Source organism: Amycolatopsis balhimycina FH 1894 (genome assembly GCF_000384295.1).
Classification (GTDB): Bacteria; Actinomycetota; Actinomycetes; order Mycobacteriales; family Pseudonocardiaceae; genus Amycolatopsis; species Amycolatopsis balhimycina.
In genome coordinates this window covers 2,467,813-2,525,483 of record NZ_KB913037.1, presented here as the reverse complement: position 1 = coordinate 2,525,483, position 57,671 = coordinate 2,467,813, and the positions used below count along the sequence as shown (strand labels likewise).

49 protein-coding genes (2 of these 49 only partly in view) are annotated in these 57,671 nt (G+C 65.4%); 29 read left to right on the top strand and 20 right to left on the bottom strand.

The window, feature by feature from the left end; translation table 11 throughout:
- Both A3CE_RS0110610 and A3CE_RS0110605 read left to right on the top strand, forming a co-directional pair.
- Window positions 1-835 carry the 3' portion of a hypothetical protein gene (locus A3CE_RS0110610; protein WP_020640060.1) on the top strand. Its footprint begins 128 nt before the window's first position, so only the last 835 of its 963 coding nucleotides appear in the window; the start codon falls outside the window, past its left edge; its stop codon occupies window positions 833-835.
- A gap of 800 nt (window positions 836-1,635) precedes the next feature.
- Window positions 1,636-2,316 carry a hypothetical protein gene (locus A3CE_RS0110605; RefSeq protein WP_125592503.1) on the top strand — a complete coding sequence of 227 codons (681 nt, stop codon included), beginning with the start codon at window positions 1,636-1,638 and terminating at the stop codon, window positions 2,314-2,316.
- Window positions 2,317-2,367: 51 nt separating this feature from the next.
- On the opposite strand, the gene A3CE_RS56395 is transcribed toward A3CE_RS0110605, so the two are convergent.
- From A3CE_RS56395 to A3CE_RS0110595, 3 genes are all read right to left on the bottom strand, one after another.
- Entirely contained in the window at window positions 2,368-2,817 is a 450-nt protein-coding gene (locus A3CE_RS56395; protein WP_125592501.1) for a hypothetical protein, read from the bottom strand.
- Between the two features lie 91 nt (window positions 2,818-2,908).
- A complete protein-coding gene (locus A3CE_RS0110600) occupies window positions 2,909-3,457 on the bottom strand; it encodes a hypothetical protein (RefSeq protein ID WP_026468352.1) in 549 nt (182 codons plus the stop codon).
- A 57-nt stretch (window positions 3,458-3,514) separates the two neighbouring features.
- On the bottom strand, window positions 3,515-4,153 hold the full coding sequence (locus tag A3CE_RS0110595) for a hypothetical protein (RefSeq protein ID WP_125592498.1): 639 nt from the start codon (window positions 4,151-4,153) through the stop codon (window positions 3,515-3,517).
- Between the two features lie 156 nt (window positions 4,154-4,309).
- Between A3CE_RS0110595 and A3CE_RS0110590 the strand changes: the two genes are divergently transcribed.
- Both A3CE_RS0110590 and A3CE_RS59825 read left to right on the top strand, forming a co-directional pair.
- Window positions 4,310-4,804, top strand: a complete 495-nt coding sequence (locus A3CE_RS0110590; protein ID WP_245589789.1) for a phage portal protein — start codon at window positions 4,310-4,312, stop codon at window positions 4,802-4,804.
- A 1,281-nt stretch (window positions 4,805-6,085) separates the two neighbouring features.
- The gene (locus tag A3CE_RS59825; RefSeq protein ID WP_211231906.1) at window positions 6,086-6,403 is read left to right on the top strand and encodes an IS110 family transposase; all 318 of its coding nucleotides are present in this window, start codon (window positions 6,086-6,088) and stop codon (window positions 6,401-6,403) included.
- Window positions 6,404-6,464: 61 nt separating this feature from the next.
- On the opposite strand, the gene A3CE_RS0110580 is transcribed toward A3CE_RS59825, so the two are convergent.
- The 5 genes from A3CE_RS0110580 to A3CE_RS0110560 form a co-directional block, all read right to left on the bottom strand.
- A complete protein-coding gene (locus A3CE_RS0110580; RefSeq protein WP_020640054.1) occupies window positions 6,465-8,219 on the bottom strand; it encodes a recombinase family protein in 1,755 nt (584 codons plus the stop codon).
- 150 nt (window positions 8,220-8,369) lie between these two features.
- Window positions 8,370-10,505, bottom strand: a complete 2,136-nt coding sequence (locus A3CE_RS56390; protein WP_020640053.1) for an FtsK/SpoIIIE domain-containing protein — start codon at window positions 10,503-10,505, stop codon at window positions 8,370-8,372.
- On the bottom strand, window positions 10,498-11,190 hold the full coding sequence (locus A3CE_RS0110570; protein WP_020640052.1) for a hypothetical protein: 693 nt from the start codon (window positions 11,188-11,190) through the stop codon (window positions 10,498-10,500). The genes A3CE_RS56390 and A3CE_RS0110570 overlap by 8 nt, the downstream gene beginning before the upstream one ends.
- The gene (locus tag A3CE_RS0110565) at window positions 11,187-11,516 is read right to left on the bottom strand and encodes a hypothetical protein (RefSeq protein ID WP_020640051.1); all 330 of its coding nucleotides are present in this window, start codon (window positions 11,514-11,516) and stop codon (window positions 11,187-11,189) included. The genes A3CE_RS0110570 and A3CE_RS0110565 overlap by 4 nt, the downstream gene beginning before the upstream one ends.
- Complete coding sequence (locus A3CE_RS0110560; protein ID WP_020640050.1) at window positions 11,513-11,845, bottom strand: WhiB family transcriptional regulator; 333 nt, start codon at window positions 11,843-11,845, stop codon at window positions 11,513-11,515. Before A3CE_RS0110560 ends, A3CE_RS0110565 begins: the two co-directional genes overlap by 4 nt.
- 331 nt (window positions 11,846-12,176) lie before the next feature.
- On the opposite strand from A3CE_RS0110560, the gene A3CE_RS0110555 reads away from it, so the two are divergent.
- From A3CE_RS0110555 to A3CE_RS0110545, 3 genes are all read left to right on the top strand, one after another.
- The gene (locus A3CE_RS0110555) at window positions 12,177-12,557 is read left to right on the top strand and encodes a helix-turn-helix domain-containing protein (protein WP_020640049.1); all 381 of its coding nucleotides are present in this window, start codon (window positions 12,177-12,179) and stop codon (window positions 12,555-12,557) included.
- Window positions 12,558-12,680: 123 nt separating this feature from the next.
- A complete protein-coding gene (locus A3CE_RS0110550) occupies window positions 12,681-14,228 on the top strand; it encodes a helix-turn-helix domain-containing protein (protein ID WP_043790790.1) in 1,548 nt (515 codons plus the stop codon).
- A complete protein-coding gene (locus tag A3CE_RS0110545) occupies window positions 14,225-14,575 on the top strand; it encodes a cupin domain-containing protein (RefSeq protein WP_020640047.1) in 351 nt (116 codons plus the stop codon). The genes A3CE_RS0110550 and A3CE_RS0110545 overlap by 4 nt, the downstream gene beginning before the upstream one ends.
- Here A3CE_RS0110545 and A3CE_RS0110540 read toward each other — a convergent pair.
- Entirely contained in the window at window positions 14,564-16,033 is a 1,470-nt protein-coding gene (locus A3CE_RS0110540) for a helix-turn-helix domain-containing protein (RefSeq protein WP_084641475.1), read from the bottom strand. The two genes, A3CE_RS0110545 and A3CE_RS0110540, sit on opposite strands and share 12 nt — an antisense overlap.
- 167 nt (window positions 16,034-16,200) lie before the next feature.
- On the opposite strand from A3CE_RS0110540, the gene A3CE_RS0110535 reads away from it, so the two are divergent.
- The 5 genes from A3CE_RS0110535 to A3CE_RS56385 all read left to right on the top strand — a co-directional run bounded on the left by A3CE_RS0110535 (window position 16,201) and on the right by A3CE_RS56385 (window position 23,496).
- Complete coding sequence (locus tag A3CE_RS0110535) at window positions 16,201-16,650, top strand: hypothetical protein (RefSeq protein WP_125592497.1); 450 nt, start codon at window positions 16,201-16,203, stop codon at window positions 16,648-16,650.
- The gene (locus A3CE_RS0110530) at window positions 16,647-16,892 is read left to right on the top strand and encodes a hypothetical protein (protein WP_020640044.1); all 246 of its coding nucleotides are present in this window, start codon (window positions 16,647-16,649) and stop codon (window positions 16,890-16,892) included. The genes A3CE_RS0110535 and A3CE_RS0110530 overlap by 4 nt, the downstream gene beginning before the upstream one ends.
- On the top strand, window positions 16,889-17,248 hold the full coding sequence (locus A3CE_RS0110525) for a hypothetical protein (protein WP_020640043.1): 360 nt from the start codon (window positions 16,889-16,891) through the stop codon (window positions 17,246-17,248). Before A3CE_RS0110530 ends, A3CE_RS0110525 begins: the two co-directional genes overlap by 4 nt.
- A 414-nt stretch (window positions 17,249-17,662) precedes the next feature.
- A complete protein-coding gene (locus tag A3CE_RS0110520) occupies window positions 17,663-18,772 on the top strand; it encodes an IS630 family transposase (protein WP_043790789.1) in 1,110 nt (369 codons plus the stop codon).
- A 95-nt stretch (window positions 18,773-18,867) separates the two neighbouring features.
- Complete coding sequence (locus A3CE_RS56385; RefSeq protein ID WP_125592561.1) at window positions 18,868-23,496, top strand: NACHT domain-containing protein; 4,629 nt, start codon at window positions 18,868-18,870, stop codon at window positions 23,494-23,496.
- Between the two features lie 987 nt (window positions 23,497-24,483).
- On the opposite strand, the gene A3CE_RS50775 is transcribed toward A3CE_RS56385, so the two are convergent.
- Window positions 24,484-26,595, bottom strand: coding sequence for an ATP-binding protein (locus A3CE_RS50775; protein WP_043790788.1), 2,112 nt, complete (start codon window positions 26,593-26,595; stop codon window positions 24,484-24,486).
- Between the two features lie 449 nt (window positions 26,596-27,044).
- On the opposite strand from A3CE_RS50775, the gene A3CE_RS56380 reads away from it, so the two are divergent.
- From A3CE_RS56380 to A3CE_RS53430, 3 genes are read left to right on the top strand one after another with little or no spacing between them, the layout of a single operon-like run.
- On the top strand, window positions 27,045-27,512 hold the full coding sequence (locus tag A3CE_RS56380) for an AbrB/MazE/SpoVT family DNA-binding domain-containing protein (protein ID WP_125592565.1): 468 nt from the start codon (window positions 27,045-27,047) through the stop codon (window positions 27,510-27,512).
- Complete coding sequence (locus A3CE_RS0110500; RefSeq protein ID WP_026468351.1) at window positions 27,502-28,536, top strand: tyrosine-type recombinase/integrase; 1,035 nt, start codon at window positions 27,502-27,504, stop codon at window positions 28,534-28,536. Before A3CE_RS56380 ends, A3CE_RS0110500 begins: the two co-directional genes overlap by 11 nt.
- On the top strand, window positions 28,533-29,237 hold the full coding sequence (locus tag A3CE_RS53430; protein ID WP_051183761.1) for a DUF2637 domain-containing protein: 705 nt from the start codon (window positions 28,533-28,535) through the stop codon (window positions 29,235-29,237). The genes A3CE_RS0110500 and A3CE_RS53430 overlap by 4 nt, the downstream gene beginning before the upstream one ends.
- A gap of 308 nt (window positions 29,238-29,545) precedes the next feature.
- On the opposite strand, the gene A3CE_RS0110490 is transcribed toward A3CE_RS53430, so the two are convergent.
- Window positions 29,546-30,358: a hypothetical protein gene (locus tag A3CE_RS0110490; RefSeq protein ID WP_125592567.1), complete on the bottom strand. Its 813-nt coding sequence runs from the start codon at window positions 30,356-30,358 to the stop codon at window positions 29,546-29,548.
- 178 nt (window positions 30,359-30,536) lie between these two features.
- On the opposite strand from A3CE_RS0110490, the gene A3CE_RS0110480 reads away from it, so the two are divergent.
- Window positions 30,537-31,954 (top strand): IS3 family transposase gene (locus A3CE_RS0110480; RefSeq protein ID WP_376741733.1). Its coding sequence is split into 2 segments (ribosomal slippage): window positions 30,537-30,900 and window positions 30,900-31,954, totalling 1,419 coding nucleotides; the frame shifts between segments, so codons are not numbered across the junction.
- On the opposite strand, the gene A3CE_RS0110475 is transcribed toward A3CE_RS0110480, so the two are convergent.
- Both A3CE_RS0110475 and A3CE_RS0110470 read right to left on the bottom strand, forming a co-directional pair.
- On the bottom strand, window positions 31,902-32,408 hold the full coding sequence (locus tag A3CE_RS0110475) for a hypothetical protein (RefSeq protein WP_026468350.1): 507 nt from the start codon (window positions 32,406-32,408) through the stop codon (window positions 31,902-31,904). The two genes, A3CE_RS0110480 and A3CE_RS0110475, sit on opposite strands and share 53 nt — an antisense overlap.
- A gap of 426 nt (window positions 32,409-32,834) precedes the next feature.
- Window positions 32,835-33,005, bottom strand: coding sequence for a hypothetical protein (locus A3CE_RS0110470; protein WP_157376777.1), 171 nt, complete (start codon window positions 33,003-33,005; stop codon window positions 32,835-32,837).
- Between the two features lie 400 nt (window positions 33,006-33,405).
- Here A3CE_RS0110470 and A3CE_RS0110465 point away from each other — a divergent pair, with 400 nt between their 5' ends.
- The 8 genes from A3CE_RS0110465 (at window position 33,406) to A3CE_RS0110430 (ending at window position 45,681) form a co-directional block, all read left to right on the top strand.
- Entirely contained in the window at window positions 33,406-37,170 is a 3,765-nt protein-coding gene (locus A3CE_RS0110465; RefSeq protein ID WP_020640035.1) for a KAP family P-loop NTPase fold protein, read from the top strand.
- Between the two features lie 243 nt (window positions 37,171-37,413).
- Window positions 37,414-38,241 carry a hypothetical protein gene (locus A3CE_RS0110460; RefSeq protein ID WP_245589788.1) on the top strand — a complete coding sequence of 276 codons (828 nt, stop codon included), beginning with the start codon at window positions 37,414-37,416 and terminating at the stop codon, window positions 38,239-38,241.
- Between the two features lie 171 nt (window positions 38,242-38,412).
- Window positions 38,413-39,237, top strand: coding sequence for a conjugal transfer protein (locus tag A3CE_RS0110455; protein WP_020640033.1), 825 nt, complete (start codon window positions 38,413-38,415; stop codon window positions 39,235-39,237).
- A 15-nt stretch (window positions 39,238-39,252) separates the two neighbouring features.
- Complete coding sequence (locus A3CE_RS0110450; protein ID WP_020640032.1) at window positions 39,253-39,492, top strand: hypothetical protein; 240 nt, start codon at window positions 39,253-39,255, stop codon at window positions 39,490-39,492.
- A gap of 80 nt (window positions 39,493-39,572) precedes the next feature.
- A complete protein-coding gene (locus A3CE_RS0110445; protein WP_245589483.1) occupies window positions 39,573-39,947 on the top strand; it encodes a hypothetical protein in 375 nt (124 codons plus the stop codon).
- 146 nt (window positions 39,948-40,093) lie between these two features.
- Entirely contained in the window at window positions 40,094-42,526 is a 2,433-nt protein-coding gene (locus A3CE_RS0110440; protein WP_245589787.1) for an ATP-binding protein, read from the top strand.
- 228 nt (window positions 42,527-42,754) lie between these two features.
- Window positions 42,755-44,644, top strand: coding sequence for a hypothetical protein (locus tag A3CE_RS0110435; RefSeq protein WP_245589482.1), 1,890 nt, complete (start codon window positions 42,755-42,757; stop codon window positions 44,642-44,644).
- A complete protein-coding gene (locus A3CE_RS0110430; protein WP_020640029.1) occupies window positions 44,641-45,681 on the top strand; it encodes a C40 family peptidase in 1,041 nt (346 codons plus the stop codon). Before A3CE_RS0110435 ends, A3CE_RS0110430 begins: the two co-directional genes overlap by 4 nt.
- 145 nt (window positions 45,682-45,826) lie before the next feature.
- On the opposite strand, the gene A3CE_RS0110425 is transcribed toward A3CE_RS0110430, so the two are convergent.
- Together A3CE_RS0110425 and A3CE_RS0110420 are read right to left on the bottom strand one after the other, a co-directional pair.
- Complete coding sequence (locus tag A3CE_RS0110425) at window positions 45,827-46,438, bottom strand: LuxR C-terminal-related transcriptional regulator (protein ID WP_043792132.1); 612 nt, start codon at window positions 46,436-46,438, stop codon at window positions 45,827-45,829.
- A gap of 23 nt (window positions 46,439-46,461) precedes the next feature.
- Window positions 46,462-47,679, bottom strand: a complete 1,218-nt coding sequence (locus A3CE_RS0110420) for a sensor histidine kinase (protein WP_026468346.1) — start codon at window positions 47,677-47,679, stop codon at window positions 46,462-46,464.
- 19 nt (window positions 47,680-47,698) lie between these two features.
- On the opposite strand from A3CE_RS0110420, the gene A3CE_RS0110410 reads away from it, so the two are divergent.
- Window positions 47,699-48,933, top strand: a protein-coding gene (locus tag A3CE_RS0110410) for an IS3 family transposase (RefSeq protein WP_245589481.1) whose coding sequence is annotated in 2 segments (ribosomal slippage) — window positions 47,699-47,978 and window positions 47,978-48,933 — 1,236 coding nt in all. Because the reading frame shifts where the segments join, the coding sequence is not laid out codon by codon here.
- Between the two features lie 123 nt (window positions 48,934-49,056).
- Here the strand turns inward: A3CE_RS0110410 and A3CE_RS0110405 are convergent.
- From A3CE_RS0110405 to istA, 3 genes are all read right to left on the bottom strand, one after another.
- Complete coding sequence (locus A3CE_RS0110405) at window positions 49,057-49,821, bottom strand: hypothetical protein (protein WP_020640024.1); 765 nt, start codon at window positions 49,819-49,821, stop codon at window positions 49,057-49,059.
- Window positions 49,822-49,909: 88 nt separating this feature from the next.
- Window positions 49,910-50,683, bottom strand: coding sequence for an IS21-like element helper ATPase IstB (istB, locus tag A3CE_RS0110400; RefSeq protein ID WP_020640023.1), 774 nt, complete (start codon window positions 50,681-50,683; stop codon window positions 49,910-49,912).
- Window positions 50,680-52,152 carry an IS21 family transposase gene (gene istA, locus A3CE_RS0110395; RefSeq protein ID WP_020638426.1) on the bottom strand — a complete coding sequence of 491 codons (1,473 nt, stop codon included), beginning with the start codon at window positions 52,150-52,152 and terminating at the stop codon, window positions 50,680-50,682. The genes istB and istA overlap by 4 nt, the downstream gene beginning before the upstream one ends.
- A gap of 575 nt (window positions 52,153-52,727) precedes the next feature.
- On the opposite strand from istA, the gene A3CE_RS0110390 reads away from it, so the two are divergent.
- Entirely contained in the window at window positions 52,728-52,949 is a 222-nt protein-coding gene (locus A3CE_RS0110390) for a hypothetical protein (RefSeq protein ID WP_020640022.1), read from the top strand.
- A gap of 74 nt (window positions 52,950-53,023) precedes the next feature.
- Entirely contained in the window at window positions 53,024-53,194 is a 171-nt protein-coding gene (locus tag A3CE_RS58500) for an NlpC/P60 family protein (protein WP_245589786.1), read from the top strand.
- 169 nt (window positions 53,195-53,363) lie between these two features.
- On the opposite strand, the gene A3CE_RS53425 is transcribed toward A3CE_RS58500, so the two are convergent.
- Window positions 53,364-54,164, bottom strand: a complete 801-nt coding sequence (locus A3CE_RS53425) for an HNH endonuclease (protein ID WP_125591854.1) — start codon at window positions 54,162-54,164, stop codon at window positions 53,364-53,366.
- A 359-nt stretch (window positions 54,165-54,523) separates the two neighbouring features.
- On the opposite strand from A3CE_RS53425, the gene A3CE_RS0110375 reads away from it, so the two are divergent.
- Window positions 54,524-55,033, top strand: a complete 510-nt coding sequence (locus A3CE_RS0110375; protein ID WP_020640019.1) for a hypothetical protein — start codon at window positions 54,524-54,526, stop codon at window positions 55,031-55,033.
- A 31-nt stretch (window positions 55,034-55,064) separates the two neighbouring features.
- Here the strand turns inward: A3CE_RS0110375 and A3CE_RS0110370 are convergent, their stop codons facing one another.
- Window positions 55,065-55,439: a histone-like nucleoid-structuring protein Lsr2 gene (locus tag A3CE_RS0110370; protein WP_020640018.1), complete on the bottom strand. Its 375-nt coding sequence runs from the start codon at window positions 55,437-55,439 to the stop codon at window positions 55,065-55,067.
- Between the two features lie 572 nt (window positions 55,440-56,011).
- Here A3CE_RS0110370 and A3CE_RS0110365 point away from each other — a divergent pair.
- A protein-coding gene (locus tag A3CE_RS0110365; protein ID WP_020640017.1) for a type IV secretory system conjugative DNA transfer family protein crosses the window boundary here: on the top strand, window positions 56,012-57,671 show its 5' portion. Its footprint extends 155 nt past the window's final position; the window shows 1,660 of its 1,815 coding nt (coding positions 1-1,660); it begins with the start codon at window positions 56,012-56,014; its stop codon lies beyond the right edge, outside the window.

Below are 57,671 nucleotides of genomic sequence, written 5' to 3'. Positions count from 1 at the left end.
ACGGTTCGCGCTGCCGTTCGACGATGCGCGGCTCGCCATGGACCGCTTCGCGGGCGGAGTCGTTCGTGCTGCGTCCGGCAACCCCGCCAACGAGCCGGACCCCGTTAAGGACCCGCTGGCCTGGATGTCCTACCGCCTCGAGCTCGGCCTGCCCATCGACGACGATGCGGCTGGGCCATCCTTGGAAGAGCAGGCGGCCGCGGAGGTGCTCCTGGGGCGTGCGCGCCGTGGCGAGTCCACGCATGGTACGGAGGACGTCGCCGTGGCGCTCGAGGTCGCACGCTTGGCGGTCGCGTCGCAGGAGTCGGGTCGCACACGCTTCCATCTCCTCCTTGAAGCGGCGACATCTTTATCGGTCGCAGCCGAAGCGTGCATCGCCCGGTTAGGGCCGCGGCCCTGTGCCCCGGAGGGTTCCCAGGAATGGGTCGACGGTGTCGCACTCGCCGCGGCCGCCCGTCAGGTCACCGCGAAGTTCGCTGCCCAGCCCGACCCGCAGCTCGAAGAGAACGGCCTCGGACTGGTGGGACGCATCGTCACCCGGCTGCTGGGCCAATGTCACGCCTTCGTCGGGCGAGCGATGATCGAGTCGGCCCGCTGCATCCAGCGCAACGGCGATCCCGACCGAGCCGCCACTCACGTCGAGGCGGTACTGGCCGACTTCCAGGTCCTGCTCGATGAGTTCGAGGTCGACGCTCCCTTCGACGAGCACGTCATCGCCCTCGAGTACCTGGTGGCCGCCGTCGAGCTCATCATCGAGGTGAGAGGCGGTTCCCCCGAACTCGAGGCCTTTCGCGACCAGACCAAGCTCGTGCTTGGCCGCTCATCGACGGACTAAGTCAGACAAGAGGTGGGTTGCGGGCAGCCAAGGACGGCCCTCGGTGAACATGACCAGGACCTCGAAGAAGTGCGTCACCAACGTCATGGCCACATACAGCTAGCCAGGTAGAAGCGCATCTCAATGACGAATTGGCGATTAACGGCGCGGTGGGAGACGCTCTCGGACACGACGACTGCGGTCAGGCAGAACGGCCGAGCTGCTGTCCGGCGCGCGTTCAATCCGTCACTCGAGCCGTCGACTTCAGTTGCCGGTATGAGCCTGAGGCCCACGTGCGTGGGCGTCCACTTGTCTGTTAGCGGCTCTATCCCCGGGATACAGACGTAGTCACTCTGAGCCGTGGCGGGTGCACTACGTATGCAGGGGTGGTGAACTGGGAGTCGGTGAACGCGCGTTCGTACTCGCCGACCTCGATTGCATCGATTGTGACCGACCTCGGCGCCTACGTCACGAGCACGTCGCCCGCATCGCCCTCCGGCCTGGCCGCCCGGCAGGCGATTCGGTGAACTGTCCGTCCGACCACGGCCGCTGGCTCCCAGCAGCATCGTCCGCCCCTGGGCGTTCCACCTCCAGCGGGGAGGGCTCGTAACCGCGTGGTCTGCGACAGCAGCAGCGCCGCAAGCCCTGAGAACGTGGTCGGATGGAGTACTCGCTGCGCGGTGTGCAGGGGGAGTGCAGTACCGCGGACGCCGGCGGAGGACAGTTCCAGGCGTGCGTCAGTCAGGTATAGGCGTGCGGCGATAGCTACCAGGCTCAGGCGGGCACGGCAACGTTTCGAGTGCGCGATGCGATCATCACATGTGGATCTTTTTTGGGATTGGCTCAACAACGCCATGGACGCTGGTGACTGGATCGCCGCCGGCGCCGCTCTCATCGCGGTCGTCGGTGCGTCGATCACGTTCTGGCAGGCGCGAGAGGCGAAAAAATCTCGCAGGGCTGCCGAAGATCAGGCCGGGTCTTCCCGTGTCGCAGCCATTGCCGCTGAAGGTCAGGCCGCGATTGCCAAGGAGCACCTGGATCTGGCGCGAGCCGAGCGGGCCGACCGGGAGCGGCTCGACGAGCGCGAAGCCGTGGTCGATCTGCTTCGTACGGCGCTGCACTATGCCGGGATATTCGAAGGACTTCTCATGTTCTTAGGCGTAGTCTCCGACACCGTCGAGCAGGCGAACTCTCAGACGTTCGATGCCTATTTGGCCGCAAAGAGGGAATTTGATCGAGCGATGGTCCTGGCTCGGTTGGCTATCGTCACACCGTCCTTGAGAGAACAACTCGTTCGAATCAAGTCGGCCTTGGACGCTGCCGAGCAGCCGACGCAGGCGTTCAGTAGTTGCTCTCGTGACGCTCGAGGACACGCGCCGATGCAGGTGATCCTCGACGGTCAGACGGCTGCGAGGACGGTCGCGGCGGCGATCCAGGCATTCGAGGAATCCGCGATACGAGCCTTCTCGCCGAGCCTGGCTACGCAGTCGGAGACCCCGTGACGGTGCGCCGTCGGCTACGGGCGGAGACAACGGACGACGTGCTCGCGTAACCTACGCCGGCCACTGCGCACCCTGTCGCGACTTGCCTTGGCTGACCGCCTGCCGATCGCTCGATCGCAATGCGGGTGCTCGGGTGGGCGTAGGCTTTGTCTGCGAGGACCCGCCCGACCCCACTCGCTGCCCGTAGACGTCGATGTCGATGTCGTGAACGTCGTCGACCAGCGGCAGCGTCGCGGGTCGCCGGCCGGGCCGGGTGTGAGGACTACTGCCAGCGGCAGGCCTGCTGTGTTGACGGCCAGGTGAAGCTTTGGTGGTCAGTTCTCCGCGGGAGCATCCGAGGCATTCGCCGTCGACCGGGAGGGCTTCGATCCAGTCCGCACAGCCCCCTTTTTTCCGAGCACCGGCCGCGTGCTGGTGGGCCCGCACACTCGTGGAGTCGACGCTGACCACGAACGCGGCGTTGTCCTCCAGCGTCCCGAGCGAGTCGTCTTCGACGATCATGTGCTCCAGGATCCGGTCCCATGTCCCGTCCGTGGTCCACTTGCGCAGCTGCTCATGCGCGGTCCTGGCAGATGATCGTGCTGGGCTGATCTCAGCCGTAGTTGTCCCACTGCGCCGCAGCGCTCTTCGGATCGATCGACAGTTCGGCTCGCATATGGCTGAGCAGCTCGTAGTACGCATCGAGTGGAACATCCTCCGCGGTCACCTTGCCAACCGACGTCACCGAGGGCGCATCAGCGCAGAGATCGGTGATTGTGTCGCGGTAGAGCCACATGATGCCGTCGCATTTGTCTCGCAGGTCACGCGAGGCAACGAGGTAAAGTTGCGCCGCTCGCGGCCTGATGCGTTCGCCCAGGTGTTTGAGCTGGGCGGCAACGTCCGATGAAGGCGGCTCATCCTCGCTGATCAACTTGTCGACTGCGTGGTGAAGTACCTCGGCCCACTCGTGGAACACCTCGATGAAGCTGGCGAAGATCCGCATCTTGTCGGCGTGAAGAGTTTTCCGCTCGTCGTCCAGCGCCTGGATCAGTAGACGTTTGTTCTGACTTCGGTTGTTCACGACGTTGCCGATCACCACGCCGACAATGCCCAGTACGGCTACGCCCAGCGGGATCCAAATCGAAACCTGACCTGATGGCATCAGGCCAACCTAGGCCACCACGGGGGCACCGTCGATGCTGGGCTGTCAACCACGTCATTACTGACCAGGGGGTAGTACTGCTGTCTGGGCGCTCTCTTCGGATGAAATGAGCACGTCCACACGAACAAGTTCGACAACCGAGGCCCGCGACTTCTCAAGCTTGTCCAGCATTTCGCGAAACTTTGTGTTGTGCACCTCGCCACCCTCTGTGGCGGTTTGGTAAGCGTGCGCCATCGCCCACGTGGCGCGGACTGCGTCCTGCATGATCTCGTCGTCGATTTCCTGCTTGATCTTCTGGGATCCGATGATCTCAAGCCGGTTCGACGACGACTTGAGACTCGCAAGACACTCGATGAGCTTGGAGACTGCCGCGCCAGGCATCCCATTGCCCTCGGAGGCCACGAACGGCTCAGCGCTTTCCTGCCATGCATCGAACGCGTCGAGGAAGCTCTGATAAGCGACGACCCGCTCTGACCGCCATTCCGACTGCGCCGTGTGAGTCAGCTGGCGAGCCAGCTTCTCCAGGTCGTGTTCATGGCGTTCACGGTCGCGGTCGGCTTCACGCGACCATCGGACGTCTTCTCGCTGGCGTTCGCGTTCCCACCGGCGATCCTCGCGCTTCGACGCGATGATCTGCCCGCCCCAACTGCCCGCCAACGCGCCAACGAAGCCTAAGAGTGCTGCCCACCAGGTCATGGCCACGAGCGTAGGCGCGGTGAGACTCGTGCTCACCTCCACACACGACCTCACCCCAGATCAGTGGATCGCCCGACTTACCCGCTCGCACAACGTGCAGATCCCGGCACTGGAGAAGCTGGACGCTATTACGAGGGTGAGCAGTCGGTGTCCTACATGCACCCCGAGCTGCTGCGACGGCTGGATCAGCGGGTTCGCCAGGTCGTGGTCAACTGGCCGGAGCGGGTCGTCGACGCCTTCGACGAGTGCCTCGATGTGACTGGGTTCCGGCTCGGCGGGGAACAGGCCGCCGATTGGGAACTGTGGCGGATCTGGCGGGCGAACCGGCTCGGTCTGCACTCCTGTCGGGCGCATGTGGACGCGTTGACGTTGGGCCGGTCGTTCGCGATCGTCGGCACCAACGAATGCAACCCCGCCACCCCGCTGGTCACCGTCGAGTCGCCGTCGGACGTGCACGTCGAGCTGGACCCGCGCACGCGTGAGGTGCGGGCGGCGTTGAAGTGGCAGCGCTCCGGCGAGGGCGACGGGGGCCATATCAACCTGTTGGGCCGGTACTCGTTCCTGCCGCCCGCCGACGTCGCCGGCGGCTCGCGGCCGCTGCGCGACCCGGACGCTGCGCAGGAGGAGACCGACGAGGACGAGCTCAAGTAGGGGTCGAGGAGCAGGAAAACGGTGGACGGCGCCAAGCACCGGGCCGTCAGCATGATCGCGTCGGATGACACTATACCGAATCAGGGCATCGGCCTGCGCCAGGTCCGTGCACGTTACGCCGATCGGTCGAAATATTTGTGGAAACCGGTCTTAATTGGCGGATGGCGAGGATGATTCCGCTGCACCTTATCTCCACGGAAGAAGGACCTAACATGAGTACTCGGAGAACAAGATCTGTCGCTGCAGTCGGCGTTACTCTTGCCACTGTCCTGGGCTCAATTGTCGTCACAGCCTCGCCAGCAGCGGCCATTCCGCTGAACTGCGCCGCCGCGGTGGCGTCAAACGGCGTAGGCAGCGCCTGGTGTTCCAACGGCACAGGAGAGGTCCGAGTCTCGATCGGATGCGAACGTTGGGGCTGGTGGCAGACGGTCTACGGTCCCTGGGTCAACATCAACGCCGCCGACGGGGCATCGCATGCAAGCTGCCCGTTCACCTGGGGCATTCGTTGGGCAGGAGTCGGCGGCCGGCGCTGAACGAGAATAACCCGCGGCCGGGAAACTCGTGTAGAATTGTCTATCGCCATGAGGTCACTTCCGGCCGTGGGTATGGCCAACTCCGGTAATTCCATCCTGGCTAGAAATAGGCGCTTTCCGGCGCGAACGGCGAACCAGGGCTCGTCAAGGTAGCCAATTACTTGAAACAAAGGTTGTCCGTTGTCGCCGGACCGGTCGCGGCCCCGGTATCGCGGTGACCGTTTTGTCTACGCGAATCGCTCGGCGACGGAGTTTGGCGGCGCGGTCGCCGCTGGAGCGCTGCTTGCACATGATCGAGTCCTGTTCTCAGTCGGTGTGGTCGGTGGTCGCGTCGGCGGGGGTGTCCCTAATGACTGCCGAACGAGTTGGCGGGGTGCCCGTGCCGAGCCGTCTGATCTGGCAGCTGGTGTTCCTGCCGCTTGTTCGGGCGCCTGGGCCGGACGTGCTCGGTGGACGTCTTGGGTGTCCCAGGGCTTGTGAGACCTCCTGATAGAGCGGCGCGACCGGCGTGTCCGCGTCCCACCCGTTCATCTGATCGGGCAGTTTGTTCGTCGTCCGAGCCCGTTCGCGCGTAGGGCACCTCAGTGACCGGGAACCCGTCGAGACCGGTGCCCGCGGATCGCTGGGATCGCGAACGGCTCAATCGGAGGTCAGGCCGCAGAGCCTCATCATTAGGGTTCCGCGCGTTCTCATCAGAGACTCTGACCAGCGCAAACAGCTAGTCTGAGGAGTTCAGAGTGAAGGGGTTCTGCGGGATCGACTGGCCGAGGCCCATCACGAAGTCGCCCTGGTCGACGCCGAGGGTGCCCTGGTATCCAAGCGCCGCATCGACGACTCCGCCGAGGGCTTCGCCGATCTGCTGGCCATGCACACCGACGCCGGTGACACAGCAGCTGATCCGATCCCGGTGGCGATCGAGACCTCGGGCGGCCTGTTGGTCGCCGGCCTGCGCCAGACCGGGCGACAGGTCTACTCGATCAACCCGATGGCGGCGGCTCGTTATCGCGAGCGACACAGCCTTCGACGAGCGACAGTAGTCCACGGGCGGCTCGTGCGAGCGCCGTGACTCTGCGCTACCATGACTGCATGATCTCCCCAAACACGGGAGATATCCCACGTATGGGGGTTCAAGTCCCCCCTCGGACACACGCACTATCTACACCTGGGCTGGTCGTCGCGTAGACGGCTAGCTCTTTTGGTTCGTAGCGTAGCTCCAGGTTCAGCGCGCGGTACAGGCGGCTCAGGCCGGCCGTGGTTCCGTCGGCCAGCGTTCCGCATACGTCGCCGAGCTGATCAATCCTCGCGTAGACCTCAGCTGTCGACACGCTCGTGTCTGCCGGAAGACTCTCGATCTGGGCTTTCGCGGTGGCTCGTTCGGCCTGTGCCTGGTTGATCGGGTCGACGAGTGCTTCGGGCTCGACCCCGGCCGCTATGGCGGCCTGATACCGCTGAAGCCTCGCCTCCGCGTCCGCCAGCCTGTTTCTCACCGCGTCCAACGCACCACCGCCGGCCTGATTGCCGTCCGACCCGAGTAGCGCGGCCGCCGTCCGGTCGCGGTTGTCCGGGTGGAACAGCTCGTGAAGCCATCCGCTGAGCGCCTCGACGACCACGCCTTCGCGCAAGTTGACCGTCTTCGGATGATCCGCCAGCGTTAGTGAGCCGGGCGCCATGGTCCGCGAAGTACAGCGGTAGTAGGCGCCCTTGCGGATCGTGGCGCCTTGCATCTTCCGGCCGCAAATTCCACATCGGACCAGCCCGCGCAGGAGGTAGGACCGCGCGGTCTTCCGGGCGCCTCGCTCGGCTTTGCGCGCCGTCTTCAATCCGCCCGCCGACTTCGACCGACGCAAAAGCTGTACCTGCGTGAAGGTCTCCACGGACACGATCGCCGGATGCGCCTGCTCACGCGACCGTACGATCCGGTCCGGCGCCGCGCGCTTGAACCGCACCACGTGGCCCGCGGCGACGTCTTCTGGGTCGAGCAACGTCTCATGTTTCGTCCAGCGCCCGAAGATCGCGTAGCCGGTGTATCGCGGGTTGTCCAGGATCGCCCGCACCGAACTGCCTTGCCAGCCGTCCGCGAGCCGGTGCCGGTTCTGGTCCGGCCGATGCGCGGATGGACAGGGAATGCCGTCCCGGTTGAGCAGGTTGGCGATCGCGCGGTCGCCGTTTCCGTCCAGGTACTCGGCGAAGATTCGCCGCACAACGTCCGCCGTCGTCTCGTCGATCGCCAGCACCCGCAGCTTGAGCCCTTCCGCAGCTTTCCGCGGGTTCGGATGCGGACCGCTGTCGACGACGACGTAGCCGTACGGCGCCCGGCCGCCCTGGTGCCGCCCTTCGTTGATCACCTGGGCGTCCATCGCGGCGCGGACGCGCGCCTGAACATGCTGCCGCTCGGACTCGCTCATTCCGCCGAGCACGCTCATCAGCATCTTGTGGGACGGGTTCCGTGGGTCGTACTTCCCGCCCAGTTCCGGCACCCACAGATCAACCCCGTAGGCGGCGAACTTCGGCGCGATAAGCGAGAACTGGTTGCCGAACCAACACCGCGTGCCCTCGCCGACGACGATCGCATCCCATCCGCGGTGCGGATTCTTCAACTCGGCGAGCAGCCGCGCGCCTTCGGTTCGTCGTTCCCACGGGACGGACCGTGACTGCCCGACGTCGAAGAACTCCGCCACGATCTGCCCGCCGAGTGGCTCGACGAATTTGCGCGCGTTCCCGAACTGCCAGCCGCGGGAGGTCTCCGGGTCCTGGTTGTCCTCGGTCGAGCACCGGCCGTAGCCCGCCAGGTTCCCCATCCCGTCGTCTGTCACGTCGGCGACCTCAAGGCCCAGGATGTCATCCAGCGTTGCCCACGGATCGCTGATGATTTCAGCTGTCACGATTCACCTCCTCCGCCGGCACGTCCAGTACCGGCACCTCAGTAACCTCGATCAGAACGGCCAGCAGTGCACGCGCGACCGCAGGCGTCAGCTCAGGCAATCCCGCAGGTAGGATAACCCGGGTCTGCGGCTCTTCGGAACGAGCGGCGCTCAAGGTCGGCCGTCCTCGTCAGTCGCGCCGGTGTCAGTGGTTACGCGACCGATGGCGCTCCTGATTTCAGCCGTCAAGTACCCGCGTACCTGTCGAATCTCGCCGTCCTCGCCGGTCACACGGTCTCGCGTCGGCCGGCATCCCAGGTCGGTCATCTCTTGAGCGAACGTCTTCCGGTCGATCTCCAGGGCGCCCAGCAGCTCAGCCGTGGGCACGAACTCCCGGCCATCCGGGCCCAGGTCGTCGCCCAGGTAGTCGACGAGCGACGCGAGCGGTTCAGGCAGCTCACCCTGCGCCGGAACTGCGTCAACGGGATGACTTGCACCGATTGCCTTGACTGCCGCAGCGCGGTCGAGCACTGGCGTGGTGTTCTGCCCGGCCGCGTGCCCGGTCAGTGTCTCGGCCGCCTCGCGCAGCGCCCGGCCCTGCTCACAGATAGTCCGCCAGTCCTCGTTCGGCATGTAGTAGGTCCGGACCGTCATCGCCAGCACGTCGGCGCCGGCCGCCGTGTCGCCGTCCGGTCGCAGGATGCCCACGCCCTTGTGCGAGGGCAGTAGGCGGCTGGAGTCGAATCCGCGCGTGTTCATCTGCTCGCCGAGCACGATGTTCGAGTCGCGCCAGTCCATCACCCGCAGCGCGAACCGCGACCCAAGCACCGCCCGCAGCCCGGACGGGATCGTCTTCGAGTCAGGCCGCTGCGTCGCGAGCACGAGCACGATCCCCGCGGCCGGTCCCTTCTTCGCCAGCCACGTCAACAGCTCGCCGACGTACTCACCCGCAGGAAGCTTCTTTCCTTGCACGTCAACGGGTGTGCGATCTTCCAAGGGAACTTGGACCTCATCGATGAAGATCGCCGTAATCGGCATGTCCAGCGCCTTGTCGCGGGACATCTCGGGCGTGACCTTCGACTCCGGGCACGTCAGGTCGTCCAGATCGCGCATCCGTCGGAAGCGCGTCTGAACCTCGCCGACCAGCTCAATCAACCAGTCCACGAGGGCCAGGACGTGTTCGGGCTCGTCTCCGGACATGAACCGGTGAGCCACCAGGCCGGCTGCATCCCAGTCTTTCCCGGCCTTGAAGTCCGCCACGTACAGCCGCACCCACGCGTCCAAAATGAGTCCAGCCGCTGCGAGCCGTGCGGCAAACGTCTTACCCTGCCGTGGAATTGCGCCGACCAGCAGCGACGTCCACACCAGCGGAAGGTCGATCCGCCGGTCTCGCGCGTCCCGTCCGAACGGAATCGGCCGCCACGCGTCCCACTGTGCCACCCCGAGCAGCGGCGTCCGCAACGGTGGCGAGCTGTACGGGTCTTCGTCGGCCACCCACATCGACACCCGCCCGGCGTGTCCGCCATTGCCCCGGACGCGCTCCACGATGAGCTGCACCTCATCGACGGCAAGTGCCGACGCGAGCGCGTCCCGGTTCTTGACCACGTCGGCCGCCTTGCGGGTGGCGGGGAGATCGACGATGACTGCCCAGCCGTCTCCGACGCGCGTCGCACGTTCGACGAGCCGCAATGTCTCGTCCTTGCCGATCAGCTTCGCGTCGCGGAACGCGTCCACCAGGACTTGCGGGTCCATCGTCCACGTCAACGTCCGTGGCCCGGCGAGCGCTGGCTTGCGCCCAGGACTGCCGTCCTTCCTACGCCCGAGGATCGCGAGCGCCACTGAGGCAGCAGCTCCGCCGATCCACAAAGGATCGGTTTCGTAGACGAGATTGACGATGACGACCGCCATAGCCGTTACGACCACGACGGCACCGGTGACCTTCCACCGGAACAACGTCAGCGCGCGAATCTCGGTGAACTTGTCGGCAAGCTTCTCGGACTCCTCGGCGGCCGTTCGGTAGTCCCGGACTGTCACCCAACCGCGCCACCACCGAGCGCCAACCACGACACCGCGCACCACGGCACCGAGGAACCGCAACGGCGACAGCACGAGCCACACCACGGCATCCTTGAGCGCTTGCCTCGCCTGAGGCTTGCTTTTGAGCCACAACGGGACTCGCGGCGAGTGCAGCCACCACAACACGAAGCGATTCCTCTTCGGTGCGCGCGGGCGCGGCTGCGGCAACGTGTCGTCGACCAGTTCTCCGTCGAGCACAGGATCGGCCTTGACCGGCAGCGAATCAGTCATGGGCCACCTCCGCCCGTAGCGCCCGCGCCAGCCGGGGTGACAGGCCACGTGAGCACCCGGTTGCCCGCCGCACCCACGCCGGCGTGATCTCGACGTCCGGCGTCCACATCTCCCGAGCAATGGCGAGATAGTCGGCGAACAGCACGCGCCGCCCGCCGGTCTCCTGCTGAACGGGACGCCGTTCAGCAGCCACCAGCACGGCATCGGTGAGCTTGTCCCGCAGGTCGGTGATCGCCTCGACAGCGACGAACACGACGAGCGGCGGCACCGAGTGGAGCACGATCGAGGCGGCTTCCCCGGCCGCGAACGACGTCCAGGTGTTCATGACGTACGTAGCCGCGAGCGTGAACCACTTCGCCCGCCGCACCCACGCGCCCGTCTTGACCTGGTACCGCGCGGTGACCTGCTCCGCCCGAAGGATCGCCAGCAGGACGAGCGAGACGGTCGGGTCCAGCACCCACGCGGCTAGCCACGGCAGCGACCCCGGCCGGGTGCCGGCCGACGCGAAGCCCTGCACGTTGGTCATCGTGAAGGCCAGCCCGAGCACGATCCCGGACCAGCACATCCAGTCGACCTGCCGCCGCACGCGCTCGATCCGCAGCGCGACGACGTCCGGATCGGTCTGATAGGCGCGCACCTCGGCGGCCTCGGCCGCGTCCTGCGCGAGCCGTTGCGCCCGGTTCATCGTCGACCACCCCGCTTCGAGGTGTCGACGGTGGTCACGGTCATGGCGCGAGTCAGCGCGTAGGACGCGAACAGCGCGGGCAGCCCGAGCACGGCGAGCAGCAGCCACGGGCTACCCGGGTGAGCGATGACCACCCACTGGACGGCGACGATCAACCCGGCGTTGAACAGCACGCGCCCGGCCAACGACATGATCCGGGCGCCGCTCCGAGCAGCTTCGGCGGCGGCCTTCGCCCGGCGAGCACCGGCCCGCCAGACCCAGAACAGGACGATCAGCACGCCGACACCGGCGAGGATCTGCGTGGGCGTCACGGTGAGTCCGTTCATCGCGCACCCCGATCGAACCGCTCACCACGCCGCAGCCAGAGCGGGTGAAGCGCGCGCCGGTCGTCGTCGCTCATCGCGCCCCAGACGCCGACTGTGTCAACGCCGGCCGTCCGAAGCTCCAGTTCAAGGCACTCGTCCTGGACCGGGCAGCCGCCGCACAACAGCTTGGCGAACTCGCGGTCATCGCGAGCGTCCGGCGGACCAGCCTCCGATGGCGTCATGCAGGCTCCATCGCTGGTAACAACATCGCGCAGGACATCCGTAGGCACCCAGCGCAGACGATCGAGCCGCCATGTGATGCCGATCAGCCAGAGGTCGTCGGCTTCCATGCCGCACCTCCGTCCTGAAGGGCCCTGGTCAGCTCGGCGGACGACACGCGCAGCCCGGAGCGGCAGAGGGTGGCGCGAAGCATGCCGGTCCGGATCGCCCGACTGACGGCGTTGCGGGAGACGCCGAGAATCCACGCGGACTCGGGAATGGTGTGAAAGGTCGTTTTGGCGTTCATAAGAGAACCAATCTGATGATTTCAAGACTATGTTGTTGATTTCAGCTCTAAGTCGGACATGTTTGCCCGACGCGCCGCAGCCAATGCGCTATGCGGCGCGGAGAAAGCTCGACGAACCGCTAATCTCGGCGCTGAGGCGGAGCGCGGAGGAATACGTGACGGAGGACTGGGCGGCAGTCGCCAAGGCGATCAACATGCGCGTGAACGAACTCGGCTGGCGACAACGCGAGCTGGCCGAGCGGTCGCACGTGTCGCAGGCGATCGTGCGCGAGCTCCAGCACCACACGGTGGAGCGCCGCCGAAGCGCGCGGACGCTCGAAGCCCTGTCCACGACCCTGGGCTGGCATCCGCAACATCTGCTGGCCGTGCTGCAGAACCGCACGCCGCCGCACCCGGACGAGCCGGCCGACGACGGTCATGAACTGTGGTCCCGGTTGGACGCACTCGAACAGCGCCTGGCCGAGATCACCGACCGGCTGGAGGACGTCCAAACGAGCCTTGCAACCGTGGTCGAGCACGTGAAGCCGAAGCGTTAGCGACTGGGTGAGCGAGGTGTTTTCCATGCCTCTAATTCAAGGCCGGAACGGCGTCGCAACCCATGCACAAGCACCGCAGGACCACTGCACAACCACCGCAGATCAGCGACATTCGGGAGCGCGATGAGTCCGGCCGGGGGATGGACGGGACGAACAGCGGTCGCATTGCAGTCGGCATTGCGGCTCAGTCAAGAGCGGTTCGCCGAACACCTCGGAATCAGCGCGCGCACGGTCGCGTCCTGGCACAAGAAGCCGGATCTCCGGCCACAGTCGGAAATGCAACAGGTCCTGGACACCGCCCATGAAAGGGCATCGGAGGCCGAGCGCGCCCGCTTCGCCGAGCTGATCGGCGAGGGGCCGACCGTCGACACGACGGAGGCCGACCAGCGGCTTGCCGCAGACCCCCACATCGGCGCGGCTCTCGAATGGCTCGACCGGCACGCCCACTGGACGCCTGGCAGCGCGCGCCGCGCCGTCGCCGAGCGAGTCGCGAGCGTCGACGTCCAAGACCTGCACGACCGCGGCACGCGACGCGGTTGGGTCAGTCAACGCGACGTCGCGGAAGCGCTGGCCACCTACTACGGCAACCAGCTCGACGACCACGGCCTGTACACCGCGCGATGCGGCGAGCTGGCCATGAACACCAGCGTCTTGACCTGCGAAGGCTGGCTGGACCTGGACTGCGAACTGCGCCCGCCGCACGATCGTTTCCGCGTTCCGAGCGCGCAGCCTGAAGCCGACTTGGACCTGGACGACCACGCCGCCGGCCGCGCTGTTCAGCGGCTCGCCGAGACGCTGTCCATGAACACCCGGCTGACAGACAGCCCGATCTACCGCCTGACGAGCACGGACATCCGTGAACACCAGCTTGGCGGGACGTTCGGCATGTCCCAGTTCGTGCACTACGCGTTGACGGTCGACCTGCTCGAAGGCGAACTGGTCGACGCCGTGGCCACCGGCCCGAACGTCATGCCGCTGCGAGACCGCTATTTGCCGGATCTCCGGTCGGTGCTCGACGTCGGCGACCGCCTGTGTGCAGGTGGCGTGCTCGCGCTCACCGCGATCGCCCGGCCTGCCGACCCGTACCGCGGCGAGGCGGACTACCTGCTCTTGGTCCAGGAGCGGTCTGGCCACGTACTCAACGCCGCGCGCCGGCTCGCGGTGATCCCAAAGGGCTTCCACCAGCCGCTCACCGACGTTCGTCGAGACGTGCAGGTCGGCATGACGCTCCGCCGTGAGATGGAAGAGGAGCTGTTCGGCCGCCCGGACATCGACAACACCCTGGGCGACATGCTGGCCGCCGACCCGCTGCACCCGACCAAGCTCACCGAGCCGATGAGCTGGCTCTTGGCGGAGCCCGGCCGCCTGCGGATGGAGTGCACCGGGTTCGGCCTGAACCTCGTGAGCGGGAACTACGAGTTCGCCAGCCTGATCCTCATTGATGACGAAGAATTCTGGGCACGCTACGGGGGAGTGGTCGAAGCAAACTGGGAATCCGCGACTCTTCGTCAGTATTCGACTACCGATGCGGAACTCGTCACCGAGTTGCTGGGTGATGTAGCGTGGAGCAACGAAGGATTGTTCGCCATGGCGCAAGGACTCCGACGCCTTGCGCAAATCGGCGGAGAACGTGTGAAACTGCCCGAGATTGAATGGGAGATCAGCCAGTGAGCGACGGTTGGACCGCCGGCAATGCCAACGACGACGCGGCCGACACCCGCGGCTGGCTGGTCGGTCACTTCATCGACCCGTCGCAGGGCGTTCGCGCCTCCAAGGACGTGGAAGTCAAGTGGGCCAACCACCCTGCGGGCGATAAGCGTCCTGAATGGACATCCGACGATCAGAGGACCACGCTCGTGATGCTCGTCTCCGGGGAGTTCCGCGTCGAAGTCACCGGCGGCGGCAAGATCATGAATCGGCAGGGTGATTACGTGATGTGGGGTCCAGGCGTCGACCATTCCTGGGAAGCATTGGCGGATTCGGTGGTCCTCACCGTCCGCTGGCCGTCAGCAACCTAATTCGACGGCGGGAATTCGCACTCGGTCGCCGCCGATCTCGGCGAGCCGACGCAAGCCCTGGAGAAATGCGAACAACCCCTCATTGCTCCAGGTTTCGTCGCCGGTCAGCTCGCTGATCAAGTCGCCGTCGAGCGTCGAGTACTGCCGCAGCCCGGCCGCCTCCCAGTTCGCTTCGACGTCGCCGCCGAACCGTGGCCAGAACTCCTCATCCTCGATCACGACCAGGCTGGCGAACTCGTAGTTCCCGCTGACCAGGTTGAACCCGAACCCGGTGCACTCGATCCGTAGCCGGCCGGGCTGCTCGGCGAGCCACCGCATCGGAGCAGACAGCCTGCTCGGGTGCATCGGGTCGGCGGCGCGCTGCGTTCCAGCCGTCCGGTCGACGTCGACCCGCCCGAACAGCTCTTCTTCCAGTTCGCGTCGCAGCGTGGCCCCGATCCGCGCGTCGGCACGGTGGTTGGCAAGGGGTGCGTGGAAGCTCTTCGGGATCACGGCCAGCCTGCGCGCGGCGTTCAGCACGCGCCCCGACCGCTCCTGGACCAGGAGTAGGTAGTCCGCCCCACCGCGGTACGGGTCGGCCGGCCGGGCGATCGCCGTCAAGGCGAGGACTCCACCGGCGCACAGCCGTCCTTGAAGGTCGAGCACAGCAGGTAGATCGGGCAGGTACCGGTCCCGGAGCGGCATCCGGTCGCGACCGGCCGCCAGGCTCTCAAGTAGCTCACGTTCGAGAAGGTCAACACTCAGCGCGTACTCGACGAACGGCACCACACTGACCTTGCCGCCGACCATTCCCGGCCGAACCTGCACGTCCGTGAGCCGGTAGAGCGGCACGTCGGCGATACGTACGTCATGGGTCGCGGCCTCAGCCAGCCTGCGAACCGCGGCCGCTGCGTCGAGCTGCTCGCGCGACGCCTCGCCGTCGGCCGACAACGCCAGCTGGTCGCCCTCGAACGTCAACGGGCAAGCCAAATCCAGCCACTCCCGCCGCGTCAGGACACTGGTCGCGACTCGAACCGGACCGCATCGCGCGGCGTACTGCGCGTGACCTGAAACCGAATCGCCGTAGTAGCTCGCCAGGGTCTCAGCCACGAGACTCCGCCCGGCCGTAGCTCCACCACGCGATCTCGCCGGCGCGGCCGCTGTGACTCGTGTGCGCGTGGTCCCCGGCGGCCACCCGATGCGCCGATCCAACCAGGCGAACGCAGGTTCAAGCTCCGACCGGAGCAACGGTGCTTCCCGGGGCAGGCGCAGGCCGATCAGCTCGCGCAGCTCGTCGGCGGAGCGGCCGAGCACCTTGGCCAGCTTCGGCCACTGGTAGGGCAGCGGTGCGTACTCACCGGCTTCCCATCGGATGACGGTGGATCGGTCGACGGACATCACCTCGGCGAGCTTCTCCTGAGTCAGTCCGGCCGCCTTGCGAGCTGAAACAAGCTCCTCGCGCCGACGAACGCTGACCATCCGAACACCTCGCTCTGCTGACAGTGATCACAGCCTAGCAGGCATATCACCTGGTAGAGCTTGCGACTGCCACATCTCCGCCCCGAAACACCGACGTTTGCGCTCTGGGTGTGGGCGGGTCCTCCGGCTTGGATGATTTCAACACATCCGACGACCAGGGGGCGAACGTGACCAGCGGCGAACGCGGCTCGCGGCCTTCGCGCTTGTACGTGACCTGGCACCGCAGCGTGGCCGACAACCTGGACCACGCCGTCACCGACGAACACCTCGCCGACGGCGTCGCACTCCAGACGGGCCGCTACTACTCGCTGTGCGGCCGCGAAGTGCCGTTTGACTCCTGCCTGGTGCCTCCGGGCCGTCGGTGCGGCGCATGCAACGTGCTGGTCCGGCTTCGCTCGACTCCGCCGACGACCGAACGCACGTGCCACAGGAAGCCGTCGCGCTGGCGTCGCCTGTTCGGCCGTCTCCAGACTCCGGCCGTCCTGCCGCCGCACCCGCCTCAACGCGTGCGGCTCATTCCTGAGCAGAGCGGCCGGACCACGACGTCGGCGGGAACGGGCGGCACCCCGACCGCGCCCGTTCCCGCCGATCACCACGCCCGGCGAGGCGCCCGATGACGATTCGCCTGGTCATCGCGCGCCCGTTGCCCGGCACGGTTGGCGAGTCTCGCCGCGTCGTCCACGTGTTCCCGGTCCCGACAGAGGAGACCACGCCGGAGCGTCTGATCGCGTACTGCGGCGAAACCTTCGGGCCCGGTGAGCTTGAGCTGCTGGAACGCCCGCTTGGCATGCCCTGCGTGACCTGCCTCCACCGTGCACCCACCCCAGAAAGTGCGGAACAGCCGGCGATCGAGCAATGACGTCAAGTCCGCGGCCGATCGTGCCGGCCTTCCAACGCGAGCTGGACCCGCTGCTGCTTCTGCCGGTGCGGCTGTTCATCGCATGCCTGCTGGCCGACATGCGCTGGTGCGACGATGTGGCTGTCCAGGGCGTGTTGCGTCTGAGCGAACGGAGGTTCGATCCACACGTCGAGCGGCTGCGCGCCGCTGGGTACGTGGAGGCCCGAACCGAAGGACGTCGCGTAAGGCTCCGGCTCACAAGACTCGGGCTCGACCGGCTGACCGAGCACGTGATCGCTCTCGACAGGGTCGCGGCCACGGCCGCTGAACTCGTCACCGTGCAGCGCGCAGCACTACGTCCGCCCGACAATCTGTGACGGCTGCTCCGCCGACGCTTACAGCCTGCACGGGGGCCTGTAGTGACCGCTGTGACGGGTTCGAACACGCCCGTCACAGCCGTCACAGGCAATGTTTCCGCAGGTCGATCGGCATTCGACACTGTCACAGCATGTGTGACGGCGTGACGGCTCGCGAGACGGGTTGTGACGGCCAATTCGTGACCGTTTGAAGTAGCCAACGGACCGCAACGTCGGCCTGGCGCTCCGGCGAGCCGACGGACAAGCCCGGCTTGCTGCCTTGACCTGCCGCTAAGCTGGGCCAGCGTGCTGCTAGGCCAGTTCGGAGCAGCGGACCGGCCGCGGTGATCCACGAGGCAACGTTACCTATCAGGCCGCCTTCCACAGGAGCGGGCCCTAGTGGTGTGTCGGTGATTTGTCGCGGTAGGGTTGGTTATGGCGATCATTACAGCCGCGCCACTGTCGATGTCGGACACCCAGCGGACTGAGCTGACGAAGATGGCGTCTTCGTCGGTCCTGCCCTATCGGCAGGTGATACAGGCCAAAGCGTTGCTGTGGGCCGGTGATGGAGTCGCGAACGAGGAGATCGCGCGGCGCTGCGAGGTCGACTCCGACACCGTGCGGCGCTGGCGGAAACGGTTCACTGAGAACGGCACCGACGGAGTCGGGGTAATCGCGAAAGGCCGAGGCCGCAAACCCTCGCTCCCACCCGGCACCGTGGCCGAAGTGCTGCGCCTGACCTTTCACGAACGCCCCGAAGACGGATCGACACACTGGAGCACCCGCACCCTGGCCGCACGGATGGGGATCGGCAAGGACACCGTGGCGAAGATCTGGGCCGACCACAACCTCAAGCCGTGGAAGGTCGACACCTTCAAGATCAGCAACGACCCGCAGTTCGAGGAGAAACTCCTCGACGTCGTCGGGCTCTACCTCAACCCGCCGGCCAGGGTGGTGGTGTTCAGCTACGACGAGAAAACCCAATGCCAGGCACTCGACCGCACCCAGCCGTCGCTGCCGATGACACCCGGACGGGCCGGGACCATGACGCATGACTACAAACGTCATGGCACCATCGACCTGTTCGCGGCGATGAACATCGCCACCGGCGAAGTCGTCACCGACCTGCACAAAGGCCACGCCGGCGCCGATGTCCTGCGGTTTTTCAAGCAGATCGACAAAACCGTTCCCCGCGGGCTCGGTGTCCACGTGGTCCTGGACAACCTCTCCGCCCACTCCACCCCGGCCATCATGAAGTGGCTGGGACACCGCGACCGTCGCCGCTGGCATCTTCACTTCACTCCGACGTCGAGTTCCTGGCTCAACATCGTCGAGCGCTGGTTCAAAGAACTCACCGACAAACGCCTCCGCCGAGGCGTGTTCACCAGCGTCGCCGACCTCACCACCGCGATCACCACCTGGGCCGAACACTGGAACAAGGACCCGAAGCCCTTCATCTGGAAAGCCACCGCCGAACAGATCATCACGAAGGTCCAACGCGGACGAGACACCCTCAACCAGATCAAAACACAGACAGACCACTAGGAGTGGCCGCTGTCGTACGCGGACACGTGATGGGCCGCGAGCGGTGTCCCGCGAGTCATCCTCAGCTTTGTGCCGCGCAGAGGGATACTCGATTCATGGCGACACGTGAGACTGCGATGGTGGCTGTAGCTCCGCGCTGGTTGCGCATCCGCGATGACACCATCCAAGACGACACACCTTTCGAACTGGACGAGGATGGCTTTCTTGCCCAGCCGGAAGACTCGGCGCCGCTTTCGGCCGGTCAACTCATCCGGCCTCGCATGGCGGTTGGCCGAGGAGCTTTGGTACTCCTTGGCGAACCTGGTTCAGGTAAGACAACCACTTTCAAGGACATCATCGGTGATCGCCTGACTGGCGCAGATGAAGACACTGCTACACCGGAAGCGGTCTGGGTCGATGGCAACGACATACGAAGTATCGAGGATTTTCGCGACTTCCTTGCGGTTCACCTCGATTCTCTCCCTGTGAAGAGCCAAAAGGTCGCGCCTCTGCCGTCGCGGCTCACAATCGTCCTGGATCAGCTGGACGAGAGTCCGTTTATCAGGTCCATTCCGAAGCGGCTTGACCTGGCCCTTCGGGGGCGCGACACTCGTTCGCTGACCTTCCTGATTGCATGTCGCACGGCAGACTACCCGAGTTCGTTGACGAAGATATTGGATAACGTCACGAGCGGGTGCCTGGTTGCCGACTTGGCTCCCCTGACAAAGCAGGACGTCGTCAGTTTGATGACTGATAGCGAAGTTGATCCGGATAAATTTGTTGAGTTTGTTATTGCGAATCAGGTCGGACCGCTCGCAAGTATTCCTTTGACACTCAGGATGCTTGCCGACTCTTATCGCGAGGACGCCGGCAAGTCGATTGTGACTTCACATGAGCTGTTCAAGAGAAGCGTGCTCCGCCTTGCTGACGAGCATGGTCGCGATCGTGAAAGCCGTGGGCCACTCGGCTCCACGGCGGAGCAGCGGGTAATAATAGCCAGCAGGGCTGCCGCTCGTGTAGTACTAGCCGGCCAACGAACAATTTTTCGAGGAGCCGCGTCCGAGGCTGGTCAGTTCGACGTAGCGGAAGGGAGTATTTCTGGTGGAGTCGAGATTGCCGGCGGCGGCGAATTTCAGGTAACTGCAACGTTGGTGGCTGAATCCCTTGCAACTGGGCTCTTTACTTCTGCCGGAAAGGATCGAGTTGCATTCGTGCATTCTTCCATCGCTGCGTACTTGGCAGCCTGCTACCTAGCAAATAGGTCACATGACGACTTTGGCAATATGAAGAAGCAATTGGGAGGCGTGTTTTTAGTTGCTGCTCCCGATGAAGAATCGGCCAGTATTCCAATCCATCTTCGTGAGACGGCGGCCTGGTTGCTTGAGTGTGCGCCAGCAGAAACCTTGTGGCTGGGGAGGACTGATCCGCAAGGGATAATAGCTCATAGTGGATATATCAATAGTCCTCGTACTCGTCAAGTCTTAGTGGCGGAGCTACTCGATCGCGCGGCAGAAGTCGAGCTGACCGGTAATTTATGGTTCTCGACGCGGTGGCAGCTATACTACCCGGGACTTGCTGATCAGTTGAGGCCGGTTCTTCAGCATGCGGCAAGTAATCCATCTGCTGAGTGGTCGGAGTTCGCCCGGGCACGACTTGCAATTCGGCTCGCCCGGGATTCTGTGGTACCCGCCTTGGCGGAAGACCTACTCAAAATCGTGGATCAACCAGGTTGGCCAGCTGGGTTAAGGCAACGTGCCGCTAGTGCAGCGTACGAAGCCTCATCAACCGTCGCTGCTCCGCGGCTCAAAGAGATTCTTTCAAGCTTGAACGTTGCTAGCGGCGACATCGCCGAACGCGAGCTCATGGGAACTATTTTCTCCTTGCTCTGGCCGAACGAGCTGGCGTTAGCGGATGTGCTACCACATATCTCATGGTCGAGTGACTCCTCGCGAACTCTATACAGATGGGAGGTAAATAAGTTCCCACGTCTCTTGCGCGAGGAGGATATCACTTCGTTGCTGGCGCATATCAACGATGCTATTGAAGGTGGCGCTAAGATTATCGATGTAGATCAGTTTGCTGAATTCGATTCGGAACCGATAGAGCCAGTCACATTTCAAGTTGCTGTAGCAGACTTGTCGATCGAACTCATAGATGCAGTTGTTGACCGAACCTTGCGGTCGCCCAACGCGTTGGATTATCTATCGCAACTTGCGCCGATACTCATAAATCGACTCATGGCGGACGATCAGGTAAATATGCCTATGGCGATTGACCTGGTCGATCAGGAATCTCTGGAACCAATTAGTGTGCGCACGCTTCGCTACGCACTGGCGGAGCATCTAGTGCGCGAACGATTGACCCGATCTGGAGTTTTTAATCGCAGCGATGCACTGATGATTGCACTAGACTGGGAGGCAGATAATCCCATTTTGGGATACCGCGTGGAGGATGTGCCAGAGAATTTGCAGCGGGCCGGTCGGGCGCGCCTCGTGGACGGCCGCGACTTTAGACGCGGACTACAACGAGTTGACACGCTTAGAGGTGAGGGAAGTGTCGAGCTTGCTCAAGCATTGGGGCAACTATACTGCAGCGTTGTAGAAATGTTTGACATGGAGACTTTCGAGCTGGGCTACACGCGCCGGGAAACGCCCGAGTGGGAGCATCTGAAGTGGTTCTATGAAGGAATCAGAATTGACAGTCAACTAGCTGATTCATTGCGAATGAGTCGAGTCAAGAAGACTGCATGGGAGCACGCCGAAAAATTTGCTGAAGGCCAACGTCGGTTGCTTAACGATGCAGCGTCCGGGGAACTGGATCAGTTCTGGAAGTTTATCTACCAGCTTGGTGTAGACCCCTCAACTGGCCGGTTCGTATATGAGTTGATGAACAAGAGTGATCTTCGCGAATTTCCCGGCACGAACCTCTGGGAGCCGGTCGAGTTTGAAGAAAAAATGATCTTAGCATGTATTGGGTATCTTTCGTCGAAATCTGATGTGCGCGAAAGTTGGCTAGGAACTCGAAGTACCGATCGACGTGCAGTGGCAGGGTATCTGTCGGCTCATTTTCTCGCCTCGAAGGGCCTCCTCGGAAGTGTCGCTGTTGAACGCTGGCGGTCGTGGGTGGGTGCAATAATTGATCACGTTCGGTTCTTGGATGATATCGAGAAAAGCCCGATCTCTTTTGACTTGCTGCGGCATTGCGCGCAACATGCCGGTGAAGAAACTAGGGTTGCAATAATCCAGTATGTGCGCACTTGTCTAACCAGGGGTGACGCACCATTGGGGCTTAAGAGCTTATGTCCGGCATTGAGTGCGGATACAGCCACTTCTTTGATCTCTTTGTCGGATGAAATTCGCGAGGTGATGAAGGGCTGGGATGGAACAGAAATCGGGACGTTTGTCGGTGTCCCTGTCGAGGACGAAGTAGTCGTCACTGAGGGGCCGGTGCGAGTCCCGTACACCAAGGAAGGCAGCCACGCTGCGACCATGGCCTGGGTATCCCTTATGCGTTTGGCGGTTTTGTCGCAAGAAGAAGTCGCAATAGACTCTCTGGAAAGGACGTTTAGTTCGTCGCATGGAGTCGATGGCTATATCTCTTGGGTGGCTGAGGCTGGCCGGCTTCTTTTGCAAACTGACCCCGAGGTATATTGGGATCGCGTCTATTCAAGAACGCGTGCTGATCCTGGCCTAGCTAGGAAGTTGGCGGAGGCATGCGCGAGAAGCTACTCATCTAAGCAGTTTATTGAAGAACTTTCCTCAACTCGATTGTATGAGGCGTTCAACTGGATCTCGTCGGTGGCTTCTCCGGATGCTGAGGTGTATAAACTTGGTGTCCATGCGCCTTTGCCTGACCATGAACTGCACGACTGGAGAAACTCTATACTATCTGCGTTGGTTGAACGAGGCGATTCAGAGGCTGTCCGGCAGATTCGCCGAATCTCGGTAACGCACAATGACAACTTGAGAATTCAGTCCGCGCTACTCGAAGCGCGCAAGCGAGCGCAGGCGAACGCCGTCGTCACCCTCACGTCGGACGAAGTTATAGAGCTTCTGTCAGATAAGTCTCGCCGAGTGGTTAATACGGAATTTCAGCTTGCGGAAGTTGTCATTGAGGCGATTTCAGATATAGGTCAAATGTTGGGTGGTCATGACTATCTGCTGTGGGACGGAGAGCGTGATGAAAATGCCAGCGTATCTCGACGAGGAGCACATCGTCCTCTAAAGTGGCGACCCAAGCCTGAGGGTACTCTAGCTGCCTATCTTGCCAATCAGTTGACCCTGAGGCTGGCTAATCGACGTGTGTTGGTCAATCGTGAGGTGGTAGTTCGTCCTACTGGTCCAGGCGACGCCGGCGAGCGTCCAGATTTGCTCGTCGAAGCTTTCATTGAATCTCGCTATATATCGAAAGAAGAGACGGCAACACTGCTGCGTGTACCAGTTGAAATCAAAGGTTCTTGGCATCACGCTGTCCGGACTGCGCAATATAGTCAGCTTGCGAATCGATATCTTCGATACCTGAGGTCGGATGTCGGCATTTACGTGATCGGACTCTTTTCGGTTGAGTTGTGGGATGCTGACGATGGGGCGAGAAAGAAAAGGGCTGCTGGGGTGGGCTCTCCCTTGGCTCTGCAAGGGGAGTTGGAGGGCCAGGCGGCTGAAATACTGCGCGTCACGGGAAAGCGTACGCTTCCGTATGTGCTTTCGATCGGAAGGGGAGTTTCTCCATCTGACAAAGATTACTGATGATGCATAGGACTACTGTCGTGGTACACTTCTGCGCGGCCGACTCATGACAGATCGAGACGAGTGAGTAGTGTGCACCGTCTACACTCGATGCTTCCATCGAAACCCCTAGGTGACGTCAAATTGGCGTCAATCCGCGAGTCGAGGCTAATTTGATGCAAGGATCTGCGGCGCCCTGGATTGCGGCGGCGATTGCCTTACTGGCGCTGGTTGTATCAATTCTTTCGCTAGTCTTTGGGTATAGATGGAACGTCCGAGCAGCCCGTGACTCTAGGCGCCCAATTGTGTCATTCTTCTATGATGAAGAGAAAGGATGAATGGCAACCAATCTTGGAAATGGGCCAGCGTCGCGAGTAGTTGTTGCGCACCGATATCAGCACGAAGATTCGGAGTGGGCCTACCCAACGCGTCTTCCTGATATACCGACTGGCGCAGAGTTGAGCCTTGAATGGCTGGGCCACACAAATGTTTCAGTAATCGGCGCTTCTTGTGAAGACTTCACGATAAGTCGAGGTGATGCGGCAGGAAACTCATTTACTACGATTTGCGCAAACGACGAGAATCGAATTTTAGGCGGTAGGGCGCTTCCGTCGTGGCAGTCTGCTCTGATTTATCCAAAGTGGCGCCAGTCGCAAGAGTCCGAGATCGTTCGAGAGCGCCTGTTAAGAATGTTTAAGAGTACGGTTCTGGTGGATCGCAGCGGGAAAATTCATACGTGGGAGGATCGACATGGAAAGCCTGGCGATCTAACTTGAATTTTTTTGGCCCGCAAGTTTAGGGTGGTTTACCCAAAGCATTATGGAGTTGATCAAAACGTGTGCACATGATCTTTGCGTCATCAAACATTAGTCGATCATCTTCGTCGTGTTTTGTGGTGTTGCCGCATTGGTTGACACCTCTGTTATATCGTGCAGTCTGCAAGGGTGCCGATACTGAGCGGTTGAGTTCGCTAGATCGGTGCACGGTCTCGTGCGCGGCACGCCGCGTCTACGATTGCCCGATCTTACCGAGGGCAGCTTCGGCTGCCTTGATGCGGGCTCGAACCTCGGCGGCGCGATGGGGTCGGTTGTAGCCGTCGAATAAGGTCGCTGCTTCGCGCCAGCATTTGACCGCATCGGCGCAGCGACCAGTTGAGTTTAACGCTATCCCGAGTGTGTCAAGCGGTTCGGCGACTGCGTGGGGAGTGTAGTCGACAGCTCGGCCATCAGCTATTGCCTCCCGACACAACGAAATAGTCTTCTGGTGTTGACCTAGTCCTTGCCAGGCTCGCGCCAGGCAATGCATGGCATAAACTACACCAGTCAGATCGCCGGCACGGCGACGCAAGATGAGGCCGCGTTCGCCGTGTTCAAGTGCCTGCTTGTAGAGGCCGAGACCCGTAAATGCAGAGCTTAGATTACCCTGGATCACCGCTTCGAGTCGGCCGGTGTCAATACCTCGACTCAACGGCAATGCCTCATGAAGATAGGGCAATCCCTCTTCGAAATGCCCCTGTAAGCAACGAAGTAGGCCGATGCCGTTAAGTGCGTTGGCTAGTTGGCGGTTTAGGGGGATTTCCCGAGCCAGAGTCAATGCATGTTCAAGATTTTCTAGTGCTTCATTCCACTTTTCTGCCGTAATTAATACCTCGCCTAACCAGTTGCGAAACCGCGTTTCGGCCACGCGATCACCGGAGCGCTCAGCTGCAACCAGGCCAAGTCGGGCACCTCGAAGCTCATCGACCCATCTGCCGTGCCGGCTGAGGAATCGGCTATTCTGCGCCAGATGTACGGCCTGTTCATGTAGTTCATTGTCGACGGCCTGCTGAAGGGAGGGCAACATGTTTGCGCGTTCAGCTTCAAGCCAGGCCAGCGCTTGTGCTGAGTCTTTGATCTCCGGTGATAGATGACTGGAACATTTGTGCGTCCGTGGGGTCCGAGGGTGGGCAGGATATAGCAGCTCATCGCATCTATACGCGGTGTCGCCGTACCAGTTAAGGAAGCGTTCAACGGCGTAGTCTCGGTCTTCATTGGTGTCGAATCGGAGAGCCTGGTCGCATGCGTAGGTGCGTAACAAGTCATGGAATCGGTATCGGCTTCCGCCTACCGGTTCAATCAGGTGCGCGGTGGATAGGCCCTCCAGTTGTTGGCGAACTTCAGACAGCTTAAGGTCGGTGAGCGCGGCAGCAGCATGGAGGCTGAAGTCAGGGCCAGGATGCAGACCCAACCGCCGGAACAGGCTTGCTTGTACCGGCATCAACTGCTCGTAGGACCAATCAAAGACTGCGCGGACCGCCGCTCGCTCATCTCCGTTGCGGCTGAGTACGTCGAGCCGGTAGCGATCGTCGGTCAGTTCGTTGACCACTTCGGCCACGGTGGTTTGCGGGCCGGCGGCGACCCGTCCGGCGGCGATCCGCAACGCCAGCGGCAGCCGGGCGCACAGCCGGACAAGTTCCGCCAGCGCGTCGGGCTCGGCCTCCGCATGCAACGTGCCGACGATACCCGCTACTAACGCCATTGCCTCGTCGAGGCTGAGAAGATCGAGCGTTAGTCTTGTCGCACCTTCGGTGACGACAAGCCCGGTGAGGCTGTCGCGGCTGGTCACCACGACGACCGAGCCCGCTGAGGCCGGCAGCAATGGCCGGACCTGCTCGGCATTCTTGGCGTTGTCGAGCACAACCAAGACCCGTCGCTCCGCAAGCAACGACCGATACAGCCCGGCCTGCGCCTCAATGCTTGGCGGCATTCGTTCGGCCGGAACCCCCAATGCGCTGAGGAATCCGCCCAAGACCTCACCGGGGGTAGCGAGTTCACCCGGGCCGTAGCCGCGCAGATTGGCGTATAGGGTTCCGTCCGGAAAATGATGTTGCGTCCGGTGTGCCCAGTACACCGCCAAAGTCGTCTTGCCGATCCCAGCGGTTCCGTCTACTGCCGAGATCACTACCGCCCCCGACGGCGCCGCGTCGTCTCCTTCCGAGATCAGCGCGTCCAAGGCTGCAAGGTAGTCGGCCCGGCCGGTGAAATCCCGAACCGTCGAGGGCAACTGCCGCGGTACGCAATCCGAACCGCCCTTGTCCGCTTCTCGCACCATGCACTTCAGTGTGTCGCCCGCCAGCGTCACTCCAGTGGCTTCCTCTGCAGCACCACCCTCACGGAGCACAGGCAGACACTGTGTGTTAACCATGCATTCGCGTCACGACAGAGCCGGTTGCTGCCCATACGAATGGTCTTCGATGTGTGGCCACGGACAGGTCCGAATTCCAGGCGGCAACAGGGCAATGTGGCTCTGACCTGCTGAAACGTGCTCGCGGCGAAAGCGTTGTGGTCAAAGTGCAAGATCGTTTTTTCGGACACTCAATTACCCCATGAGGCGCGTGGTGGCTTCGGGCCCAACTCGTGGGAACCTGCAGGTCAAGCTAGGAGTTGCAGGCGTGTAGATAGTGAGCAAGATCGTCCTCGGACACCAAAAGTGGTGAACTTTCACCGATCCTCTCACAGCACGCCGATCACCGGTTTTGGTGGTCGGCATCTTGCGTTCCAGCCTCGTGTCACCCGATCGAGGTGGTCGGCGTGAGCGCTCTCGTAGCTCCGGTCATCCCTGGGGCGAGCGTCGATGGGCTGCTGGCACCGCTGGCTCCGATCGCGGTCCCGCTGCCGTTGCCGACGCCACCGCCTGGTCGTGTTCGGTGTGGTCTGGCGTACGCGATCGCCCGCATCGACGCCTCCGGCCGGGTGTGCGTGCGGCCTTTGCTGAGGTTGTTGGGCTGGCCGGCGTCGGTGCGGCTGGCTGCGACCGGTGTGGCGACATCGGTGGTGATGAAGCCCGACCCCGGTGGGGTGTTCCGGTTGGGCACGCGCCGGACGGTGGTGCTGCCGGTCGCACTCCGCCGCCTGTGCGGCGTGACTCCCGGCGATGACGTCCTGCTGGTCGCTGACCCGGAGCACGGCGTTCTGGTCGTGCACCCGCTGTCGGCCCTGGACCAGATGATTCTCGGCTACCACGCCTCCCTGACCGGAGGTGGTTCCGATGACCAGTAGCCAGATGGAACTGGACGCGGCCCGGCTGTTGCTCTCGAAGATGGGCATCGCTCCCGCCGACCTGCTCACCGAACCGGTGGAGCGCCCCCAGGTCCCGACGTTCACCGAGTACATCCCGGTGGTCGCTCGTGCGGTGTCGGCGGCGACGGCACGCTCGTACTCGTCGTACTGGCGTCGGCTGGAGGCGGTGTGGGGGAGTCGGCGGCTGGATGAGCCGTCGCCGTCGGAGATCAAGCAGCTGGCCGAGGAGTCGCGGGCGCAGGCGGTGGTGCGGCGGAACTCGCGCGGTGGGCGGAACGCGGCGGAGAACTTCATTGCCGCGGTTCGCTGTCTGTACCGGCATGCGGTCGCCGACCGGATCCTGACCGAGGCGGAGAACCCGGCCCTGAAGGTCGCCAAACCCCGCCGGTTGCCCTCGCCCCGGCGGGCGCTCGCTGACCATGAGCTGATCGAGATCAACGCTGCGGCGGCCGAGACGGGAGACGACCCGTATCTCGACACGCTCCTGCTGCGGCTGCACACCGAGACTGCGTGCCGGCGTGGGGGAGCACTGGGTTTGCGGCGGCGAGACCTGGAGCAGACCCAGTGTCTCGTCTACCTGCGGGAAAAGGACGGCACGAGCCGGTTCCAGCCGGTGTCGCCGACGTTGATGAGACTGCTGGTCTCGCACGCCGACGAGCGCGGGGCAACCCACCCCGACGGGCCCTTGCTGCGGTACCGCACGGGCGAGCCGATCACCAAACGGCGCTACGACTACCTGTGGGAGCGGATCGGCCGGCACGTCCCGTCGGTGCACACGCAGAACATCTCCACCCACTGGCTCCGCCACACCACCCTGACCTGGGTCGAGCGCCGCTTCGGTTACGGCGTTGCGCACGCCTACGCGGGGCATTCGGATGCGGGGGACAGCGCGACGGTGACCTATGTCAAAGCCTCGCTCCACGACGTGGCCACCGCCTTGGCCGCGCTGACCGGCGAACCCCACCCCCTCGCTCACAGGCCTGCCCCCGGAGGTGCGTCATGACCCGACCCCAGCGATGGCAGCTGTCACTGGTTGTCCAATGTGCCTGCACCGCCCTGGTGGCCCTCGGCGCGGCGTATGCGTCCTACCGGCACGGCCGCACGTTCGCTCTTCGCTTCGGCGCCGACTCCACGACGGCGGCGATCTGGCCGCTGATCGTCGACGGGCTACTCACGATCGCGACGGTGGAGCTTTGGACGGCCGGGCGAGACTCGGGCCGTCGTATCGCGTGGACGGCGTTCGGGTTCGGGATCTCGCTCTCGCTGTGCGCGAACATCGGCTCGACCGACAACCAGACCGTTCTCGGCGTCATCGTCGCCGCCAGCCCACCCCTGGCGCTTCTCCTGGCCGTGGAACTACTCAACCGCGCCCTTCGCCATCGCCGGGAGGCCCACAACGAGACCGAGCAGCAGCCTGCCGCCGAGACGCCGCCGAGACTGCGACTCGCAGACGTCTCGGACGGTTCGGCCCCGACCGCGGAGCAACGCATGTGGGAGTACTACGTCGGCGAGCGGGCCCGCGGCCGTACGCCGACGGGCGCGGAGCTGGATCGAGTGGTCGGAACGCACAACTACGGCCGTCGGATTCTCCGGAAGTGGAGGACCGATCAAGATCAGCAGATCAACGGCTCCGGACGTTCTGAGACGGTAGGCGCAGTAGCGACGTCCGCGAGGGCGGTCATTTACTCGGGCCCACCTTCGTGATGTTGATGTGCCGGTGGGGCGACTCCGTTTCCGTGAAGAACGGCTTCGCGACCTTGTCGTCGGGGATCGCCTTTTATCGATTGCGGCGCGTCGTCCGAGACGCTCACTCCGCTTCCGGTGTCCCGGAACGAACCGCTCGCGAGGTTCTGCGTCGGTGCGGAGGTGTCGGTCAGCAGCCAGGCGGTCAGTCCGCCGCTACCGGCACTACCACTACCGCGGCAGCACACGTCCTCCCCCGTCTTTCCGGCATCCGAGGAATCGACGGGTGTGCGTTGCTCCCACCAGAGTCTCTCTGCCGGCGGCCGGTGTTACGGACGCCCGTATCCCGGCAGGTCGGCGACCAGCTGCGCGACGAGTTCCGTGGTGACTTCGGCAACATGCGCCCGGAGATAGCCGAGCGGGATGCTGTCCGTACCAGTGGTCTTCGCCTTCCCGCCGTGCATCCACGGGAACGTCGCACTAGATGATCCGTCTTGCAGGGTGCCGGGATCGCCGGGCGAAACCGAATCCAGCGGGCCGAGCCTGAGCAAGGGGACGACATCATCCGCGAGAACCTTTAGGCCGCTCGCGGTGGAGATCAGTTCCTCGGCGATGCGCTGCAAGGAGGCGTCGTCGACCTTCGCGCTGATCGCGTCGCGACGCAACCGCATGGCGATGACGACGGTCCGATTACGATGGACATCGATGTACAGCGGGAAGTCCGGCGACACGCCGAGCCCCGCGCTGCGAAGCAGAGGCTCAGATCGAACGGATGCGACATCGCCTTCGACCGCTTTGCTGACTTGCCACTCGTCTTGGGACCGGCTGCCCAACGGCCTAAGGGATGGGAGAGCCGCGCTGAGGATGCGCTCGAGATCGCTCACGAGTTCACGGAGGCCGGCCATCGGCAGGTTCGGGACCGGAACAGGCGGGTGGAGCTGCAGTTCGAGGACCGGTCCGCCGAGGCGGTCGGGGACCGTGTCGAGCGCCGTGTCGACCGGCTGGACCGGGACCCTCAGCCCGCGCCACCCGACATCCGGTTCGACTTCGAACTGTGGTTCCGCGGGCAGCTCCGGTGGCAGGTCCGGGACCGGGCCCAACGGCGGCATGACGTATCGCGGGCTTCCGTAGAGCGTGCGCAAGAGGTCTTCCATGCCGTCCCGCGTGAAGTCAGTGATGTAGTAGCGCGTGACCCCTGCGTGTCAGGGTGAGTTGAGTCCACTGGTTCACAGCAACCCGGCCTGATGCAGGGCGAGATACGGATCGACTGACATGACCCGCAAGACCATGTCCCCGGTAGTCGAGGGCGACAATGAGCGGATGGATTCCCAGCACCCGCGCAGCGACGGGCCACGGCGACGCACGTTCACCGCGTCGGAGAAGCTCGCCCATCTGGACGCCTACGAGGCGGCGTGTGAGCAGGGCGACGGCGGCGGATACCTGCGGCGGGAAGGCCTGTACTCGTCGTTGATCAGCGAGTGGCGCAAGCAGCGCGATGCCGGCGTGCTGGCGGGCAAAAAGCCCGGCGAGAAGGTCGGCAGACTGTCCGCGGAGCAGGCTGAGATCGCGCGGCTCACGCGGGAGAACGCCCGTTTGAGCAAACGGCTGAACACCACCGAGACGGCCCTGGACATCATGGGAAAAGCGCACGCTCTCTTGGAAGGTCTCTCCGAGAGAGCGGATTCCGACGAGAAGCGCAAGAAGCGCTGACCCACGCCTACGCGTCCATGACCGCCGATGGTGTGCCCACGAGGCAAGCCGCCTGGCTGACCGGGCTGGCGCGCTCAACGGCGATCCGGCACGGCAAGACCGCCGCCGCGGCCACGCCGGCGGTCATGGCGCATCCGGCGCCGGAACCGGTCAACAAACTGACCGTTTCCGAACGCCTGCGGATACTCCAGGTGCTCACCAGCGAACGATTTGTGGACCTGGCGCCGTTGCAGATCTATGCCCAGCTGCTCGACGAGGGCGTCTACGTGTGCTCGGTGTCCACGATGTACCGGGTGCTGGCGGAGAACAAGCAGGTCAAGGAACGCCGCCGGCTGGCGCGTCACCCAGCGAAGGCCTGTCCGGAACTGGTCGCGACCGCACCGCGTCAGGTGTATTCGTGGGACATCACCAAGCTGGCGGGCCCGGTGAAAGGCACCTACTTCGACGCGTACGTGATGATCGATATCTACTCCCGGTTCATCGTCGGCGTCCATGTCCACGCCCACGAATCCGGTGTCCTGGCGAAAGAACTGATGGAACAGATCTTCACCGTCCACGGCGTCCCGCAGGTCGTGCACGCCGACCGGGGCACGTCGATGACCAGCAAAACNGTCGCCGTCTTGCTCGCCGACCTCGAGGTCACACGGTCACACTCGCGGCCTCGGGTGTCCAACGACAACCCGTACTCGGAATCACTGTTCAAGACCTTGAAATACGGTCCGGAATTCCCCGAACGCTTCGGGTCACTGTCGGAGGCAAGGAAATTCATGGACGAGTTCGCCCAGTGGTACAACCACGAACATCGACACACCGGCATCGGCCTGCACACCCCCGCCGACGTCCACTTCGGCCTGGCAACCGCCAAAGCCGCCGACCGGCGCGCCGTGCTCACCGAAGCCCGGGCCAGGCACCCGCACCGGTTCGGTGGCATCACCACGGCGCCGAAGGTGCTCGATCTCCCCGACACCGTCTGGATCAACCGACCCACCGACGACACCAGCCAGGAGACCAAAACCGAAGCCGCCTAACACCCACTGGTCTCACCCACCTTGACAAATTCCGGACGCGCCGCAGGTCGGCGGGGATGTCCTGGTCGTCGGCGCCGGGCAGCACCACCATCTTCACCGTTTTTTGAAAACGCTGCTGATCCGCGTCGAACCGGCCGTGCAGGGCGTCGGCTTCCCGCGCGGCGCCGGCGCCCTCGGTGGGCGCGTTGCTACCTTCCCAGCGTTCCCGCCAGGCGCGTGAGATCGCGATGATGGTCGTGTCCGCGTGCTCGATCGCCAGGGTTCCGTAGCGGGTCCAATCGACCGCGTCGTCGTGCTGGTGGAAGAGATCGATGTCGGCGTCGACGCCTGCTTCCCGGAGAGCCCTGGCGAACCTGTGGACCGTGTGCTGCCACCCGTCAGTCTGTTCGGCCGTCCAATCGCTCGCCCGGTGCGCCCAGGTGACGAACGCGGTGGGTCGTTCCGTTCCAGCCATCGGGTCAGCCTACGTCCGCTGGGCCCGCCGACGCTCGAGGCACGACTGAGTCGCCCGTCCGGGGGAGTCCACTTCGGAGCTCTCCGGTGAGCGCACGACGATCATTCAAAATTTGACGCTACATCTGAACCCCTCGTACCTGCGCTCGGCCGCAGACGGCGACGTGACCCAGAACACCTAGCCAACGCGCGCTGGCTGGCGAGCGCGGTGGAAGACATGCCTGGCTGGGGGTGCTGGCCCGGTGAACTTGCAGACGGTCGTCCTCCGCGACGAGCCGCCGGGAACCGTGCCGGCCGCCGGCGAGATCCAGGACTGCGCCGCCCTGGACACGCACACGCTGGCATGGGTCGAGAGGGCAGCAACCCGAGATCGCGTTCCTGACCCCGTCCCCGCTCGATGGGCACCGGTCGGTACGGGTGAGCTGGGCTACCGGCCCGAATCCGGGGTGTGACCGGCGAAAGTGGCGAGGGTGGCCCGATCGCCGTCGATCGCCGCGTGGGCGAGCAGGATCGACCTGGCCGACCAGATGGTGAGTTGCGCCGGCTTCGGTGACTCCGCCGCGGACGTCGTGGTCGGGTACTGTGCGACAAGGTCCACGAGTGCCTGCACCTGCCCGCGGATCAACAGCGTGGCCCTGCCACGCGACAAGCTGCTGGCAGGCTCACAGGCCTGGTAAGACGAGAACGTTGGCCATCCCCAGCCTCGTCTTGAGATTAAGAACGTGATCCCGCCCGCGGTTGCCGGATGCTGCAGTGTGTGACCGCGCCCCGATCCGCACACCTGGTTATGTCCTCAACCTTGGCCAGCTCGGCCGTCGTCAGCGCGCCGCTACACAGGATGGGGTGTCTGCCGAGACGCAAGAGTTAATTTGCAACCACTGTCGTTGTTGTGCGGATAACTATTCATGTCACTTATGGATATCACTACTGCCGTAGGCCTCGTGTCGGGCCTGGAAGTGTCGGGCGAACTGTCTATAGTGCACTGAGGGAGGTGTGGTATGGACGGCCGGATAGCAGGGGCGGGTGGTTCCGACGCAGGGTTCACGGTGAGGTCCGGGTTACTCGGGCACGAGGATTTGATTGAGGATCGAGAACTCACGGACGCACACGAGGACCGGTTCGAGCACCAGTGCATAGCTGACCAGCTCGTCGAGCTTGCGACGAGAGTGGAAGCTCCGACGAACATCGCTCTGTACGGGCCGTGGGGTTCGGGGAAGTCCGGTATCGCGAACCTTGTGAAAGGAAGGCTCCAAGGGGCCAAAGGGGTGCGGTTCGTTCGATTCGACGCGTTCAAGTACGCGGAGAATCCCCTGCGCCGGACGTTCGTGACAGCTGCCGCGAACGAGCTCGGCGTAACTGATGCGAAGTACCACGAAGACCTGTACTCGGGACGCACCCGCACGGACATCCGCGTGCCTGCGGCGAGTGTCTGGACGCTGATCTGGGTCTTCGCCTTGCTACTCACCGCCCTGGTGTCCCTTCTTGTGGGCGCCATTGCCATCGTTGCCCTGCTCCAAGCCGGCACCTTCGACGAGAACTTCACCAGGATGGCGGGAACCGCTGTCACAGCCGGACTCGTTCCGGCGACGCTCTTGTCGGGGCTGGTCGCCCTGGTCGGCAAGAACCTCGCAGCCGAACGCAGTCTATCGAAGCCGGACAGTGACGAACAGTTCGAAGCACTCCTCGCGGATCTGGTGAAGGACTCCAAAGCGGACCGTGTGGTGATCTTCGTCGACGAGCTCGACCGGTGCAGCTCGGAAGACGTGGTCGCCACGTTGGATGCGGTGCGAACCTTCCTCGGAACCGACCGATGTGTCTTCATAGTGGCTGCTGACCAACAGGTACTCGAAGAGGCTTTATCTCGAAAATCGCAGCAACCCACCCCGGTGACGGCGCATAATCCTTACTACAGCACGGGAAGTGCCTACCTCGATAAGGTCTTCCAATACCAGATCAGCCTTCCCGCCCTGCTTGCTCCCAACATCGGCGAGTTCGCTCTGAACCTGGTGAAGGATCGTCAGTCCGGCGTCTGGAGCGAGCTGACCAATCTTCCGCTGGTCATCTCGGTCCTGATTCCCGGACACGTGACCAGCCCACGCCGGGTGAAGCACCTGCTCAACACGTTCGCCTTGACCTACCGGCTCGCCGAGGAACGATTCCGGACCAAGCATCTTCACGAGAACCCCGCGCGGTCGGCGACGGCCCTGGCGAAACTGGTGTGCCTTCGCGTGGAGTTCCCTCTGTTCGGCCGGGACCTGGTCATCGATCCAGAGCTTCCCTCGCACGTGCTGAACTTGCAGAATTCCGAATCCCTGCCCGACGACATCGACCCCGATGCGAAAGAGCTTGCGCAGAGGTACAACAACCCGGATGCCAAGCTCGCACCCCTCATGGTCGGGGAGGGCAACGAAAACGGCGAGGGCGTCAACGGGGCCGGGAACACGCGGGTCGCTGACACCCGTCACACCCATCATCGCCAACTTCTCAACTACCTGCAGCGGACCCGCACCGTCGACGGCCCATCGCGCGATCTTGTTTTCCTGCGGAGTGAAGAGAGCCTGTTCGGTCTCGACACCGCGTCCGCGAAGCGGCTCCTGGCGTCCGCCGAAGACGGCGACATCGGGGCCGTTGTGGACGCGGTCGGTGCCGAGGGCGGGTCTCTGGATCGACGTGACTCAGCGTTGCGATATCTCACCACACGAATGCGTCATTCGTTCGGTGTCGCGGAGCAGAACATCGCCGTTGCCCTGATCGAGCTGGTAAAACAGCGACCGGACCTGCCGTACGGCATCGTGGCCGACGAGGTCCTCGCCTCGATCTCCAACCTCGAGCAGTCCGGGATCAACATCCTGACGGCGAGCAACGCTGAGGGTGCCTGGCAGCTGACGCTGTGCGCGACAAGCGATGCCGACGGGCTCCGTCGGCGGATCATCCAGATCGTCCGAGACGACGAGGAGGCCGACGTCCAGTTCATCCTCCGGGAGCCGGCGGCCGCGGCCGCCGACGCCCGGGGTGTCAACGCGTTGCTGGCCCGAGGTCTGTGCAGTTCGCACCGCGAAGCGACGCTCGCGACACTTCGCGCCGTGGACGCCCCTGTCAGACTCGAGTTGCTGCGGCTGGCTCAGACGCTGCCGAAACTGCTGGCTGAGGCGCTGAACACCCCGCCCGTCACGGCACCGGCGCAGCCCACAACAGCTGACGCGACGACCGCGGCTGTCACCACGGCCGCACCAGCCCAGCCGGTCGAATCCCCGAAGGTTACTGCCGCCAAGAAGGCAATTGAAAGCCTCGCGGCTCTGGCTCACGACCTGCGCAATGACGACGCCGACTCGGTTCACGCGATCGTGGGACTGGTGCTTGCCATCGATCACGAGTACGGACGCACGGAGATCAACAAAATCATCTCTAACTTGCCGCTCACATCGGACGGTGATTTGGCCGCCCAGATCCTCCGCTCGGCAGAGTTCCGTGTTGTGGCTTCGTGGCCCCGGTGGCTGGGGGCGATTACCCCGGGCAGTCGCGTCCCCGACGCAGATCAGCGCTGGGCAAAACTTGTAATCAAGCTGTGGAGCAGCACCGCAGGCAAACAGCCACCGGAAGTCGTCGACGTCGGGCGCGCAGCATCGGCACTGCTCACGCAGATCGAACCGCTGCCCCATGTTCGGCCCGACATCACCGACAGGGTGATGAAGACCGTCGCGGAAGTGGTCGAGACCGACTCTGACGCCGCATCGAGGCTCCCGGCCGTGGCCGCCGCGCGTGTGCTGGCCACCCACGGGTTCGTAGACCCCAGTTTGTTGACGACAACCTTGATCGACTCGTTGACAAAGACCCTCCGCGCCGACATCGCGATGGACAACCGCGGAGAAGCTCTGCGGTCATACCTCTTCGACACCGTTCCCGAAGTTTTCAAAAACGAGGTTGAGAGGGACGGTGCCACCACCCTGGCGATGGACTTGATGACCGCCCTGACCGAAGAACACTGGATGGCGCAATTCGGCCGCGTGCAGCTTCTGCTCCAGTCACTGAACCACGCTGGACATCATCTGCCCGCGTTCTCTGATCTGCTGCCCAAGGCCGCCACGATGACGACACTCGCCGACGAACTCGTCGGCGAGTGCGCGGAGCCGCTGGCGTCCTGGCTCCGGCTCGCGGTGGTCACACCTGCCGACGCCCAAGCGTTGCTCTCGGCTGCAGTCGGCACATCCCTCTTGACGACGGACGTCGTGGCAGGTTTCCAGCACGTCACGGCTGGTTGGAGCGACGAGGAGCACCTGGAGTTCATCCGAGCATTCGTGGGCAAGCCAGAGTCGTCGACGCCGGACGCAAAGGTGATCGCCGCGATCAACCTCGCTGGAGCGAACGAAGCCGGCGTCGTAGAAACACTGGTCGAGCGGTACAACGCGAGCAAGAACAACTCCATGCGCGTCGCGGTGCTGAATCTGTGGGTGGCCGCGTCGATCCAAAAGGAACCCGAACGAGTCGAGCTTTTTAAGCAGGTAGCGATCGCCATGCTGGAGCTGACGTCCTCCGGTGGCCCCAATGCCGAAGCGATAAAATCCGTGTTCCGCGTCATGCCCCAGATCGGACGTCCGCCAAAGTCTGTTCGAAGTGCCTTCGACGCCGCCACCCAACGGGCGGTCGACGGTAAGAAGGAGCTGGAGAACGCCGCTCTGCACGGTCTCGCACCGCTGGGCTACGCAACGAAATCGGCCAGCCTTTTAGGTTCTCGCCGCGTGATCGACTTCGGCAAGCGACGTTGACGTAGCCGAACCGTCGACGACGAACCCGGCCGGCCGTCGATGGTGTGGACATCGCCGGTCCCACCCCGTGCTGACCGTCGCCCTGTGGTTAACCGTCTGGGTGAATTGAGGCTTGCTCTCAAGCGGAGCAAGGTAAGGGCCCAGGAACGGCGCGAACGCCTGGTCGAACGCTGCTCGGAACCAAACATCCGAGCGAAGGAGCCGGCCATGGCTAGCCGATCCACTGTGAACAGCCCGTTGACGATGCTGCAGGTCCAGTTTCGGCAGCCCCGCGTCGTGGCGCGGTTCGACCGGGTTCTGCGTGAGTGGGCCGCCGAGGAACCCGTGTTGTCGGCGATCGCTTCTTACGCGGGGTTGGTCGATGTCTTGGCCACCCGCGACTACGCACGCCACGATGAGCTGTTGCATGCTTTCTTGGTGCGGGCGGCGTCGCCAGGCGGCGGCGGAGTCACCGCTACCGAGATCGTCGTGAACGCGATGTTGCCCGCTGTCCCCGGCATCGTCGGCCGTGTTGTCCATGCGGCACGAGCGGCGGGTGGCGCGGTCGGTGTCCGGCGCGGGGTGACCGGCGGTGGCGTCTCGGCCTCAGAAGAAAGCCGCGACATTCAGGCGGCCGTGCTCGGTCACCTGTGGGAGCAGACCCGCTGCTATCCGCTGCGGCGCAGGCAGCGCGTCGCCGCGAACCTCATGCGGGAGACCCAGCGCGCCGCCCAGCGGGATTTCGGCGTCGACCACGGCCAGGCCGCCGCGGACATCGTCAGCATCGACGATGACGAGATGCACCGGCCGTTGGCGGCCGTGCTGGGGGAGATGGACGCCTCGGAGGAGCTGCTCGAGCTGCTGTCGTGGGCGGTGAAGGAGAGCCGGCTCGATGAGCACTCCGCCGCCATCCTCACCACCCGCTACTTCGGTGACCCGGTAGGCCGCGACGGCGTGGCCACCGACCGCCAGATCGGCACGCTGATCGGGCTGAGCCAGCCGACGATCACCCGTCACCGACGCCGCGCGTTCGACCAGCTGGCCGAAGCAGCGGCGGAGTATCCGGGCCGAGACCTTCCCCGGGCCGGCTGAATCACACCAGGGTCCAGGCACGCGTGCCTTCGAACAACAACCGGAACTGGCGGAGGAGGTCGTGTCGTGCTTGGTCGTCGCGGCCGAACCAGCAGAGGTTGGCTGGCCGAGCTGTTGCCGGACGCTGAGGCGGAGTCCGCGATTCGAGGTGCGAGTCGCCGGGTCGGCCGGGTGGTGGCGTGGCTGGCCGTGCTGGCCGGCCCGCTGCTGACCATCGCCGGACTGGTTGTTCTCCAGCCAGCGGGTGCGCCGTCGATGCGGGACGGCGGCGCACCCGCGCCCTCGGCCGTGCCGGAGGGGTGGGCGGAGATGTACGTACGCGCTTGGCTTTCTGCGACCCGAGACGATCCGGCCGGACTGGAGACCTTCTACCCGCCGGGGATGAAGTCGCAGCGAGCGGCCGGCACCCAGGTCCCGGTCGACACCGCGGTCGTCTCGGCAACTTCGCCGGCGCCTGGGACGTGGTCGGTCGTCGTGGTCGCAGACGTGCTGGTGCTGCAGCCGGACGGTAAGCGGACGGCGTCGCTGCTGTGCGCCCAGGTCGCGATGGCCGGGACCGGCGACACCTACGTCGCCGCCTCGCTGCCCTCACCGGTTGCTTGCCCCGGAACCCTCGGCGCCGCCGCGCTCGCCTACGACCAGGTTGCGGACCCTGCTGGTCCGATCGGGCAGTCGGTCACGGGGTTTCTGGCCGCCTACCTGGCGGGGCAAGGCCAGCTCGACCGATTCGTCAGCCCGGGAGCAAGCCTCGGCCTGCCGAAGCCTGCACCGTTCGCCGCGGTGCAGCTGGCCGAGGTGCGGACGCACGAAAAGTTCGAGCCGGGGCAAGCCGCCCGGCCGCCCGACGGGACCGCTGTCCACAGCCTTGTGCGTGCCTCGGCATGGGACGCCACCGGGCAGAGCACCCCAGTCGACTACGCGCTGACCCTCGTCGCGCGGGCCGGCCGGTGGGAGATCAACCGCATCGACTCGGTGCCGCTACTGGCGGGCCGGTAAGCGAGGAGAAACCCGATGATCGTGCTGGCCGCGGACGTGAAGTCCTGGATCGACACCAACCTGGCCTGGGGTGATCAGTCCGTTCGGCGGCTGATTTTGCTGGCTGCCGTCGTCGGCGGGATCGGGCTGCTGGTCGGCACGCGCGGGAACTTCACACGGGCGATCAAGTACGGCGTGATCGCGGCGATCTTCCTCGGTATCCTGCTCAACCTCGACGGGGTGGCCGGCATGTTCGGCGCCTGGTTCACGCATTGACCGCGCCGAAGAGCCGCGGCGATGTCCTGGTCGGCCGCTCCTACACCCGGTCGCGTCGGTTTCCGCGGATGTTCGGGCGGATGCCCGGCCGCGATGGCGGCTACTTGCCCGGTGGCCCGTACACCGTGACCCAGGGCGCGTTGTTCCTGGTTCTGCTGGTCGTGGTGTGGAAGCTGCCGCTGCTGGACTGGCTCGGCCCCGCCCGCTGGGGGCTACCGCTGTCCGCGGTGTTCGTCCGGAGGGCCCGGATCGAGTCGCGCACCCCGCTCGGCTGGTTGGTGGGCCTCGGCGCGCACCTCCTCGCTCCGAAGTCCGGCACTCTCGGCCGCCACGCGTATCGGCCTGCGCGACCGGAGCGGACCCGCGCCGCGCTCTACGTGCATCTTCGCGCCGAGCTCGAGGAACCGCCTGTGTCGTCGCTGCAGCTGGTTTTGGCCCAGGCTCGGGAGCGGTGATGGACAGCCCGGTGACCGACGTTGCGGGGAACCTGCTGTTCTGCGTCGACGGCTCGACCTGGGCGGTGTGGCGGGTACTGCCGCACGAGAGCGCCCGCTCCGCGGGACGGCAGCTGCGCGAGCTGTACGACCGCACCGTGACGCTGATGAAGTCGCTCCGGGGAGAGGTGATGATCGCGTCGCTATGCGAGCAGGTCCAGGCCCACGCGATCGTCCAGCGCTGCCTCGACGGCATCGACCTGGACGCCAACCCGCACTGGGCCGAGACCGTCCACAACGCCTGGGACCAGCTCGACACTCTCGATGTCCTCGGCCGCAGCTACTGGCTCGCCAAGCCCCTGTCCGGGCACGGCTGGAGGGAGTCGGCCCAGGCCATGCTCCGGGCGACGAGCGCAGCGCTCGCCGAACAGCTCGGTCTCCCGGCCCGGCCAGCGTCGGTAGCCGCGATCGCGGCCGGTCGGGCGCGGGCACGCGTCGCGGCGCAAGAGCTCGGCGGTTCCGTTCCGCTGCGGCAGGCGACGGAGGCCGAGCTGCTGTGGTGGCTCTGCCGCGCCCCGGTCCGCGGCATCGATGAGCCGCAGCTCGACCGCGCGACCGCGGTGCACAACACGGGTGTCACGGTGCGGCGAGGGAGCGGGCGCGCGCGGCTGACGGTGCTGCGCTCGTGCGTGTTCGACGAAGGCGGTCGCACCGACCCGGCCGAGGATCGGGCGGGCTGGGGGCCACTGGGGCTGTTGAACCGCCGGTTCCTCAAGTGCGTGGCCCCGCATGACGACGGCGCCGTCACCAGCTATCAGGCCTACCTCGTGCTGGCTGAGATGCCTCGGGCGTTCACCTTTCCCGGGCACGAGATCCTCGCCCGGCTTGCCGACATCGGCTTTGGCGTCGACTACGCGCTGCGGATCACCGCTCGATCCAACGAGGAGGCCCGCGCGGCCAACCGGCGCCGCACCCGGGACCTGATGAGCCAGGACGAGGAGCACGCCGGCGACACCGCGGGTGTCCCGGCCGATGTGGTCTCGGCGCAGGAGGAGATCCAGCACAAGAACGCTCGCCTCGGTGCCAGTTCCACTGAGATCGACCTGGAAGTCGGCGTTGTCGCCGGCGTCTGGGGGCAGACCGCTCGCGATGCCGACGCCCGGGCCAAGGCGCTGCGGCAGGCGTTCCTGGGCGGGGAGTACCGGTGGGAACGGCCGCTGGGTGGGCAGCGGCAGCTGTATCAGGCGCTGCTGCCGGGGAGCCGGACGCCGATGGTGGTGCGCGAGTGCAGCCAGAATCTCCTCGCCACCGACGCGGCGATGTTGCTGCCGGTGTCGGCGACCGACTTTGGCGACCCCGCCGGGGCGCTGTTCGGGTTGACCGTCGACGGCGGCGCCATCGCGCCGTTTCTGCTCGATCCGACCTACGGGCCGACCCATGACTCTTCCGGCGGGATCGCGGTGATCGGCGAACTCGGCGCCGGGAAGTCGGTGATTCTGAAGAACGTCGCGGCGGTTGTCCGGCTGATGCTCGACGGGCGGGTGATCGTCATCGACCGCACCCGTAGCCGGGAATGGGCACCGGTCGCCGCCGCGCTGCCTGGTGACGCGCAGATTGTCGACATCATCGACCCCAGCCTCGACGACCGGCCCGCCGCGGCCGAGCTGCAGCACTCGTGCGATCCGCTGCGGGTCTTCCGCAGCGCCAGCAAGTCGAGCACCGGGATCGCCGAGACGTTCTTCGCGTCCTGGCTCGACCTGGAGTCCAACTCTGCCGAACGGGACGCGCTCGGCCGGGGACTTGATGACGTCAGTGGTCACCCGGAGGCATCCAGCAATCGGCTTGTCGACACGCTCCGGCGACACGGTGGACGGGACCCCGCGGCTCGGGCGCTCGCGGATCGGCTCGAGCGTCTGCGGCGTGACCCGATCACCCGGCCGATCTTCGATCCGGAGCTGTCGCCGGTTGATCTGTTCGGCGCCGACATGGTTGTGTTCTGCACCAACGAGATCCCGTTGCCCAGCGCGCTGGAGATGAGCAACGAACGGATGGCCGCGCGGATCCCGCCGCGCAAGCTTTTCGGCCGCGCCTTCCATCTGCTCATCGCCGCGATCGCCAAGGAAATCTGCTTCACTCCGGGCCGGTGGGGCGAGTTCATCTGCGACGAGGCCTACAACGTCACCGGCACCCCCGAGGGCCAGCAGATCGCGCTCGAGTTCGTTCGCGACGGCCGCAAGCACGGCGCCGACGCCGCTTTCGGCTCGCACGCCCCGCAAGACCTGGGTGATGACGTCTTGCGAGGGCTGATCGCCGTGCGGTTCCTCGGCCGCCATCGCGACAACAGCCTTGCCCGCAGCGGTCTGGCGTGGCTCGGCGTCGACCCCGCTGACATCCGCTACCACGAGATCGTCACCAAGGACCTCTCCCCGTTGAACCCGGCCGGCGGCGAAGACGAGCGCCGGGCCCGGGCGGGGGAGTTCCTCGTGCGCGACCACGCCGGTCGCGTTGGCAAGGTCAAGGTCGTCACCCAGCCGTACCGCGTGCTGCCGAACGCCGTCCTGACCACGCCGTCCGTGACCCGGGGCCACCAGGCGCATTGAACGTCCCTCCGCCGGCCGTGTCTCAACAGGACACGACGAGGCTGGAGGCGACTGCCGATGAAGTGCACGGCCGGCGGGACTCGCGTTCTTGCGCTCGCCACGGTGATCGTCCTCATCGGACTGATCACGCCCCACGCCGCGACGGCGCAAACGCTTCTGCTGCCAGCAAACCCGCCGGAGCCGAACACTTCGCGCCCACAGAACCCGTGCGAGCCTTATCCGACGTGCTTGTGGCTGCCGGGAGATAAACCAGCGCCGCAGCCGGATCCGGACGCGCCGCCACTGCCACTGCAGGACGACCCTGGTCACCATGTCCACCTCGGCGGGATCTTCAGCATCGACGACGGCTACGGCCGCGACCTGCACAACTACGACCTCTTCGCCAACCTGCCCGGCCTGCTCGACAACCCGATGCCGACGATCTGGCTGTGGCTGGGCAACATCGGCTTCGCCGTCGGCAAGTACGCGGTCGGGTTCTCGGTCTGGTTCACTGAATGGGCCGCCTCCACCCAGGTCTTCGACTGGATCAAGGCCCCGGCCCGCGACCTCGAAGGCATCTGGCAGACCTCGGTCATCGGCGACCTGAAGCTCCGCGAGATCGCGCTGCTCGTGGCCACCTGCTACCTCGGGCTCTTGTTCGCGCGAGGCCTGACTACCCGGGCATGGCGGGAAACCGCGTCGACCATCGCGGTCAACGTCCTCGCCGTCGCGATCATCACCCACCCCGTCGACGTCCTCGTCGGCGACGACGGCGTGCTGTCCCTGTCCCGCGATCTCGCCGCCGACGTCTCCAGCGTCGTCATGGGACAGGAGCCCGGCGGCACCGGGAACCCTGCGGCGCCGATCGGTCAGGCGTTCATTGACAACCTGCTGATCACGCCCTGGGAGACGCTCAACTACGGCACGCCGATCAGCCGGGTCAAGGGCATCGCCGGCGCCTGCCAGTACTCCGTCAAGAAGGTCCTCGACGACGGTCCCTGGTCGGGCAAGGACGACAGCACCAAGGCCCGCGAACTCGACGGCTGCCCCGGCGACTACGGCAAGTACAACGAGGTCGCCGACGGCGACCGTACCCTCGGTGCCTGGCTGTACGCGATCGCGATGCTCCTGTTCGCCATCCTGGTGATCTGCCTGAACGCCGTGCAGGTCTTGGCGCCGTACCTGCTGCTGTTCGAAGGGCTGCTGCTTGCGCTCGCGTTGGTTGCCGCGCTGGTGCCCTCGATGCAGCACCAGCTCGCCTACCGGGTCAGCTCGATCGCCGCCACCATCGCCCGGCTGCTGGCCGGCATGGTCTTCCTCGCCGTCATGACTGTGCTGCTGCGCACGCTCATGCTGGCCGATCTCGGCCCGCAGCTGGTCCGGTTCGCCGTCATCGACCTCGTTGTCTTCTCCGGGTTCCTCTTCCGCAAACGCCTCGCCGCGAACCTCCAACGGGTCCGCGGCCAGGTGAGCTCTCGGCTGCAGCGGCTTGGCCGGCCGCGCCAGGCTCCGAAGGCGTTGCCGACGCCGGTCGTGCCCGCGGGTCCGGATCGGCTCGCCCGGACGGTCAAGGCCGGGACGTCGGCGTTTGCCGAGACCTTCGCGCCGGTCGGTCGGCTCAAGGAGCGCCTGGTCACCGCGGGCCGCGCCGGCGGGCAGGCCGGGGGACAGGTGCTCAAGTACACCGTGGGGGCTCCGGTCTCGTGGCCGCAGGCAGCTCAGCGTGCGCAGACGGCGCTCACCGCCAAATCCGGTATGGCCAAGGCTGCGCTGGCTCGCCGTACCGAGGCCGCGAAGACCTACGCCACCGCCTACGCCGGAAATGTCGGGACAGCGACCGGCGCGCGACCCGCGTGGCAGGCCGCCACCCCCGTACTCACCGCACTCAGCGACCGCTCACGTAGGCAGAAGCCAGCAGCCTCGACGTACCTCGGCGCGGAGATCGCCGGAGCGACGCCGCCGGCCACCGGGCGGAAACCGGCGTTCACCGGCACCGACCTCGGGGCCGCAGCGCGCGGCCGCGGCTTCATCACGAAACCATCGACTGAGACCTTATTACCTCCCGCGATGCTGCCGCCGCCCGTCTCGTGGGCGCAGCGGCTGCGCGATCGGCTCGGCGACGCCGCCGGCCGACGATGAACCCGCTGCTCGCCCTGCGAGCCGCCGAGATCGCCCGAGACCAGCTCCGCGAACACCCGGCCCGCTGGGGTTGTCTGGCCGCGCTGCTGCTGTTCGGCCCGCCTGCCGCCTGCGTGGTGATCGTCGTCGTCCTGCTCGCGACGCTCGCCGGGGCCGGCGACTCGAGCTCGGCCGCCGCGCCGAACGGCGGCACGGTCGGGGACATCCCGGCCGACTACCTCGTCCTCTACCGCGAAGCCGCCCAAACCTGCCCCGGCCTCGACTGGACGATCCTCGCCGCCATCGGCAAGATCGAAAGCGACCACGGCCGCTCCCAGCTACCCGGCGTCCACAGCGGGGAGAACAGCGCCAAAGCCGGCGGCCCGATGCAGTTCCTCCAGCCGACATTCGACAGCGTCGTCTCCCGCCACCCACCACCGCCCGGCGGCGCACACCCGCCGTCCCGGTACAACCCGCACGACGCGATCTACGCCGCCGCGGCCTACCTCTGCGACTCCGGAGCCCGCGACGGCCGCGACCTGCACGCCGCGATCTTCGCCTACAACCACGCCGAGTGGTACGTGAAGAAGGTCCTCGCACAGGCGGAGAAGTACACCTGCGGCGCGGTACAAGCATCGAACAGTGCCGCCCAGGCCGCGATCACGTTCGCCTGCGATCAACTGGGCCTGCCGTACGTCTGGGGCGGCAACGGCCCCGAGTTGACTGAACTACCGAATGGCCAGACCCAGGTCAGGGGTGGGTTTGACTGTTCGGGGTTGACGAAGGCGGCGTACGCGGCAGCCGGGATCCAGATACCGCGGACGGCGCAAAGCCAGTACAACGCGGGTCCTCGTGTGCCTGCGGGGCAGCCGGTCTTGCCGGGAGACCTGGTGTTCTTCGGCTCCGGGTCGAGAGCGGTGACGCATGTGGGGATCGCGGTCTCGGCCGAGGAGATGGTCGATGCACCGGATCGGGGTCTGGTGGTTCGGGTCGAGCGGATCTGGCGGTCGAACTTCGTCGGCGCGGCGCGTCCGGCCGCAGTCCAGGCCGGCCGATGAAACCGGGTCACTCCATTTGGATCTACTCATGTACGGATATGAGGACGTCCACCGTGACCCTGTCGAGGTGAGGGGGTGGTGGCTGGGGATGCACGCACAGTTCGCCGCTCGCGTGCCGTTTGCGCCGTCGCTGGCTCGGGTGTGGTCAGCTTCGCAGGTAGGTCAGGACGGCGAGTACCCGGCGGTGGCCGTCGGCCTCGGGGAGGTCGAGTTTGGTGAAGATGTTGCCGATGTGTTTGGCCACCGCGGCGTCGCTGATTTCGAGCGTTCGGGCGATGGACAGGTTGTTGTGTCCTTCGGCCATCTGCCCGAGCACCTCCCGTTCCCGTGTGGTCAACCGGTCGAGTGGGTTGGTCGTGCGTGGGCGGTTCAGCAACTGCCGTACCACGTCGGGGTCGATGACGGTCTCGCCGGCCGCGACCCGCGATACCGCGTCGGCGAAGTCGGCGATCTCGCCGATGCGGTCCTTGAGCAGGTAGCCGACTCCGGCCCGTCCGGACGGGCCGAGCAGTTCGGCGGCGTACGCGGTGGCCGCGTACTGCGACAGCACTAGGACCGCCGCGCTCGGGTCGCCGGCGCGTAGTGTCACCGCGGCACGCAGCCCTTCGTCGGCGAAACCGGGCGGCATGCGGACATCGGTGATGACCAGGTCGGGTCGGTGCTCTCGGGCGGCCGCCAGCATCGAGTCACCGTCGCCGACCGCCGCCACCAGGGTGTGGCCCAGTCCTTCGAGCAGGCTGACGAGTCCGGCCCGCATGAGCGTGGCGTCTTCGGCAAGCACTATTCGTAGCGACACGGCAGGTCGATCCGCACTGTGGTGGGTCCTCCTTGTGGGCTGCTGATCTCCAGGGTGCCAACCACGACGGCCACTCGGTCGGCCAGCCCCCGCAGGCCCGTGCCCAGTGACGGATCAGCGCCGCCTTTACCGTCATCGACGATGGTCAGCGCCAGCCGTTGCTCAGCGAGCCTGCCACTGATCCGGATACGCGTGGCCTCAGCGTGTCGTACCGCGTTGGTCAGGGCCTCCGAGACCACGAAGTAGGCGGTGGACTCGATCTCGGGCGGCAGCCGGCCGGGCAGGTCGAGGTCGACCTCGACCGGAACCGGACACCGTTCGGCGAGTTCGCGTACCGCCTCGGCCAGCCCGAAATCGGTGAGGATCTGAGGATGGATGCCGCGGATCTGGTCCCGGAGGGCCGTGAGTGCCAGCCGAGCCTGCTCGTGGGCCTCGCCGACGAGGTCACCGGCGCGTCCGTCCGCGTCGGCCAGCTGCCGCTCGGCCAGGCCCAGCTTCATCGTCAGGAGCACCAGATGTTGCTGCGCGCCGTCGTGCAGGTCTCGCTCGATCCGACGGCGCTCGGCCTCGAACGAGCTGACCAACCGGCTGCGTGACCCGGCCAGCTCGTCGACCTGACGGTTCATCTCGGTGCCGGTGGGCGCGAGCAGCCACTTGGCGAAGGCTGCCTGGGCACCGCCGAGCACGCTGATTCCGTACAGGGTGACCACCGTCGCGGGCACCCCGGCCAGACCGGCGACGGCGCACGCCTGCCCGACGGTCTCGACCGTCCAGGTGCCCACCGCGAAATGGACGTTCGCGCCCAGCCCGACCAACAGCGGCAGCGCCAGCAGGGCGAGGCAGATGAACAGGACGATCACGGCGGCGAGGTCGAGGAGCGCAAGCACCGACAGCAGGCATGCGCAATAGCCGAGTTCGCGCCAGGTGGCCGCCTCGGTCACCCGCAGCCGCACCCACGCCCAGCCGCTCGGGGGCGCGGGTGCGTGCGGGTCGGGGATCGCCGGCGGCTCCAGGAAGCCGAGCCGGCGGCGCTCCAGCGCCCCGATCGGTATGCCGACGAGCAGCAGCAGCGGCGGAAACAGCAGCAGCGGCACGAGGGCCAGCCAGGCGATCGAGATGACCGCCACGCTACTGACCACGTAGGCCAGGCTGCGCCATGGCCATCGCGACTGTCCCGCCCCGGGTTTGATGGAGACATTCAAGCCTGGATGATGAGGACTGATGGCCCCACCGAAGAAGTACCCAGACGAGCTGCGTGAGCGGGCGACCCGGATGGCCGTGGAGGCGCGGCGGGATCCAGCGGCCGCGACCGGGGCGATCAAGCGGATCGCCGACCAACTCGGGATCCACCCCGAGGCGCTGCGGACCTGGGTCAAGCGCGCGGAGACCGACGCCGGGGACCGGCCGGGCACCACGAGCGGTGACGCGGAGCGGCTCGCTCAGCTGGAGCGGGAGAACCGTGAGCTGCGGCGGGCGAACCAGATCTTGAGGTCAGCGGCCAGTTTCTTTGCGGCGGAGCTGGACCGTCCGTCGCGATGAAGGTCGAGTTCGTCGACTCCCAGAAGGAAGAACACGGTGTCCAGCCGGTCCTGCAGGCGCTCAAGCAGACGCCCGCCGAGATCGCACCGTCGACGTACTACGCGGCCAAGTCCCGCCCGCAATCGGCCCGTACGGCACGAGACCGGGAGCTGACCGCGACGATCAGGCGGGTACACAAGGACAACTACGGCGTCTACGGGGCGCGGAAGGTGTGGAAGCAGCTCAAACGCGAGGGCGTCGACGTGGCCCGATGCACGGTCGAGCGACTCATGCGCGAGAGCGGACTGCGTGGCCTGCTGCGCGACAAGTCTCCGCGCACGACACGGCCGGCGGCGGAGACCAGCAGGCCCGCTGACCTGGTGGAACGTGACTTCACGGCCACGCGTGTCAACGAGCTGTGGGTCGCGGACATCACCTACGTGCGCACCGCCGCCGGCTGGGTCTACGCGGCGTTCGTGCTCGATGTCTTCTCCCGCCTGATCGTCGGCTGGCAGGTCGCCACCAGCCTCTACACCGAGCTCGCGCTGGACGCGCTGCAGATGGCGATCTGGCGCCGCCAGGCCGCCGGCGCGGACCTGACCGGGCTCGTCCATCACAGCGACCGCGGCGTGCAGTACCGGGCAGTGCGCTACACGCAGCGCCTTGCCGAGGCTGACGCTGTCGCATCCGTTGGCAGCAAAGGAGATTCCTACGACAACGCGATGGCTGAGGCGTTCAACTCGTTGTACAAAGCCGAACTCGTCCGCAACCGCGGACCATGGCGCGGTATCGACGACATCGAGATCGCCACCGTCGAGTACATCGACTGGTACAACAACCGACGCCTGCACGGCGAACTCGGACACGTACCGCCCGCCGAGCACGAAGCACTACACGCGATGACCCACACGGTCACCGCAACCCTGGAAACCAGTTAATCCAGTCTCCATCAAACCCGGTACTTGACACGACAGGACGAATCGGACGGGGTTGCCCGCCATCGCCTGCCACACGCTCGTCGCCACGGTCACGACCCTATGACGGAGCTGGAGGAGCCGGTGTCAGCCCGCACCGATGACGTCCAGCAGCGTGGTGGCGGGCTCGAGCGCCGAGAGTGCACTGCCCCCTGCCAAGAGGAGCAGCAGGCATGCGGTCAGGGCCGTGATGACACCGAGTGTGCTGTGCATGAATTTGACGCGGGTGGCGCCCGGGTCGCCGGTGATACGCCGCTTCCAGAAATGGGCGCTCGCCAGGCCGGTTGCCACCATCAGCGTGGCGGAAATCGCCACCATGACCCAGTGGTATCGCTCGATTTCGCCGAGAAGTACCGTCAGCGCGGGGGAACCGGCATGCGGGCCGGCCGATTCCGTCAGCCCTTCGTGCATCTCACTCAAAACCTGTGTGAGTTTTCCGTCGGTGGTTGTCCCGGGTAGCAGCCCCAGCAACGCGACCAGCGGTACGGCCGTCGCCTGGATGTTCGCCATCAACGCTCCCGTGGCGAGAACCGTCGACACGGCTGCGGCCGTGGCGGCCGCCGCGTACCAGGGCCGGGCTCGCAGGTATCTCCGCCACAGCGCGGTGGTGAGCAAGGCGAAGACAATGACCGACAACGCGCTGATCGCCACCTTGATCGCATGCCATTGGAACCAGTAGTCGACCAGCGTTGTCAGGCGGGCGGGGAACACCGGAGTTCCGCTTCGCCAATACTCGACGAGAGCACTCCCGAAGGCGTCCTGCAGTTTCGCGTAATCGTAAGCCCCGAAGGTTGGCCTCAGGAGGGCAGCGGGGGCAAGCACGAATGCTGCCACCAAAGTGTCAACGGTCATTGGGAACTCCGGGCGGGCGGACAGCTGGTCTGCGGGCTGGCGGACAGTACTTGTCCGGGCTGATGGACAGCGGTTCTCCGGATCTTGGTTAGGTCAAGGGGACCACCCCCTTGCCCGCGATGGCTTCGGCGAGGCGGTGGCTGTCGCCTTTGGTGGTGACCAGGTGGGCGTGGTGCAGTAGCCGGTCGACGGTGGCCGTGGCGAGGGTTTTCGGCATGATCGAGTCGAACCCGCTGGGATGGATGTTGCTGGTCACCGCGATCGAGCGGCGTTCGTAGGCGGCGTCGATGATCCGGTAGAACGCCTCGGCGGCGTCCTGCCCGGCGGGCAGCATCCCGATGTCGTCGACGACGATGAGGTCGCAGCCGCAGATCCGGGAGATCGTGCGGGCCACCGAGCCGTCGACCTTGGCTTTGCCGACCGCGGCGGTCAAGGTTTCCAGGGTGAACCAGGACACCCGCATGTCGTTCTCGATCGCCGAGTGCGCGAGGGCTTCCACGAAGTGCGACTTCCCGGTGCCCGACGGCCCCGCGACGGCCAGGTTCTCTTGTCTTCCAATCCATTCCAATGTGGACAGTGAGTTCTGGGTAGCCTCGGAGATCGAGGATTCCTCGGCGCGCCAGGAGGAGAACGTCTTGCCGGTGGGGAAGTTCGCGGTCTTGCGCCGCATCCGCCGGGTCGCGGCGCCGCGGCCGGTGACCTCCTCGCCGAGCAGGACGCGCAGCACCTCGGCGGGATCCCAGCGTTGCGCCCGCGCGGTGGCCAGGACGTCGGGTGCGGCTTTGCGCAGGTAGGGCAGCCGCATCCGGCGCAGCACCAGGTCCAGTTCCTCAGGCAGGGCGGGGGCTTTGGGGCTGCTCACTGGCCGAACACCTCCCAGCCGCTGGTGCCCGGTTGCGCGGAGTGGGCCTCATCGGCCACCACCACGTCACTCGGCGGCCCGGAGGAGGTCAGGTGGTCCAGGATCGAGGCGAGGTCGTCCTCGGCGAACCGGCCCGCGATCGCCGCCAGCCCCAGCGCGTCGTCGACCCGGCCGGCATCCAGGATCGCCGCCAGTTCCACCGCGCGGGCCATCTTGACCCGGATCCGGGTCACCCCGGTCGCAGCGGCTTCGACCAGCCACCGGCGAGCACCCTCGCCGAGGGCGAGGAACGCGACCTCCTCCGGAGTGCGTGCCCTGACCTTCGGCGGGCGAGGCAGATTCCCGCCCGGATGGTGCGGGTAGTGCGCGTCGTCGATGCGCGGAGAACCCGGAGTGGACAGCACATGCCGGGCGATCTCGGTCAGCCCGGCGGTGGTGTCGCCGACGATGACCAGCTCGTCGCCGGTGACGCGGGCCCAGACCTTGCTGCCCTGGTGCCCGTCGGGGGTGGAGTAGCGCACCGACCCGAACCGGATCGTCTGGTCATCGTCGACCAGGCGCTCCTCGCCGAGGGCGATCGCGTGCGGTTCGGCGGGCAGGACGTGCAGATGCTGCAGTTCGGTGGCCAGCCGGACATCCGGAGCGGCCCCGGTCTCGCGGTGGGTGCGGGCGTTGACCCGCTCGCACCACTCGACACACGCGTCCGCCAGGTCGGCGAACGTCGAGTAGGCGGGCAGCAGGTTCGCCGTGGTGGGCACCAGGTCCGCCTTGGCGATCTTGACGGTGTGCTCGGCGCCGCCCTTGGACTCGGGGTCGAACGGCTCACACGTTTCGACTTTGCAGCCGTAATACCGGCCCGCGGCGACGATCTCAGGGTGACGTACCGGCACCCCGGCGACCCGGTCCATCGTCACCGTCCGGGGGTTGTCGGTCAGCAGATATGTTGGTGCGCCACCGATCCGACGCAACGTGGCATCCACACAGGACACCAGAGTGCCCAAGGTCTGGTCCCATGCGGGCAGCACCACGCGGAAGCGCGACCACGACAGCCACGCGCAGAACAACTGCGTGCGCCGCCCGCCGACTCGAGGGCCCTCACCCCAGTCGAACTGCATCCACATCCCCGGCTCCGGGGTCCACGGCCGGTACTTGCGGCGGTGGCCGGCCTTCCACGCTGCTTTCGCCTCGGCGACCGCGCGTCGGGTTGTGCGGTCGGTGCCGGTGAACCCCATCGCGACCAGCCGCTGATGCACCACATCGGCGCGGACCCGGCCCTGGGAGTTCGCCACCAGTTCCTCGATCTTGCCCAGGAACGGGTCGATCCCACGAGCCCGCCGCGCCGGGGTGAACGGGTCACCACCCGCGTCGCGGATCGCGACATAACGGGCGACGGTCTTCTCATCCACCCCCGCCAGCTCCGCTGCCGAGTGCGCACAGCGTGTCAAATCGAACGCTTCCAAGATGTCCATGATTTCCCTGTCAGACTTGGTCAAGGGACTCCTCCGGCCGCACGGGCGGGCAACTGATCAGCAACCAGAGCCAACCCCGCCGGAGGGGTCCCTACCTGCATTGATGTCAGGCGTGTCCCGGAGATCTCATGTCCATCGACCCGGAGATTTCATGTCCGCCCACCCGGACCGAACTGTCCGCCCACCCGGATTTTTTCATGTCCGCTGGCACAAAGCTGCGGCGGCCGCCAGCAGCAACCCGATCACGGACCTCGAATACAGTCGAACAGTCCTGCGCTGGGAACCTGGTGTTGATTCGGCGGCACCAGTTGGCGTGCTCGGTCGAAATCGCATGGGGACGACGGTAGAGAAGGGCCGCTCGGAGCGCGATGGTGCATGGGCTAGCACGACCGGGTGAGGCTGCGCTACCCGTGCGGTATAGCTGGCTCTACCTCAGGTCGAGTAGCCGGGAGGAGTCTCCCACCCCGGCTATCCGGATTTCGGCGCAACAGTCTCCCCGTGCGCTGTCCGCTGCGGTCATGCTTTGTCACCCGGTGGCGGGCGTCAGCCGGGCCCGGTGTCGAGGGCGCGGCTGAGTGTCCGAGGGAGACGCGGAGCTTGGCGGCGACGGCGGTTCGGGTTTGTCCGGCTCTGAGCAGGATGCGGGCGTCGGCGATCTGTTCGCAGGTCAGGGCGCGAGGGCGGCCGCCGACGCGGCCTCGGGCGCGGGCGGCGCTGAGACCTTCGCAGGTGCCTTTGACGATCTGCTGATGGCTGCGAATACGGTGAGCGGGAACGATGAAGATCAACTTTTGTAGCCCGAAGAACCGTCGGCTTCGATGCCGGCTTCGACTGCTCAGGCCTCACCAAAGCTGCCTTCGAGTCGGCCGGGATCGATCTACCAGGGACCGCGCAAGCCCAGCACGCGGCCGGACCTCGAATCCCAGCTCAGAACGTCGGCCCCGGAGACCTCGTGTTCTTCGGAACTGGACCCGCTCACGATCACCCACGTCGGGTTTGCCACCTCCGCGACGGAGATGATCAACGCGCCCGACTGCGGTAAGGCGGTGCGTGTCGATCCGTTCGGTCGCAATCTGGTCGGCGTCACACGTCCGGCAGGGAGCTGAGGACGACTCGTTCAGGAACGTGGGCAGGTCTCGATCTGACGCCTGCACGGCGACTCGGCATCCGACTGCGCGGCTCTCGGCGGACAGTGTCGATCACCCGAAAGATCAGAAGCGTTTCCCTGTGCCACCGAGCTTTCCGGCGGCGCGAAGGCTGTTCAGAACGGCGGACCTTGTCATACCCAGTTCGGTGCTGACAGCGCTAAGCAGTTCGTCCCGGTTGATGTCGAGGTCGTCGTGTTGGTCGGCTCCAGGGTGATCGGACGGCCACAGCCCATCCACAACGTCGTCGGCCAGGCTTTTCCAGCCGTCGAGGACCCGCCCGGCGAGGTCCGCGCATTCCGGTGTGGCGACTGCGGCGAATTGTCCGCAGGCCAGGTGGGCGTTTTGCCACTGCCGGGTGCACTCGGCATGGAGGGCGCGTTCCTCTTCGGGATCAACCCGGAGCACGTTTGCGTCGGACGCGGCCATGATGGCTTCTTTCCACGTGTCGAACGCAGCATTGAGGACGCGGTAACCGGACAAGAGCTGAGCCTTCTGCCGGTTCGCTTCCTCCAGACTTGGCTGGGATAGGGAAGTCTGCGTGTCGAGCGCGTGCTGGACCCACGCCTCGTGATCGTGTTTGATCTTCTTGAGGCGAGTGACGGTATAGTGTCCAGGCTGGTCGTCGACCTTCTTGTCGTCGACCTTGCACAACAGAATCAAGTTGTCGTAGGAGTCGAGGGCGACGGCGGGGCCGCGGTTGTGACGAGGGCCGCCGGGAGAGCGGGCCGCGATGTGGGCTTCGTCGCCGACCACGGCTTCGGGATCGAGTGCGGTGCGATCCGCGACAAGGCGACGCTGACAGAGTGCGCACCGATTACCGGACCTGCCCCAGAGGATCTTTCGGTCCTTGTCATTGATGCCCACTGAGACATGATGCCGCAGGGGCGAAGGTGGTCGACGCGTGGGCGTCACCGGCTGGGGCCAGCGGTTGTACTGCAGGAAGCTCGTACAGCCTCCGCGCTGTGGGCGCGGTGGAGCACCACTGATTGGCGTCCGTTCGAACTTCTGGTTGCCACGAGAAGGAACTGGATGAATAGCCGTCGCTGACTCACTTGTCTCGGATCAGACCTGAAGGGCAAGCCGAAGGAGACGGTGTCGTGCATGGGTGCTTTGTGGGCCAGGCGATCGTTGGAGGTAGCGTTGGCGATTCGTTGGGGTGGATACCCGACGGACGGCCTTCTGCTGCTCAGCGGGCTATTCGGGGACCTGCCTCGAATGCCGACATGTTCCCCGGCACGCATGGCCGCCAGGCCATACTGGGGAACAGCGCGCCGAAGGCGCTCCGTCCAACCGACGTGCTCGCGAGCGGCGCGTTCTGGTGGGTGACCACCGCCGTGGTCGCGATCCTGATCGCGGTGTTCGTCCTCCACCGACACTTCCGTTCCCACCACCTCCGCTCCCGTGTCCGGTTCGACCTGCTGCCGACCACGACGTTCGATCCGTCGCCGCAGGCGGTGCTGGCGTTCGCGCATCAGCTGGGGCGGGTGCGGCCGGTGCACGGGTGGGTGCCGATGTCGGCGGTCGGGGTGCGAGTCCGGTTCAGCACGGACGCGGAGTTCGGGAAGATGGTGATGAGCGTGGAGGGGCGCGAGTCGGTGACCGGAGTGCTCAACAAGCTCGTCTACCCAGACGTCGAGATCCGGCGCGCGGCGCCTGGTGACGTCAACGGTGAGGTGGCGTCCGTCGGCGGCGAGGGTGATGTGTCCCTGCCGCCGACGGGCCGACAGCGGTGATCTCTCCCCAGTGATCTGCTGGCCACCGTGGTTACTTCGTGGCGGCGGCGACCCTCTTGCGCGGCGCCCGCTTGCGGGGAGCCCTCGCGGGGGCTTCGGCCTCGGCGGCCTGGGCCTGGTCGTAGGCGGAGATGACCTCCGAGGAGAGACGTCCTCGTTCGGACACCGCGTAGCCGTTGGCGTTGGCCCACGCCCGGATCTGCTGGTTGCGTTCACGGTCGGCCGTGGTGACGGTGGTCGACTGGCCGGTCGCGACGCGGAGTTTCCGCCCGTCGCGCAGGGCGGTGGCGTTGTCGTCGGAGAGGTCGATTTCGTAGCTGACGCCGTCGAGGGTGAAGGGGACGGTCTGGGTGGCGGTGCTGCCGTCGAGGTCGTCCAGGATCTCGACGCGGACTTTCTGGGCCACGTGAATACTCCTCAGAGTGGAAGTGTGCGGGGAACGCGACGTGTGACGCGTTGCACAATGAGCAACGTTCTTTGACGGAGTGTATCTGTTCTTGGGCATCGAGGCAATTTCACCGTCGGGTGCGGCTGTATCAAAACGTGTCGGTTCTTCCGTGACTGATGCCGGGAGCCGTGTGGTGGTTCCCGGGAGGAGAACCCACCGTGGACGGCGAAACCGAGACGCGCTTGCAGGTGGCACGGGCCGAGCTCGTGCTGGCACGGCCTGGTCATCTTCCGTTGCAGGCCTTGCCGGTCCGGCCCGACGATCCACTGCAGACACTGGCCAATGCTCTCGGTGACGTCCGGCCGGACCTCGCTGAATCTGTGCACGTGTGTCTGGATCTCATTCCACTCACGCCCGCCCGCATCCGCCACTACGCCCGCCGTGTTGTTCACAGCTCGCACACAGGAAATGGTGCAGGGCCATTCGGAGCAGTTGCCGACTTCGCTGACGAGCTGATCGGCGAATTCCTGCCGATCGCGCGGCCCGCAGCCGGTGGTCGTGTGCGCGAAGCGGCGAGGTCGGCTCAGCGAGTGGTGAACAAGTTCGTCACCGATGAGCCGGTATTCGCCGTCCAGGTGCTGATCCGGTGTGAGTCGGAAATCTCGGGCCGGGCGCAGGCGCATCTGCGGAGCGTGATCGGTGCGTTCGACGTGTATCGCGGGGAGAACTACTGGCGGGTGCGTGGTCCGCGGGTCTTCGGCTGGCACTTCGGCGCGGACACCATCCTGGTACGCCGATTGTTCGACCGGCGATTCCGGACCGGCCTGACGAAGCCACGGACCGGCTCGCTGGTCACCGCGGGCGAAATCGCGGCCCTGCTGAAGCCACCGTCCGGCCGGTGCCAGTCCCCGGCGATCGCCCGCAGCCGCGGCTGGGTGCTCCCGGCGCCACGCGAAATCCCGACCTACCGGCCGGGGACGGGGACGGGGACGGGGCTAGTGCGGCTCGGATACGTCACCGACGTCAACGGCGACGAGCGACTGGTCGGCGTGCCCCTGCGAGAGCTGCTGTTCTCCGCCCGCTTCGGCAAAGCCGGATTCGGGAAGACCGAAGAGGCCCTGGCTCAGGCGATCGAGATCGCCCGGCTCGGCGGCGGGGTCTGGTTCCTCGACCCGCACGCCGACGGCTGGAAACGCGCCAAGCCCTACCTCTCCGACCCAGCGTTGCGGGCGCGGCTGTGGGAGGTCAACCTCGACGTCCGCGGCCGCGACAAGCATCTGCCCGGCTGGAACCCGCTGAGCATGCAGGGCTTCACCGAGTCCGACATCGAGGACCGCGTCGACGCCGTCGTCACATCGTTCGCCGCGGCCCTGGGCTGGGGAGACGCCGCGCCGCGAGCGAAGTCGATCCTCACGAAAGCCTGCGAGGCACTCTGCTACCTCGCGATGCGGCTGCCAGCCGACTGCGCGCCGACGATCTTCCAGATCCCGACGCTGCTGGACGACGAGACCTGGCGCGAATCGATCCTGCCCACGTTGAAGCCGTCCGTACGCAGGTACTGGACTGACTCATTCCCCAAGCTCGCTCCCGACGCGACGACGGTGGTCACCAACATCATCAACCGGCTACGCACCAGCCCCACGCTCTCGGCGTTCCTCGGCTCGTCGGTGACGACGTATGACGTGCGGCGGGCGATGGACACCGGGCGGATCGTGTTCGTCTGCACAACTGGCACCGGCGAGACGAACAAGCTGATCACCTCGTTCATGATCTACGACCTGTTCCGCGCCGGCCGCTCCCGCGCGGATACCCCGGTCGAGCAGCGGCGCAGGTGCGACGCGTTCGTCGACGAGCTCGCCGCGGTCGACGGCGCCTCCCGCGGCTACCTCGCCGCCATCCTCGAGCAGCTGCGCAAGTACCGGGTCGCGCTGCACGCGATGAACCAGATGCCCGACCGGCTCGCCGCGGAGACACGGCGGGCGCTGCTGCAGAACCAGTCGCTGCTGATGACCTCGGCCGCGGCCATTGACGGCGCGAGGACCGTGGCCCGGGAGTTCGGCGGCCTGGTCCAGCCGGCGACCGTGACCGAGCTGGAGCAGTTCCACCACGTCGTCACCGTCACCCTCGGCGGGCAGCGCACGACCCCGTTCAAGATCCGCGGCCTGCATGTCGACGACGAGTTCGCCGAGCATTTCCACCCCGAGTGGAACGACGACGTCGACCAAGCGCTCGATGCCAACCTCGCTCGCC

Bases quoted from the DNA above. Each gene is read 5' to 3' on its own strand.
- A3CE_RS0110595 (WP_125592498.1), bottom strand. From the start codon at position 4,153: ATGACCTGGTGGGCAGCACTCTTAGGCTTCGTTGGCGCGTTGGCGGGC.
- A3CE_RS0110550 (WP_043790790.1), top strand. From the start codon at position 12,681: ATGAGTCCGGCCGGGGGATGGACGGGACGAACAGCGGTCGCATTGCAG.
- istA (WP_020638426.1), bottom strand. From the start codon at position 52,152: ATGGACATCTTGGAAGCGTTCGATTTGACACGCTGTGCGCACTCGGCA.
- A3CE_RS0110475 (WP_026468350.1), bottom strand. From the start codon at position 32,408: ATGGCTGGAACGGAACGACCCACCGCGTTCGTCACCTGGGCGCACCGG.
- A3CE_RS0110530 (WP_020640044.1), top strand. From the start codon at position 16,647: ATGACGATTCGCCTGGTCATCGCGCGCCCGTTGCCCGGCACGGTTGGC.
- A3CE_RS0110425 (WP_043792132.1), bottom strand. From the start codon at position 46,438: ATGCGGGCCGGACTCGTCAGCCTGCTCGAAGGACTGGGCCACACCCTG.
- A3CE_RS0110565 (WP_020640051.1), bottom strand. From the start codon at position 11,516: ATGAACGGACTCACCGTGACGCCCACGCAGATCCTCGCCGGTGTCGGC.
- A3CE_RS0110450 (WP_020640032.1), top strand. From the start codon at position 39,253: ATGATCGTGCTGGCCGCGGACGTGAAGTCCTGGATCGACACCAACCTG.
- A3CE_RS0110500 (WP_026468351.1), top strand. From the start codon at position 27,502: ATGACCAGTAGCCAGATGGAACTGGACGCGGCCCGGCTGTTGCTCTCG.
- A3CE_RS0110525 (WP_020640043.1), top strand. From the start codon at position 16,889: ATGACGTCAAGTCCGCGGCCGATCGTGCCGGCCTTCCAACGCGAGCTG.
- A3CE_RS0110600 (WP_026468352.1), bottom strand. From the start codon at position 3,457: ATGCCATCAGGTCAGGTTTCGATTTGGATCCCGCTGGGCGTAGCCGTA.
- A3CE_RS0110405 (WP_020640024.1), bottom strand. From the start codon at position 49,821: ATGACCGTTGACACTTTGGTGGCAGCATTCGTGCTTGCCCCCGCTGCC.
- A3CE_RS0110465 (WP_020640035.1), top strand. From the start codon at position 33,406: ATGGACGGCCGGATAGCAGGGGCGGGTGGTTCCGACGCAGGGTTCACG.
- A3CE_RS0110445 (WP_245589483.1), top strand. From the start codon at position 39,573: ATGCCCGGCCGCGATGGCGGCTACTTGCCCGGTGGCCCGTACACCGTG.
- A3CE_RS0110460 (WP_245589788.1), top strand. From the start codon at position 37,414: ATGCTGCAGGTCCAGTTTCGGCAGCCCCGCGTCGTGGCGCGGTTCGAC.
- A3CE_RS0110520 (WP_043790789.1), top strand. From the start codon at position 17,663: ATGGCGATCATTACAGCCGCGCCACTGTCGATGTCGGACACCCAGCGG.
- A3CE_RS56390 (WP_020640053.1), bottom strand. From the start codon at position 10,505: ATGACTGATTCGCTGCCGGTCAAGGCCGATCCTGTGCTCGACGGAGAA.
- A3CE_RS53430 (WP_051183761.1), top strand. From the start codon at position 28,533: ATGACCCGACCCCAGCGATGGCAGCTGTCACTGGTTGTCCAATGTGCC.
- A3CE_RS56385 (WP_125592561.1), top strand. From the start codon at position 18,868: ATGGCGACACGTGAGACTGCGATGGTGGCTGTAGCTCCGCGCTGGTTG.
- A3CE_RS56395 (WP_125592501.1), bottom strand. From the start codon at position 2,817: ATGATCGTCGAAGACGACTCGCTCGGGACGCTGGAGGACAACGCCGCG.
- A3CE_RS0110440 (WP_245589787.1), top strand. From the start codon at position 40,094: ATGAAGTCGCTCCGGGGAGAGGTGATGATCGCGTCGCTATGCGAGCAG.
- A3CE_RS0110540 (WP_084641475.1), bottom strand. From the start codon at position 16,033: ATGGTCAGCGTTCGTCGGCGCGAGGAGCTTGTTTCAGCTCGCAAGGCG.
- A3CE_RS0110560 (WP_020640050.1), bottom strand. From the start codon at position 11,845: ATGGAAGCCGACGACCTCTGGCTGATCGGCATCACATGGCGGCTCGAT.
- A3CE_RS0110430 (WP_020640029.1), top strand. From the start codon at position 44,641: ATGAACCCGCTGCTCGCCCTGCGAGCCGCCGAGATCGCCCGAGACCAG.
- A3CE_RS0110590 (WP_245589789.1), top strand. From the start codon at position 4,310: ATGCACCCCGAGCTGCTGCGACGGCTGGATCAGCGGGTTCGCCAGGTC.
- A3CE_RS0110375 (WP_020640019.1), top strand. From the start codon at position 54,524: ATGTTCCCCGGCACGCATGGCCGCCAGGCCATACTGGGGAACAGCGCG.
- A3CE_RS0110570 (WP_020640052.1), bottom strand. From the start codon at position 11,190: ATGAACCGGGCGCAACGGCTCGCGCAGGACGCGGCCGAGGCCGCCGAG.